We start from the raw sequence: 54,956 nt of genomic DNA on the forward strand, positions 1-54,956 counted from the left end.
CTGGGCGCCAATTTCAGCGTGACCCGCCTGCTGCTCAAGGCCGCCAATCCCAACGCCGTGCCGCCCACCGCTGCCGTCTACGAATCCGACGACGACTTCCGCGCGCGGATCCAGCTGTCGCCCGAGGGCTACACCACCGCCGGCAGCCAGGGCAGCTACGTGTTCCACGGCCTGTCCGCCGATGGCAACGTCCGCGACGTCCAGGCCATCAGCCCCGCGCCGACCCAGGTGACCATCTACGTGCTCTCGCGCCTGGGCACCGGCCTGGCCTCGCCCGAGCTGCTGGCCAAGGTCACCGCAGCCCTCAACGCCGAGAAAGTCCGGCCGCTCACCGACAAGGTGACCGTGCTGTCGGCCAACATCGTGGACTACCAGGTCAACGCCGAGCTCACCCTCTACGACGGTCCGGATTCCGATGTCGTGGTCGCCGCCGCCTACAAGGCGGTCGAGGACTATGCCGCCAGCGTGAAAAAGATCGGCTATGACGTCGCCCTGTCCGGCCTTTACAAGGCCCTGCACCAGTCCGGCGTCCAGGCGGTCAAGCTCACCAAGCCCGCCGCCAGCCTGGTGCTGGGCAATGGCGAAGCCAGCAACTTGACCGGCGTCACCCTGACCGTGGCAGGGGCCACCAATGTCTGAGCTGCTGCCACCCAACAGCACGGACCTGGAGCGGCGCCTGGCCGAAACCGGTAGCGCCATCAGCGACGTGCCGGTACCCACCCGGTCGGTCTGGGACCCGAATACCGCCCCGGCCGAGCAGCTGCCCTGGCTCGCCTGGGCCCTATCCGTCGACGCCTGGGATCCGCTGTGGAGCGAGAACCAGAAGCGCCAGACCATCCGCGCGAGCATCCAGGTCCACCGCACCAAGGGCACCTTCGGCGCCATCAAGGACGCCCTGGCCGCCCTGGGTTTCCCGATCCGCGTCCAGGAGTGGTACCAGCAGGATCCGCCGGGCAAGCCCGGCACCTTCCGCCTGCTGATCGACGTCGACCAGATCGGCGTGCCCAACAGCAGCGCGCTGCGCTTCATGCCCGTCGTCGAGGCAGCCAAGAACCTGCGCTCGCACCTGGACACCATCGAGCTCCGCGTCGCCACCAAGACCCGCGCCTACCGTGGCGCCGTCACCGCGGCCGGCTTCGAGCTGACGGTCCGCCCCTCCGACACCCAATACGCCGCCCTGGAGCCTGGCTTCGTCCTGGCTGAATCCGGGCTGCACCAACTCACCAACGTGGACCTGGTCCAGGCGCTGGAACTGAAAAATGGCTGACTTGACCCTACCCGAGGTAATCACTCGCTTCCGGGGGAATGAGGCGCGTATCGCCGACTTCGCCAACGGCAACGCCGCGGGCTACTACATCACCGTCGACGGCAAGAAGGTGGAGACGCTGCCAAGCGTCGTCTCCCGTCTTGCGGCTGCGATCGCCGCGGCCAGCTCTACGGCCGACACCCTCAAGGGCACCGGCGGCGCGAAGCTGATTGGGTTCGGTACGGTCACGGTCGATGCTGCCTTGACCAACCAGGCGAAGGGAATCGCCGACAACGCGAAGGCCATCACTGACCTGGATACCGCCAAGCTCGCCAAGGGCGGCGGCACCATGACCGGCGCGCTCAAGCTGGCAGGTGCGCCGACCGATCCGCTCCACGCGGCCACGAAGGGCTGGGCAGAAGCGCTGGTTGGCACCTACTGGAAGCCCGCAATCGGCGACGTCCTGACGACCGTCCGCGGTGCCCCGGACGCAACATGGATTCCCGACGGGGCAAACTATCTGCAGGCCAGCTACCCCGACCTGTTCCAGAAGCTTGGCTTGCTGGACGCTGACGCAACCGGTAATGGGGCCTGGCCCAAGACCGGCGGAGTTGTGCAAGGCATTCTCAGTGTGGCCTTGGGCAAGGACGGCGTAATTTGCGCCGCCGTATCGACGTCGTCTCAGGGAATCATGCGGAGCGCGGACGGCGGCGCCAGCTTCACCAAGATTTTGTCCATCACGGACGGCCAAGCCCAGGGGATAGATACCGACAAGGCTGGGGTCTGGATCACCGTTGGCAGTAATGGATTCCTGCGCAGCGTGGATAACGGCCTTACCTGGACGTCGATCACGTCTGCGGCGGGCATTGTCGGCCAATGCACCAGCATCGTCTGTGACAGAAAGGGGACTTGGATCGCCTGCTCCCCGTCGAATCAGAGTTTTATCCTCAAGTCGAAGGATAACGGTCTGACCTGGACGCGGATCGCCCTCCCTTACGCGCCGTTCAAGCTTTCGACCAATCGAAACGGCCTGTGGATCATGTCCGCGCAAAGCAACGGCATAGGATTGCGCTCGACCGACAATGGCGAGACCTGGACGCAAATCTCGCTACTGGCTGCATATAACGGCCAGACAATCGTGACCTATGGAAACGGCGTATTCGTGGCCGTGTGCTGGAACAGCAGCAACCAGTACAGCTACTACGCGGTTTCCATTGATGGCCTTACCTGGTCGTCAGTCGGCCAGTATTCCGCCAGCCAGCCCCCCTACGGCTGGGATACCGACGACCGCGGCCTCTGCTGGTTCATGTGTTACACCGGCTCCAATCTAAGGCTGACCGTCGGCATTTCGGCTGCTGGAGCAGCGGCTATTTTCTCTGGAACGGTATTCGGAGCCAGCACCGGGCCCGGCGCGCAGACAACGTGGCCGAACTTCGTAGTGACTGACGGCCAATATGGCTGGATCGCATTCGGCGGCAGTAGTGGCGACGTTGTGAGGTGCAATCCGTCGTACGACGTGAAAACCCTTTTCAAGGTCCCCAAGGCCGCTACCCAACCGGCGCCCTTCGCCAACTTCATCAAGGCCAAATGACCATGGACACCATCACCCTTTACCAATGGGGCGCCGATGGCGTCCTGGCTGGATACATCCAGGCCGACCCTATGGCGGGCATCCCCGAGCGCAGCACGCCGACCCCACCGCCCAAGCTCAAGGCTGGCCAGGTGGCCGTCTGGAACGGTCAGGGCTGGATCGCCGCCGACAAGGTGCCTGAGCAGCCGCTGCCAGTGGTCACCGCTGACCAGGTCGACGCCGAGCGGGATCGTCGCGTCGAGCTGGGCTTCGAGTTCCAGGGCAAGCACTACCAGACCCGCGAGGCTGGCGACCGGGAAAACATCCTGGGCGCCATGAACAACGCACTCGCAGCCATCATCAACGGCGCTAAGGCCGGCGAGCTGCGCTGGGCGGACGCAGCCAAGGACTTCTTCTGGATCGCCGCCGACAATACCCGCGTGCCGATGGATGCCCAGACAGCCCTCGCCCTGGGCCAGGCCGCCACGGCCCGCAAGAGCGCACTGGTGCAGGCTGGCAGCGACCTCAAGGCGATGGCGCCCATCCCCCAGGACTTCGCCGCGGACAAGTGGTGGCCGGTATGAGCAAGGGCTACTTCGAGAACCGCCCGGCCATGCGCCAGGTGGACCGCTGGACCTGGGAGCTGGTCGAGCCGCTGGTCTTCGTCGACCCCGTCTATGGCCGGATCGTCGTTCCCGTGGGCGAGCGCAGCGACCTGGCGTCGATCCTCTTTCTACGTGAGGTCGCGCGCTGGGCCCTGATCCTGGCCGCCCTGGCCTGGGCCGCCGGCGCGGTCTGTGCCCTGCTGCTGCCCCTGCAGGCCTTCGCGGATCCGCTGCTGTGGACCAGCATCGCTGCCACCGGCATCTACGCCGTCCTGGCTGGCTACGCCGTGCTGGCCGCCTTCGTCCACGACTTCCTCTACCGCACCGGCCAGTTGCCCCGGGCTGCGGCGGACGCGGTGCTGTACCGCGCCTGTCGGGCTGAGGGCGAAGCGCGCTGGCGGGCCTTCATTTTCTGGATCGGGCCACGCCTCGGCGGGGCCAGTCATTACCACACCGGCAGCAAGGGCTGATTATGGACTTCCACACGATACACACTGCCTACGGGCTCAAGCGCCTGGCCCAGGCCGAGGCTGCCGGCGTCGCCATCAACCTGACCCAGGCCGCCGTGGGCGATGGCAATGGCAACCTGGTGACCCCGGCTGAGGGCATGACCCAGCTGGTGCGCGAGCGCTATCGCACCACCATTAACCGCGTCTACCAGGACCCTGACGAGCCTCGCGGCTTCATCGCCGAGATCGTGATCCCGGCTGCGACCGGCGGCTTCACCCTGCGTGAGGTCGGTCTCTTCGACGACCAGGGCAGCCTGTTCGTGGTCGGCAACCTGCCAGACACCTACAAGCCGCTGCCCGGCGAGGGCGCCTATTCGGACGCCGTGCTGCGCGTGCAATTCCTGGCCTCGAATGCCTCGGTGATCAACCTGCAGGTGGACCCGAATCTGGCGGTGGCCAGCCACACCTGGGTGCTCAACACCTTCGCCAAGGCCTTGATCATTCCTGGCGGGACCGTGCGTCAGGTGCTGGCCAAGTGGGGCAACGGCCCCGGCGAATACGGCTGGGAAGATCCTACTGAAACCAACGTGGTGGTGCGCTCGATCGAGGAGGTCCAGACGCTGGCCGCCAATCAGACCGTGGTCAACCTGGCCAAGACCACCACCGTGGGCCTGGCGGTCTATGTGGCCGGTACCCGGCTGCGCGCCGGCGAGGAATGGACCGCGACCAGCAGCACCGCGCTCAAGCTCACCAGCAGCTACGCCGCCGGCACCAAGATAGTCCTCGCCCAGAACGACCCGCTCGGCACCTTCTTTGATCCGCTGATGAAGACCCAGAACCTGGCCGACGTACCGGACAAGGCCAAGGCTCGGGCCAATCTGGAGCTCTACAGCAAGACCGAGGTGGACGCCCTGATCGCCCGGGTACCGGCAGGCACGGTCGGCTACTTCGCCGGCACGACCGCCCCGGCCGGCTGGTTCAAGGCCAACGGCGCGGCGATCTCGCGTACCGCCTACGCCGAGCTATTCGCCGCCCTGGGCACCTATCACGGCGCGGGTGATGGCTTCACCACCTTCAACCTGCCGGATCTGCGCGGCGAATTCATCCGGTGCCTGGACGACGGCCGCGGGATCGATAAAGGCCGCGGCATGGGTACCGGCCAGTTGAGCCAGAACCTGGAGCACACCCACACCGGCAAGACGGCCCAGGCCGGCGCGCATTCCCACGTCTACACCAACACCGATACTGCCGAGACCAGCAGCAGCGGCCTGTCCGGCGGCAACAACTTCACCGACCGCGACACCAACTACAACACCACCACCAACGGCGACCACACCCACGTCGTCACCATTGACCCAAGCGGCGGCAGCGAGGCGCGCCCGCGCAATATCGCGCTGCTGGCCATCATCAAGTACTGAGGCAACCCATGGACAAAATCGTCTATCAAACCGACCAGGCCGGCTTCTACCAGGGCCAGACCTCCGCCGATGAGTCCCCGCTCGAGCCCGGCGTCTACCACCTGCCGGCGCGCTGCGTGGAAACGCCGCCGCCCGCCACCTGGGAGGACAGCCAGTGGCCGCGCTGGGACGGCACCACCTGGCGTCTGGTCAACCGACCCAAGGCCTTCGACGCTGAAGATCCGGTCGACAAGCTCAAGACCTTCCTCGCCGCCAACCCGGACGTGGCGAGCCTCATCACCGCCGCCTGATTGTGTAGCGGCGCCCGCTACAAACCCCGCCCCGCGACCCGCGCGCGCGGATCCGCCAGCCTGTGCAGCGTCACCTACCCACCTGCGCAGGCTTACCCTCCATGGCTGACTTCCATCACGGCGTGCGTGTCCTCGAGATCAATCAAGGCACCCGCTCCATTTCCACCGTTTCCACGGCCGTCATCGGCATGGTTTGCACCGGCAGCGATGCCGATGCCGCTAGCTTTCCGCTCGATACGCCCGTCCTGCTGACCAACGTCCAGGCCGCTGTCGGCAAGGCCGGCACCAAGGGCACCCTGGCCCCCTCGCTGCAGGCGATCGCCGACCAGTCCAAGCCCGTCGTGGTCGTGGTCCGGGTTGCAGACGGCGCTAGCGCGGCGGAGCTGCAATCCAACCTGATCGGCGGCGTGGTCGCCGGCAGATACACCGGCATGAAGGCCCTGCTCGCAGCCAAGGCCAAGCTCGGCGTGACGCCGCGCATCCTGGGCATTCCCGGGCTCGACACCCAGGCCGTGACCACCGCCCTGCTGCCGATCGCCAAGCAGCTGCGCGCCTTCGTCTACGCCAGCTGCTATGGCTGCGCTACCAAGGAAGAGGCCGTCGCCTACCGCACCCAGTTCAGCGCCCGCGAGCTGATGCTCCACTGGCCTGACTTCCTGGCCTGGTCCACCACCGACAACAAGACCGTCACCGCGGCCGCCACCGCACGCGCCCTGGGCCTGCGTGCCCAGATCGACCAGGAGACGGGCTGGCACAAGACCCTGTCCAACGTCGCTGTGGCCGGCGTCACCGGCGTTTCCAAGGATGTCTTCTGGGACCTGCAGAACACCGCCACCGACAGCGACTACCTCAACGGCAACCAGATCACCACGCTGATCAACCACGAGGGCTACCGCTTCTGGGGCTCGCGCACCTGCAGCGACGACGCGCTCTTCACTTTCGAGAACTACACCCGCACCGCCCAGGTGCTGGCAGACACCATGGCCGAGGCGCATTTCTGGGCCGTGGATCGCCCGATGCACCCCAGCCTGGTGCGCGACATCGTCGAGGGCATCAACGCCAAGTTCCGCGAGCTGACCCGCCAGGGCTACCTGCTGGGCGGCGAGTGCTGGTACGACGCCGACGCCAACGCTTCCAGCACCCTCAAGGCCGGCAAGTTGTGGCTCGACTACGACTACACCCCCGTCCCGCCGCTGGAAGACATGACCCTGCGCCAGCGCATCACCGACCGCTACCTAGCCGACTTCGCGACCCGCGTAAACGCCTGATCCTGATCACCCGGCGCCCCTACGGGCGCCCTCTGGAGAGCTGCCCCCATGGCCATGCCCCGCAAACTCAAGAACATGATGCTTTTCAACGACGGCCACTCCTACCTGGGCGTCGCCAAGTCCGTCACCCTGCCGACCCTCGGCCGCAAGATGGAAGCCTTCCGCGGCGCCGGCATGAACGGCCCCGTCAAGGCTGACCTGGGTATGTCCGACGACGGTATCCAGCTGGAATGGACCCTCGGCGGCCTGGACCTTACCGTCCTCAAGCAATTCGGAGCCGTGGGCGCCGCAGCCGTGCCCCTGCGCTTCACCGGCAGCTACCAGCAGGACGACACCGGCGAAGAGACCGCCGTCGAGATCGTCGTCCGCGGCCGCCACGAATCCATCGAGATGGGTGAAGCCAGCGCCGGCGAGGACACCGAGCACAAGATCACCACCGCCGGCAGCTACTACAAGCTGATCGTGGACGGCGAGACCGTGATCGAGATCGACCTCCTCAACTTCATCGAGAACGTCGGCGGTGAAGACCGCCTGGCCAAGCAGCGCGCCTCGCTCGGCATCTGATCCCTCCCCTTTTCCAGCCCGCTTCGGCGGGCCACCTGATCTCCCAAGCCTATTACCTGGAGTACCACCATGAGCGACACCACCAACGCCGTTCCTGCAGGCGACCACACCCACCCCATCAGCCTCGACCAGGCCGGCAGCCACAGCCACAACGCGCCGCAGCCGGTACCGGAAAACGTAGTCGTCCTGGACCAGCCCATCGTCCGCGGCGCGACCACCATCGCCCAGATTGCCCTGCGCAAGCCCAACGCCGGCGCCCTGCGCGGCATCACCCTGTCCGACCTGCTGCAGATGGACGTCAACGCCATCGTCCGCGTGATCCCGCGTATCAGCACCCCGACCCTCACCGAGGCCGAGGTCCGCGCCATGGATCCCGCCGACCTGGTCGACGCCGGGAGTGTCGTCGCCAGTTTTTTGCTCAAGAAGTCCATGAAGGCGGATCTCTTCCCCGCCACGTAGAGGATGCGATGGCGGATCTCGCCATCACCTTCCACTGGCACCCCGCTCAGCTCGACCAGTTGAGCGTTTCCGAACTGATGGACTGGCGCGAACGCGCCCGCAAGCGAGTCTCCCCCGATGGCCAATGACCTGCAGATCCGCGTCCTCCTGTCCGCCCTGGACAAGGTCACGGCCCCGCTCAAACGCATCGCCGGGGGCGGCAACGCGACCGCCCGGGCGCTCAAGGCTGCCCGGGACCGGGTCAAGGAGCTCAACCAGCAGCAGCAAGACATCAGCGCCTACCAGCGCCAGCGCGAGGCCGTGCGCCTGAGCGCCGAGGCCCTGGCCAAGGGTCAGGAGAAGCTGCGGTCCTACCGCGAGCAGCTCAAGGCGATGGACGCCCCGTCCGCTGCCTTCCAGAAGACCTTCGCCAACGCGGCCGCTGCCGTCGACAAGCTGCAGGCCAAGCACACCGCCCAGCGCACTGAGCTGCAGCGCCTGCTGCCGATCATGCGCGCCAGTGGCGTGGATACCCGCGACCTCGGCGGCGCCCAGTCGCGGCTGCAGGCGCAGATCACCAGCGCCAATGCGGCGATCGACACTCAGCGGGGCAAGCTCGAGCGCCTCAATCGCACCCAGGAGAAGCTGGCCAGCGCCCGCGGCAAGCTCAAGCGCGGCCAGGAGCTCGCCGGCAACGCCGCCATGGCCGGCGCTAGCTCGGCTGCCACCGGCGCCGCGATCGGCGGCCCGGTACTGGGCATGATCAAGGCCTTCGCCCCGGCCGAGGACGCCGCCACCCAGCTGCGCGCCTCGCTGATGCTGAGCGACGGCTCGGTCCCTGAATCCTTCAAGCAGATCTCCGACCTGGCCACGCGCCTGGGCGATCGCCTACCCGGTACCACCGCCGAATTCCAGGAAATGATGACCATGCTGGTGCGCCAGGGGATGTCGGCCAAGACCATCCTCGGCGGCATGGGCGAGGCCTCGGCCTACCTGGGCGTCCAACTCAAGATGCCAGTTACCGAGGCCGCGGAGTTCGCGTCCAAGATGCAGGACGCCACCCGCACCAGCGAGAAGGACCTCATGGGCCTGATGGATACCATCCAGCGCGGCTTCTACCTGGGCGTCGACTCCAACAACATGCTCGAGGGCTTCAGCAAGATCAGTCCGGCGCTGGACATCATCAAGAAGGAAGGTCTCGAGGCGGCCAACGCCCTGGCCCCTCTGCTGATCCAGCTCGACCAGACCGGCATGGAGGGCGGCGCTGCGGGCAACGCCCTGCGCAAGATCTTTCAGATGGGCATGGATACGGACAAGGTCGGCAAGGCCAACAAGGGCCTCAAGGACAAGGGCATCAAGCTGGACTTCACCGACGGCAAGGGCGAATTCGGCGGCATGGAGAAGCTCTACGCTCAGCTGGACAAGCTCAAGGGCCTCAACACCGAGACCCGCCTGGGCGTGCTGAAACAGGTCTTCGGTGACGACTCCGAGACCCTGACCGCGCTCAACACCATGATGTCCAAGGGCCTGGCCGGCTACCAGGAAGTCCAGGGCAAGATGAAGGCCCAGGCGGACCTGCAGATGCGCGTCAACGAGCAGCTCAAGACTGTGACCAACCTCTGGGATGCCGCGACCGGTAGCTTCACCAACGCTCAAGCTCAGTTCGGGGCGTCAGTCGCGCCCCAGCTCAAGGAAATCATCACCTGGCTGACCGATGCTGCCTCCGCCACGGGCGCCTGGGCCGAGGCCAATCCCACTCTAGCCGGCAACCTGGTCAAGGTGGCCGCGGTGCTTTCAGCCGTGTCGATCGCCTTCGGCACCGTTGCCCTGGGGCTGGCTGGCGTGCTGGGTCCCTTCCTGGCGCTGCGCTTCATGCTCGCCCAGGTCGGTATCCGCCTGCCGAACCTGATCGGCCTGCTGTTCAACCTCGGCAAGGGCGCCCTGCCCCTGGTGGCCGCAGGCTTCCGGCTGCTCGGCGCCGTCGTGATGGCCAACCCCATCGCCGCCGTCATCTTCGGCCTGGTCACCGCGGGTACCCTGCTCTACGCCAACTGGAGCACCATTGCGCCGTGGTTTAAAGGGATCTGGGAGGAGATGAAGCTGGGGGCCAGTGGTGGTATTACCGGAATCGCTAAGCTGATCCTGGACTTCTCGCCGATCGGCCTCTTCTACCGGGCCTTCGCGGCGGTGATGAACTACTTCGGCTTCGAGCTCCCGGCCAAATTCACCGAACTCGGCGGCATGATGATGCAGGGCCTGGTCAACGGCATCACCAGCGGCCTGGGCGCGGTGAAAAACGCCGTCATGGGCGCCGGCGAGAGCGCGATCAACTTCTTCAAGGAGAAGCTGGACATCCACTCGCCGTCCCGCGTCTTCGCCTCCTTGGGCGAGTTCACCATGCAGGGCCTGGCCATCGGCCTGGGCAAGGGGGAGGGTAGTCCGTTGGCCCAGATCGCCGACACCGCTAAGCGCATCGCCAGCGCCGGCGCGGTCGCCCTGGGGATCGGTACCGCCGCCACGCCCGCGCTGGCCAACGGCATCACCTTCGACGACCGACCCGCGATGTCCGCTGCAGCCCCTGCTGCCCCGGCGGGCGGTGACGTCTACAACATCACCATCAACGCTGGTGCCGGTATGGACGCCCAGGCAATCGCCCGCGAGGTCCAGGCCGTCCTGGCCCGCATCGAGAGCCAGAAGGCCGCCCGCGGCCGCAGTAGCCTCAAGGACAGGACCTGACCACCATGATGATGGCCCTCGGCAATTTCATCTTCAGCCTCTATACCCTCGCCTACCAGGAGCTGCAGCGGCAGACCGACTACCGCCACGCCAGCAGCTCCCGCGTGGGCGCCGCGCCGGCGCGCCAGTTCTTGGGCAAGGGCGACGACAGCATCACCCTGCCCGGCTGGCTCGCCCCGGAGCTCGCCGGCACGCCCAGCAGCCTGGACGTGCTGCGCTACATGGCCGGTACCGGCGGCGCCTGGCCGCTGATCGAGGGCAGCGGGCGGATCTACGGGCTCTGGGTCATCGAGAGCATCACCGAGACCAAGACGCTCTTCTTCTCGGACGGCACCCCGCGCCGCATCGAGTTCAGCATCGCCCTGAAGCGCGTTGACGACGACACAGGACGCGAGCTGCTCGGCGCCAGCATGGCTGGCATGGGCACTCTGCTGAGGAAACTGCTGTGATCCAGGAGCTGCTCGACACCGCCACTGGCCAGCTGCGCACCCTCGGCCGCGACCTGGTGCAGGGCGCTACCTATGCCCAGGCGCGCTACCAGATCCTGGTCGACGGCAAGGACATCAGCGCCCTCATCGCGCCGCGGCTGATCAGCCTGGACCTGACGGACAACCGCGGCCTCGAGGCCGACCAGCTGAGCCTGGTGCTGTCCGACCACGACGGCCTGCTGGCCATCCCGCCCCGGGGCGCCAAGATTCGCCTCTGGCTGGGCTGGTCCACCACCGGACTGATCGACAAGGGCAGCTACATCGTCGACGAGACGGAGCACAGCGGCGCTCCCGACGTGCTGAGCATCCACGCCCGCAGCGCCGACCTGCGCAAGGGCCTCAAGACCAAACGGGACCAGAGCTACAGCGCCACCACCCTGGGCGCCGTGCTGCGCGTCCTGGCCGCGCGCCAGGGCCTCGCCCCGCTCATCGCGCCCGACCTCGAGGCGCAGCAGGTCCTGCAGCTGGATCAGACGGGCGAATCGGACGCCAACCTGCTGACTCGCCTGGGCGAGGACTATGACGCGGTGGCCACCGTGAAAGCGGGCCGGCTGCTGTTCCTCCCGGCCGGCGGTGGCAAGTCGGTCAGCGGTGCCGATCTGGGCCACGTCACCCTCACCCGCAAGGACGGCGACCAACACAGCTACCTGCAGGCCGACCGCGAGAGCTACGACGCCGTCCGCGCCTTCTACTACGACGTCAACAGCGCGAAAAAGAAGGAGGCCATCGCCGGCGGCGGCGAGAACGTGAAAGACCTACGCCACACCTACACTGACGAGCTCTCCGCGCTGCGCGCCGCCCGGGCCGAGTGGAACCGCCTGCAGCGCGGTACCGCCACCCTCACCTACCAGCTCGCCCTGGGCCGGCCTGAGCTCGTGCCCGAGCTCACCTACACCCTGCAGGGCATGAAGGCCGAGATCGACGCCATCATCTGGTACGGGGGCAACGTGCAGCACAGCCTCACGGCGGACGGCGGCTACACCACACGCCTGGAGCTCGAAGCCAAGCTGCCGGAGGACCTGGTCGCCGACCTGGTCGACGAGATCCAAGGCGACTACACCGGGATCATCGCCTACTACCGCGACCCCAAGACCGGCAAGGAGCACACACTCACCGAGGGCGACCAGAGCAAGCCGCGGCGGCTGCGGCACCTGTACGCCACCAAGGCGACGGCGAAGCGAGCTGTGGAGCGGGAATGGGCGAAAACCCTGCAATCCGAACGCTGATTAAAGCTTTCCGGAGAACGACCGCTACATGGATAAGTCCTATAGATACGCTTGGTCGGCCGACAGGCTGTATATCAGCACAGTTAATGACAATGAACCTTTAGTCACCTAAACTATGTTATATCTGTCGCTCGCCATATCACAAAGGCACACAGACAGTCAATACCAGGCAACGGAAGCCGACCGGAGGTTTGATGGTACAGCTCAAAACGAAAGCTAGTAGTTTACATGACAGACTAGTAGCAACAGTTGAGCGTAGTGAGCCAATCACTCAATTCGAAATTAAAGCTTTTGAGCGTGAAATCTCCGAGATTAAAGCGATCAACCTTGTATCAGGCTTGATGCTGGAAGGTATTTTATACGCAATCTCTGAAAACGAGGCGGCATGCAATAAGGCACATAGGCAGTCTATTGCAGCAGCGCCTCACAACTCACAAGTCCATTGTAATTATGGCGTCTCTCTAAAGAAATTTTTGCATTATGGAGAATCCGTTGACTACTTTTACAAAGCTGTCAAACTTTCTCCGCGCTCCCTCGCAGCCATTGGATACCTGCTTAACTTGATACTACTTACCGGAAGAATAGAACTCCTTCCGGATGTAGTATACGAGTGCAAGGACAAGCTGCCTGAAGTTCCATTTGAGGAGTTGCCCTACATGAACGCCGCTCTCCAGTATGCCGATATAGCAGAGCGCCTAAAGATCTCCAGTAAAGATCTTCAGGCCGTTTCAGCCAAGGTCGAGGAAATTGCAAAGCGACGTAATCTTGCATTGATGTCCTTTACTCACAGGCAAGGTAATTTCGGTGGGCAGGGCATCTTGCATGCAATGTTCGCTGTAAACGCGGACGGTAAAACTTTGTTCGAAATGAATGAAGAGCTACATGATTTTATCGCTGAAGATCTAAATATAGAGTCCTGGGAAAAGCTTTCTTTTAGCTTCCGCAGGTTTCCGGCTGAAGACAATCGAAAGGAGTTCGAAATTGTCAGTTAATCTTAACGAAATCCAGCAGGAAGCTGTTCGTCTATGTGAGGACGCGGACACTGAGATAAAGTATCGCAACGCGATATCTCGGATGTACTACAGCCTCTATCACTACGCTTACGATTTCGCTGAAAACAACTACACCCCTCCCCCAAGCGCCATACCAGGACCTTCTCACGCGAAATTGCGGGAGCTGCTTTCTCAAGACCTTGGGAAGGATATGGATCGCCGTAGGATGATCCGCAAGCTTGGAATTTCCCTGCGCACGCTTCACGAAAGAAGATGCGATGCAGATTATCAGTTGAACTCGGGATTCTGTGCCGAAGATGTCGAGGATCACAAGCTAAGATGCTTAGCTCGTATCGACGACATTCAACAGCTTATATTGGCACCGGCTGCTTAACTGGGCAGTCGTTAATATCGGGTTAAATAAAATTTACCCCGCCCGCGGTAACTCCCCCCACCGCGTCGTATACCCCCGCGACAATAGCTCCCGCCGCATCTGCCAGCCCGGATCGGCGGGAACCCGCCCTACGTGCAGCGCCGCCCGCCCGTACCGCGCGTTGATCCGGTCCACCACCTGCATCAGCTCGCTGGGTCGTCCCTGCCCGGCCGGGGCGAAGAGATCCGGGGTGAATTCGTCCGTCTGGACGATGCTGCCCAGCACCACCGCGCACTTCGAGTAGGCGTAGCCCTCGCGATAGATCGGGTCCAGTCCGGCCAGCGCGGCCTGCACCAGAGTGCGCGTGTCATCAGTCGGGTGCGCCAACTGGATACCGATGCTGCGGTAGTAGCGGCGCTCCTCGGGTTCGTGCTGGCCTGTCTGAATGCTCACCAGCAGCGTGGAGCACAGCGACCCCTGCTCGCGCAGCTTCTCGGCAGCCCGGGTCACATAGGTGGCCATCGCCTCGCGTAGCGCTTCGAGGCGGTACACCCGGTGGCCGAACATCCGCGAGCTGATGATCTCCTTCTTCAGCGGCGGTGCTTCATGCAGGCGCATCCACTGCTCGCCGCGTAGCTCTCGCGCCGTCCGCTCCAGGACGCGGGAGAACTCCTTGCGCAGCATCCGTAGGTCGGCCCGGGCCAGCTCCTCGGCCGTGGTGATCCCGAGCCCCTGCAGCCGAGTGGTCAGCTTGCGGCCCACGCCCCACACATCACCCGCTGGTGCCAGCGGCAGCAGGCGCCCCTGCCGAAGCGAGTCGGTGAGGTCCACTACCCCTCCCGTCGCGCGCCAGGTCTTGCCGGCCCACTGGGCCAGCTTGGCCAGTGTCTTGGTCGTCGAGATTCCCACGCCGACCGGGATGCCGACCCAGCGCCGAACCCGCGCCTGGATCTCCCGGCCGAGCGCGTCGAGGTCGCCCGGCATACCAGTGAGATCCGCCCAGCATTCGTCGATGGAGTACACCTCCAGGTCCGGCACCATGCCTTGGATGGTCCGCATCACTCGATTCGAGACGTCAGCATAGAGTTCGTAATTGGAGCTGAAGACAGCAACGTTGTGCTGGCGCAGGAAGGCCCGATTCTGGAAGTACGGCACGCCCATGCCGATGCCCAGGGCTTTGGCTTCGCGGCTTCGGGCGATCACACATCCATCGTTGTTCGACAGCACCACCACCGGCCGCCCGTTCAGCTCTGGCCGGAACAGCCGCTCGCAGCTGCAGTAGAAGGAGTTGCAGTCGATCAACGCGTAGACGCTCATGGCCGAAGGTCTCGCATCAGGAAGTCCACCACGCCCCAGAGCTCCACTTCGCCGATCAAGTCCAGAGGCCGCGGGTGGCCATCACGCCCTATCGTCGCTAGCAGCTGCTGCCGCTCCTGGGTGGTCAGCACCGTGCAGAGCCGGTGCTCACAGTCGGCCACCACGATCACCGCTCGCCCGGGCTCGACATCGCCGGCACGGTCCACGACCAGGACGTCACCCTGATGGATGCTCAGCCCCGCGAGGGCCTCGCTGTTCACCAACCAGAGCCAGAGGTTGGGTGCGCCCCAGCCAATCGCCTCATCGATCGAGAGTGGCAGCTGCGCGTGATCCTCGGCCGGGCTCTGGAAGCCGGTGATCTTCAACCGCGCCTGGGAGAGCGCGAGCTGCGCGAGTCTGCGACCCCGTGTCTTGAAAGCGTCCATGATGGCACCCTGATACTGTACATTTAAACAGTATAGGTGCTGGCTTTAGAGAGAGGTCAACAGACGAAGCGACGAGTGGTGTCTACGGGCGGGGAGGTAAGGGACCGGCAGCCCAGCGCAGGCTGCGCGTCAACAGCAGGATGCGCCCCTGATCGGCGCTGGAAAGGTGACGGAAGGCATCAAGCATTTCTCGCTCGACTTCCACCAGGCGCACAGCGTCTTCTCGACGTTGTCGCGGCTCAGCCTGGGTGTAACTCACCTGCTCCATGGTTGCATGCCCCTCACATTACTGTATTTGTATACAGTACATTTTGTGACGTAGGTCGCCAACCCTTAAGGGTTACTTAATACGAAAAGCCCGGCGTAGAGGCCGGGCTTGTAGATCAGGGCTTAGGGCAGCGGGCAAGCGCTCGCTGGATCATCTCAGTAGGTATCGGGACTTTCCAAGTCGTGCCAGTGCCAACCGATTTTGGATCGTCGCGCCAGATCTCGGTCAGATCATGCCAGCCCATCTTCGCTGCCTTGGATCGTGCCGAGCCATTGACGGCGTAGGTGGTGTCGCCAACGAGCACGACGGTATAAGCCGGTGGCTCGCAATCCAGTAGCACGGCAGGCACGGTAAAGGGCCATTCCTGGCCGTACTCTTCTGCCGTGATCTTCTCGCGATCTGCTGTGGACGGCGCACCCAGAACCTTGATGAAAAACCAACCCGCGACCGTGATGAACGCCAGGCCGTAGAAGTAGTGCTTCAGACGGATACCTGGGTTCTTGACCCCGCAACCAGGGCAAACCTTGGCCGTCGGCGCCACCTGGTGGCTACAGGTCTTACAGGGCGTCAGCGCCATGCGACACCTCCTGAAAAGGAGGCAGGGAGGCAGCTCGCGAGCGAGCGATGGTGATGGGTCATGGAACTGCTCCTTGTGGAATCCATGCTTCCCGGCCCCCATGGCCGGGGCCGACAGGGCTTACGCCTTGCCGGAGTCCAGTGCGCCGTCCTGAGCGGCGAGGGCGAAGGTCATTCGGCGAACAGCATCTTTGCTGACGTCGGACATTCCCCTGTAGTAGGTGACGACTTCCTGCTCATCTGGAGCAAGGGCAACTTCTTCCAAAGGCTGGCGCTTCCCGGTCAGCACGTAAAGCACGTCGACGCCTGCTGCAGCGACGGCCTCCAGGTATACGGAATCAGGATTCCGTTCTCCCTTCTCGTACTTTCCTTGCGAGTTTCGATTCACGCCGCCCAGTTGACCTAATTCATCCTGCGTCAACTGCAGGCGGTCTCTTTCTTGGCGCAATCTGTCGCCTAATGCACGCGCTTGCACACAAATTCCTTTGACATGCGTCCGCTCGGGTGCATAATCAGCATCGAATGAACACGATTGAACACAGATGAACACTATGCCCGCCCCTCTTACCCCTGAGCAAGCCCGCGCCAAGCTGGACCGAGCGGGCATATCCCTAGCCGAGTTCTGCCGTACCCATTCGCTAAATAAAAATCTGGTCAGCGACCTGCTCAACGGCCGCAAGAAAGGTCGCCGGGGCGAGTCGCACCGTGCGGCAGTTCTACTCGGTATCAAGCAGGGCGAGATCCCGACTGCCAATGCGGCGCAACTGTAGGGCCAGCTGGCCCAGGGAGATACTGGAAGATGAAACGCCCTGCCCTAGAAACCCGCCGCCAGGTCATCAGTGCCGTGATCTGTGCATATCCCGGTGGTCGCGAATGCGCCGCAGCCCGCCTCGGCCTGCCGCTCAAAAAATTCGATAACCACGCCTACGAGACCGCCGGCTGCCGCCCGCTGAGTGACGCCCAGATCCTGCTGCTCGAGCAGGAGACCGGCACCACCCACCTGGTGGACTACCTGGCCTATCAGTACGGCGGCTTTTTCGTGCGCCAGGCCGAGATCGGCGACCTGGACAACCTGGACCTCTACGCCCGCTCGGTGAAGACCGCCGTCAAGCGTGGCCTGGTGGACCAGATCATCGGCCAGGCGCTCGAGGACGGCGTCATTGATGCGAAGGAGATCGAGCAGATCCTCGGCGCGCATCGCCGGCATATGGCGGCACGCGAGGAAGAGGTCTGGGCGGTGATCACGCTGCACGCGGCCAAGGCAACGGGCCCAAAACACTAGCCTGACGGCGAACCCTGAAAGCCTGCTAGGACAGCGGGCACGTAGTCGGCGCGGAGCGCCAGAAACCGGCCAGGCCGGAGCCGCCACAGGCGGCAGGGAAGATAGATGGCTTTGTTCAAGAAACAGAAGAAGGGGCAGTTCTGGTGCTGCTTCTGCGGTGCGCCCCTGGTCTGCCGGACCAGCTGGTTTGCCCACGTGTTCCTGCGACAGCAGGTATTCCAGTGTCACTTCGCGCCCTGCAGCGCATCGTTTTACGCCCATACCGAGCTGACCCACCTGGCCAGCCCAAGTGGATTGCCGAATGCGCCGGCTTGCGAGTTACCACCCAGCACCAGCCACCTCAACGCCATGGCGCAGAAGGTGTACGAGAACAACTTGGTCATCCGCGAAGAGCAGCTGAGTTTGCTCCAGGACGAGATCGAGGAAGACCAGCAGCAGCACGTCAGAGAGGACATCGCATCGTGACCACCACCAACCACCCCGCCGACTACCTCGACACCATGCAGGCTGCTGCCCTGGCCTACCTGCGCAACCACGAAGCAAAGCACCTCGGCCGCAGCCAGGCCCTGCAGGATGCCGCCGCCGCGCACCTGCAGCTGATGGGCGTGCCCCAGCACACCGCCGAGCGCTTGGTCGCTCGTGCCAGTGATCAACTCGAAGCCCTCAAGGGCCACCGCTTCCTGGACATCGATGCCAGCACCGGCGACGTCGTTGTCCTGGTCAACCCGGCCACTGGCCTGCGCTACTGCATTCCGGTCGTGGAGATCTTCGACGCCCTGATCGACGAAGACCCCGGCACGCGACAGAACGCCTCCCGCTAAGCCCCTGAATACCTGATCCATGCCCGCCTTGCGTGGGTATGGGTGAACTGCGCCTTTTTGCAGCGAGAAACATCATGCCGAACACCCTCAACGTCCACCTCGAGCTGCCGGCCGAAGCCGCCGAAGCCTTCGCCCGCTGGCTTCAAGGCCGAGCCGACTACACCGTCCAGCAGCACTGGGGTGAGCCCCGCTACGTGCGTATCGAGGACCTCACCAACCGCCGCGCCGCCATCCTCCGCCGCTTCCCCTCCCAGCTCGCCGCCGACCAGACCGCCCGCTTGATCCGCGCTCAGCTCGCCACCCAGGAGGCCAACTGATGCGCCGCCAGCTCGATGTCACCCTTCACCGCAACGCCGGCCAGCCCCTGGTCGTTTCCAATGACGGCGCCCTGGGCAAGGAAGACTTCTGGACCCCTGCCGAGCTGCGCGAGCTCGCCCGCGCCTTGAACATCCTGGCCACCGACGCCGAACGCCATGAGGGCGGCGACCTGCGCCTGGTGCGCGACCTCGGTACCGGCCGCGCGGCGGAGTTCTGAGCATGTACCAAATGGATCACCAGCTCCGCGCCGACGTGCTGCAGCGCCTCGAGGCTGACCTCGGCCTGCGGCACATCAACGGCACGGACTACATGCGCAAGGGCACCTGCCCGGCGTGCCACAAGACCGAGCTCTTCACCAGCCACGCCAATCCCTGGGTGGTGAAGTGCGGCCGCGAGGCGAAGTGTGGCCAGACCTGGCACGTCAAGGAGCTCTATAGCGACCTGTTCGAGGACTGGTCCGAGCGCTTCAAGCCCACCAACGACGCCCCGGCCGCTAGTGCCGATGGCTACCTCCAGTTCGCCCGCGGCTTCGATCTGGGCTTGATCAAAGGCTGGTACACCCAGGAGAACTACTGGGACCGCGACCTCGACATCGGCTCGGCCACCGTGCGCTTCGAAATGCCCGCCGGCGGCTACTGGGAACGGCTGATCGATCGCCCGAATCGCTTCGGTAGCAAGAAAGCCCGCTTCAAGCCGGCCTGGAGCTACAAGGGCAAGCTCTGGGTGCCGCCGACCGTTGACCTGCTGCTGGTCCAGGAGCTGTGGATCGTCGAGGGGATCTTCGACGCCATCGCCCTGCTGCATCACGGCATCCCGGCCGTCTCCATGATGTCGAGCGCGCCCTTCCCTGAGGAAGCCCTCAAGGAGCTGGCCCGTACCCGCGGCCCCAAGCTGCCGAAACTGGTCTGGGCCCTGGATAACGAGCCGACCGCCAGGGAGAACATCCGCAAGTGGGTACGCCTGGCCAAGGACCTCGGCTATCGCAACCAGGAAGCCGCTCAGATTCCGCAACCAGGTGGCCGCAAGGTCGACTGGAACGATCTGCACCAGCGCTGGATGTTCGAGAAAGAGGACAAGCGCAAAGACCGCATTGAGCGAGACCTGGAGATCGCCCACCACCAAGGCACCCTGCTGCTGGCCGACTCCCCCAAGGAGAAGGCGCTGCGGATCTACGGCTTCGAGGAAGCGAGCAGCGAGTTCTACTTCGACTTCGGCAACCGCATGTACTGGGCCAAGTTCGACCTCAGCAAGCTGGACGAAGAGCAGCGCGCCATCCTGGACAGCGACGAGCCCGAGGACCGGATGCTCAACGAGAACAGCGCCCGCCGCCGCGCCCTGGAGAACGTCTGCTCGCTCAAGTTGCTGGCCAACTGCAACTTCGAGACCCTCTACAAGCAGATCAGCGAATCCACCGGTGAGGCCTGGTACTACCTCCGCGTCAACCCGCCCCACGACGGCCCGGCCGAGAAGCTGGCCTTCACGCCCAAGCAGATGGCCTCGAGCGGTGAATTCAAGGCCAAGCTCTTGCACGCCGGCGCCACCTGGCTCGGCACCCAGAAGCACCTGGACCAGATCGTCATCACCCAAACCGAGGGCGTGAAGACCGTCGAGACCATCGACTTCATGGGCTACAGCAAGGACCACCAGGCCTACATCTTCAACGACATCGCCTGCCACAACGGCAACGTGGTCAAGGCCAACAGCGAGGACTACTTCGAGCTGGGCAAGCGCCGGGTGAAGTCCCCGTCGCTGTTGAAGATCAAGGCGCAGCCCGATAGCACCGGCTACCGCGAAGACTGGTTGCCCAAGCTCTGGCTATGCTTCGGTGCCAAGGGCCTGATCACCCTCACCTACTGGTTCGGCTCCCTGTTCGCCGAGCAGATCCGCGGCCAATACGAGAGCTTTCCCTTCCTGGAAGTGACTGGCGAGCCCGACGCCGGCAAGTCCACCCTACTGGTCTTCATCTGGAAGCTGTTCGGCCGAAACTACGAAGGTTTCGACCCGACCAAGGGCTCGGCCTCTGGCCGCAGCCGCGCCATGGGCCAGGTTGCCGGCATGCCGGTCGTGCTCCTCGAGGGCGACCGCAACAGCGATGCCGCCAACACCAAGAGCTTTGACTGGGACGAGCTGAAGGACTTCTTCGGCGGCGGTCTGCTGCGGACCCGCGGCGTCAAGAACAACACCAACGAAACCTACGAGCCGCCTTTCCGCGGGACCATCGTCATCAGCCAGAACGCGCCGGTGACGGGCCACGAAGCCATCCTCTCGCGGATCGTGAAGCTGCACTTCACCAAGCCCAAGATCACCGAGGCCAGCAGCGCGGCCGCGGACGCCATCAACCTGATGGAGATCGAGGAGCTGAGCCACTTCCTGGTCAAGGCCATCAAGGCCGAGCCCCAGGTCATGGCCCTATTCGCCGAGCGCTACCCGCACCACCGTCAGCGGCTGCGCAAGATGAGCGCCCTGCGCTCGGCCCGGGTGGTGAAGAACCACGCCATGATCCTGGCCCTGGTGGACTGCCTGGCCCTGATCCTGCCGCTGAGCGAGACCCACCTGGCTGCCTGTGATCAGCAGCTGCTGCAGATGGCCATGGAGCGCCAGAGCGCGATCAGCGCCGATCCAGCCGAGCTGGACGAATTCTGGGCCGTGTACGACTACCTGGAATCGCGCGGCGACCACGCCATGGTCAATCACGCCAAGAAGCCCGACGACCTCATCGCCATCAACCTCAACCAGTTCGCTGAGAAGGCCGCTGAGTTCAAGCAGAAGATCCCGGACCTCAACACCCTGCGCCGCATGCTGCCCGACTGCCGCCGGCACAAGCTCCTGGGCATCAACGTTTCCACGTCCAGCGCGATTCGCACCCGCGAAATGCTGCGCAACCCCCTGAGCGAGAAGAAAGAACCCAACGTGAAGTGCTGGCACTTCAAGCCCTGATCTGCCCCCCCCAAGGAGAGACACCATGCAGCAATACCACTACCGCTCCACAGACCCTGCAGTCGTCGCCATCGTCCAGGACTGCTTCAACCAGCGCCAAGCCCTGCGGCTCGCTGCTGATCGTCTGGGCGAGGCTTTCCGCGGTGAGGTCGCCCTGCTGCGCTCCACGACCGACGTCATGCCCGGCGGCATAAAGCTCAAGGGAGGCCAGGAGCTGGACGTCCACTGGTGCCGACCTGATCAGTGGGGCTTCCGTCGCCTGCGCGTCAAGCCGAAGACGGCCAAGGGCATGCCCAAGGCGGAGCGCGAAGCCCTCCAGGTCGAGCACCAGCGTCTGGTCCAGCTGTGGCAGGAGCACTGCCCGGCGTCGCTCGACGTGCATGCGTTCTGGGATCGCCTGGGCGTGAACACCGGCAACCTGCTGCTCAGCGGCGGCCTGTTCTTCACCCAGCACGGCTCAGCCTACTTCTGCCTGGGCTTCTGCATCGACCAGGACAAGCACCTGGCCAACGTCGCCGCAGGCAAGCCCAGCGCTGGCTGGATCGACGGTGCTGAGGAGATCCTGCCCAGCCACTACGACGCCGCCCGCCGCGACTACAACCGGGAGGCAGCTTGAGGGCCGGGAGCGCCCAACTGTTCGTGATCGAGGAGAGAAGGTCCGGATCCGCTGAAGGGACGCCGGAAAGAAAGAGGCCTGGGGAGCGCCAACTCGCCCAGGCCGACCACCACCACTGGAGAAACATCATGCCTAACGTAAACCAGCGCAGTAGCAATGCTCAGCCTATCACGCTCCACCCGGCCCTGGTGCAACGCTGCCAGGCCACCGCCCTGCTGGGCGAGGCGGTCATCCGCTACCAGGTCAGCCGCTCCAGCGGCGATCGCATCCACCTCCTCGCCCTGGCCAGCATGGCCAACACCCTCGGCGCCCTGACCGCCGAGGACGCCGAGGTCATCGAAACCACCCTGGCCAAGCCGGCCCAGCAGCACACCGGAGCAAGCGCATGAAGCACCGCATCGACATCGTCATCGACCTGGAAACCCTCGGCCAGTGCAACAACGCCCCGATCCTGTCCATCGGCGCCGTTGCCGTGACCGGTGCCGGCACCGCCACCGCGGCGATCGCCGGCGAGTTCTACAGCCGCGTCGACCTGGAATCCGCCATCGCCCGCGGCGCCGTGCCTGACAGCGAAACCATCGAATGGTGGTGGCAGCAGTCGCCCGAGGCCCGGGCCGAGATCGACGGCAGCCGCGATCGGGACGACATCCGGGCCGCGCTGCTGCTCTTCTCCGCCTGGCTGCTGCAGCAATCGACGCCTAAAGCCGACCAGGACGGCTATCTCGCCGACGTGGAACGGCGGATCTGGGGCAACAGCCCAAGTTTCGACTGCATCATTTTGGGCAACGCCTACCGTATCGGCGACAACCTGGTGCCCTGGCACCACCGTGAGGAGCGAGATCTGCGGACCCTGCTGGACCTGTACCCCGCCGCCAAGCTGCGCGACTTCGAGGGCATCCGCCACCACGCCCTGCACGACGCCCGCCACGAAGCCCACCAGCTGATCCAGGCCTTGTCCGTCCATGCCCTCCGCTTGGACTGCGCCAAGGCCGAAGCCAGCCGAGTGGCATCGCTGGAGCATTCCTACCAGCAGCCCACTGATCAGCAGGTCAGGTAATGCCGATCGAGGACGTCCAACAGCTCCTCGAGGCCGAGGCGCGCGCCTGGATCGGTAAGGGCTACAGTTCGCCCGAGCGGGTCCAAGAGTTGCGGGCAACCATCACCAAGCATCGCGGCGCTGCCGCGGCTGAGAACCTGATTCAAGAGATGCGCCGTCAGTACCGGCGCCTACGTGAGGAAGAGACCAATGGCCAGCAAGCTGGATAGATTTCTGCGCGAGGAAGAGGTGGTCGCGGTGACCTCTCTCTCGCGCGCCACCATCTGGCGACTGGTGAAGGCCAGCCAGTTTCCGCCGCCGGTCAACATTACCCCTGGTCGGGTCGGCTGGCGTGAGTCGGCCATTGCCGGATGGCAGAGCGACCCGATGAGATGGCAAGGCGGGGCTGCGTGAGCAGCCCCTTTTACTTGCTGACGTTCCGCTCCAACCACTCAGCCCACACCTGCAGACCGGCCCGCTTTTCCTCGAAGTAGTCATAGCGGTCATAGTGCTTCGACGATACGTCGTTAAAGGCGTGCCCTTGGATCCGGTCCCGCAACTCCTTGCTCAGCCCGGCGCTGGCCATCAGCGTCTTGCAGGTCCGTCGCAGGTCGCGCAGCGTGAACGGCCCGGCGAATGCCTTCTCATGCCGCTGATAGAGCTTTGTCACCGCCCTGGACAGTGACTGCACGTTGAGCGGCTGGCCCAGGACCCGGCCCTGGAACGGATAGGTACTCTGCTCATCGATCTCGTCCATCGTGTGCAGCACCTGACGCATCGGCTCGTTGAACGGCACCACGTGCAACTGCCGCTCCCCCTGGACCCGGCCCTTCGCGCTGCGAATCACCAGGTGGTCGTCGTGGTACATCGATCGATCAGACGCGAGCAGCTGCTCCGGCCGCTGACCTCCGGCGGCGATGAGGAAGCGGAGCAGCTCGGCGGTGGTAAGAGACAACTTCTCCGGCAGCAGCTGCCAGAGCGTCCGGAGTTCGACCTTCGACAACGCCCGGTCTCCAGGCTGCTCCCAGTCCTCTTGCACTGGGATGCTGGCCACTGGATTGCTCTGCAGGCCGAAGCGCACCTTCACCTGCAGATAGCTACGCGGGTTGTATTCCTGCTCAAGTCCCGCCTGGAACGCTGCGTGCAGCTGCGATCGCACTCGGTTGCAGTAGGTAGTGACGCCGTTATCGATCATCCGGCTGATGATGTCCCGAATGTCCGCAGGACCGATCAGCGATGCCGGCCGCTTCACCAGTCCCGGGAATGGCTCGCAGACGTAATGCCGAAACGACCAGGCCACATTACCAGCCGAGGCCGCCCCCTCCCCTTCCAGCTTCGCCAGATACGAATCCAGCAGCTCCTGGAAAGTGCCAGCGGCCGCCACCAGCTCCTTTTCGTCCCGGCAGCGATCGCGCGCATCCGTCAGCGTCAATGCCGGCCAGTTACCCAGCTTGCGCTTGCTCTTCTGCTCGCCGATCCGGCGCTGGTAATAGAACTCCTTGGAGCCATTGGGCCGCACCCGGAGCACCAGGACACCCTCGCCCCGGGCAGTGCGGCCGTCTGAAACCGAGTACTCCTTCTCTCGCGGCTTGAGTGCGCGGATCTGCTTTTCCGTCAGCATGTTTGGGGTCCGTTTCTGGGGGCCGTTCGCCGGAATCAAGGTGGTTTCGCCTGAGACGAGGTGAGACAGCCCAAGGGTATGGAAGCCCGCGATTCTACTGGCTTCCAGCGCCAATCTGACACTTCATGAATCAGCCTGAGATTCTAGGCGGAGCAGTTTCCCAAGCTCATGACGAGGGTTCGATTCCCTTCGCCCGCTCCAGATTTCAGGCGGCCTCCAATCAGTCCTTGCGGACACGCTGATTGGGGGCCGTTGCGTTTCCGGGCTCTGCCAAGGGGTTTTGCGTGCGCGAAACCTACCCCGCTACCAGGCTCCTCACCCGCTGCGCCAGGGCCTCCACCGCGAAGGGCTTGGTGAGGATCGCCATGCCGGGCTCCAGGTGGCCGTCGCTGAGCAGCGAGGTTTCGGCGAAGCCGGTGATGAACAGCACCTTGAGTGCCGGACGCTGGACCCGGGCGGCGTCGGCCAGCTGGCGACCGTTCATGCCGCCGGGCAGGCCGACGTCGGTGACCAGCAGATCGATACGGGCATCGGAGTGCAGCACTTCCAGGCCGCCGGCGCCGTCGGCGGCCTCGATGATGACGTAGCCCAGTTCGCGCAGCAGATCGGTCACCAGCATGCGCACCGTGGGTTCGTCGTCGACCACCAGCACCGTGGCATGGGCACCTTCCAGCAGACCGGGCTGGCCCGCTGCCAGAGGCAAGCCGCATGGTCGCCCCACCGGTCGCAGGGGCAGGTAAAGGCAGACCGTAGTGCCTTCGCCTGGCATCGAGCGCAGCCGCAGCTGGCCGCCCGACTGGCGGGCGAAGCCATAGATCATCGACAGCCCAAGGCCCGTGCCCTGCCCCATCGGCTTGGTGGTGAAGAAGGGTTCGAAGGCCTTGGCGGCGACCTCCGGCGGCATGCCGCTGCCGGTATCGGTCACGCTCAGGTGCAGATAGCGCCCGGGGGCCAGTTCGAAATCGCGGCTGTCCCCTTCGCCGAGGGTGCGATGACTGGCGGCGATGAGGATACGCCCGCCCTTGGGCATGGCGTCGCGCGCGTTGATGCACAGATTGAGCAGGGCGTTTTCCAGCTGGGACTGGTCCACCAGCAAGGGCTGGTCGTCCGGCAGACTGGTGAAGTGCACCTGGATGGCCGGCCCCACGGTGCGCTGCACCAGGTCGAGCATGCCGCCCACCAGCTGGTTGACCACCGTGGCCTCCGGGGCCAAGGTCTGGCGGCGGGCGAAGGCCAGCAGCCGGTGGGTCAGGGCCGCGGCGCGCTTGGCGCTGCCCTGGGCGGCCAACAGGTATTTTTCCAGCTCGGTGAAGCGCCCCTGGCCGATGCGCAGACTCATGAGGTCGAGGCTGCCGGAGATCCCCGCGAGCAGGTTGTTGAAATCATGGGCCAGGCCGCCGGTGAGCTGGCCGACCGCTTCCATCTTCTGCGACTGGCGCAGGGCTTCTTCCGAGCGGCGCAGTTCCTCGGTGCGCTCTTCGACGCGCTGCTCCAGGGTGGCGGTCAGGTCGCGCAACTCCGCCAGGGCACGGTCGCGCTCGTCGGCCAGGGCACGCCGGGCATCCACGTCCAGCAGCACGCCGGGGAAGCGCAGCGGGGTACCGTCCGGAGCCAGTTCGACGTGGCCGTTGGCCTCCAGCCAGTAGTAGCGGCCGTCGCTGCGGCGGACCCGGTACTGGTGGGCATAGCGCCCACCGCGCGCGATGACGTCGGCGATGGCCGCGGCCAGGCCGGCCTGGTCGTCCGGGTGGACGGTGGCCACCACCTGCGCCAGGCTCAGGCCATCGCGGCCCAGCGCCGGGTCGAGGCCGAAGTTGATGGCGAAGGCCTCGTCGACGGTGAATCTGTCGGTGGGCAGGTCCCAGTACCAAGTGCCGATGATGGCACCGGCGGCGAGGGCCAGTTGTACACGCTCGGCGGCGGCCAGCACGCTGCTCTCCGCGGCGCGCGCGCTGTCGCGCTCGTCGATGCGCGCCGAGAGTTCCTGTTCGAGGGTCAAGTTGTGCCGGCGCAGGGCGGCCTCGGCCACATCGCGCTGGTGGTGGGCCTGGACGCCGGCAGTGGTCTCGGTGGTTATGTTGAGCATGCCGACGATGGCCTCACCGTCACGCAGCGGGCTGTAGGAAAAGCTCCAGTAGGTGTCCTCGGGATAGCCGTTGCGGGTCATCACGAAGTGCTTGTCGACGAAGTGCAGTGCCTCGCCGGACAGCGTCCGCTCGATCAGCGGCGCGATCTCGTCCCACAGTTCCGCCCAGACCTTATCGATCGGCTGCCCCAATGCGGCAGGATGTCGCGCGCCGAGAAAGGGGGCGTAAGCCTGGTTGTAGATCAGCGTCTGCTCCGCGCCCCAGGTGGCGCACATGGCGAAGGGGGACGCCATCAGCAGGTCGTAGGTAGTCCGGAGGGCCACGGGCCAGCTGGCGCGCGCGCCCAGTGGCGTGGTTTCCCAGGCGAAACTTTCGAGATAGGACAAGGGACGACTCACTGGCAGAGGCACTGAGGGATCTCGTGGCCGTCCGGGTCCGCTGCAGGAGCCCGGATGGCCATGATAGGCAGGTACGAGCCTGCCTGCCAGAGTTCCAGGTGACCGACGGCGCCGCCGCCCCCATCAGTGGCAGGCCGGCCCTGCGGCATGCTGTCCCGGTGAAACGACTGGCACGTCCGCCGTGCATCTCTTACCGTGTGGCCCCCGCTGTCGCTGTCAGGTATCCGCTCGTCATGTCCGCGTCTTCCACCCCGCCCGAGGGGCTGCAACGCAGCCTGTCCAATCGCCATCTGCAACTGATCGCCATCGGCGGCGCCATCGGCACCGGCCTGTTCATGGGCTCGGGCAAGACCATCGCCCTGGCCGGCCCCTCGATCCTGCTGGTCTATCTGATCATCGGCAGCGCCCTGTTCTTTGTCATGCGCGCCCTGGGCGAACTGCTGCTGTCGGACCTGGACTACAAGTCCTTCATCGACTTCTGCACCGATCTGCTCGGCCCCTGGGCCGGCTTCTTCTGCGGCTGGACCTACTGGTTCTGCTGGATCGTCACCGCCATCGCCGATGTCATCGCCATCGCCGCCTATGCCCAGTTCTGGCTTCCAGGCCTCGCCCCCTGGATCCCGGCGCTGCTCTGCGTGCTGCTCCTGCTGGGGCTCAACCTGGTCACCGTGCGGCTGTTCGGCGAGCTGGAGTTCTGGTTCGCGCTGATCAAGATCGTCGCCATCTGCGCGCTGATCGTCACCGGCTTCGGCCTGGTGCTCTGGGGCTTCCAGTCGCCCTCGGGCAACGTCGCCAGCCTGGCCAATCTGTGGAACGACGGCGGCGTCTTTCCCATGGGGCTGGGCGGTTTCTTCGCCGGTTTCCAGATCGCCGTCTTCGCCTTCGTCGGCATCGAACTGGTGGGTACCACCGCCGCCGAAACCGCCGATCCGCGACGCAACCTGCCGCGGGCGATCAATTCCATTCCGCTGCGCATCCTGGTGTTCTATGTGCTGGCGCTGGTGGTGATCATGGCGGTGACGCCCTGGCGCCAGGTGGTGCCGGACAAGAGCCCCTTCGTCGAACTCTTCGTGCTGGCCGGCGTGCCCATGGCCGCCAGCCTGATCAATTTCGTGGTGCTGACCTCGGCCACCTCCTCGGCCAACAGCGGCATCTTCTCCACCAGCCGGATGCTCTATGGCCTGGCCCGCGAAGGTCATGCGCCACGCGGCCTCACCCGCCTTTCGCGGGCGGCGGTGCCGGCGCGCGGGCTGGTGCTGTCCTGCCTGTGCCTGCTGCTGGGTACGGTGCTGATCTACCTGATCCCCAACCTGGTCACCGCCTTCACCCTGGTCACCACCCTGGCCGCGGTGCTGTTCATGTTCGTCTGGTCGCTGATCCTGCTGGCCTGGCTGGCGTACCGCCGCAACCGTCCGGAGCGCCATGCCGCCTCGGCCTTTCGCCTGCCCGGCGGACGCTGGGTGTGCTACGGGGTGCTGGCCTTCTTCGCCGCGGTGCTGGTCCTGCTGACCCTGCAGGACGACACCCGCCAGGCGCTGCTGGCCAGTCCGCTGTGGTTCCTGCTGCTGGGCGTGGGCTACTGGTGGCGCGGGCGGCGGGCGGTACGCGCCGGCTAGACTGGCGCTGGGCGCTCAGCCCACCGTCCAGAGTTCATCGCGCCGGGTGGTGTAGCGCGGGCTGAGCAGGTCGCGGCGCATCTGCCAGGCGGGATCGCGCGGAATCCGTGCCGGTCTCAGGGTCTCGCGACCGAACCGGCCGTTGATGGCGTCCAGGGTCGCCATCAGCCGCGCAGCGGCCGGATCCGGGGCGGCGGCGAAGAGATCCGCCGCCACCTCGCCACGGCCGCAGAGATCGAGCAGCAGCACCTCGGCCTTGGCATAGCCGAAGCCGTCGCGAAAGATCTCGCGCAGGCCCGCCTGGGCCTGGTCGTTGAGCACCCGGGTGTCGTCGCTGGGCGCCGGCAGGTTGAGCAGGGCGGCATTGGCGTAGCGGCCGTCGTCGGCGCCGTGCATGCCGGTCTGGATACTGACCCTCAGGGTGCGACAGAGCGAGCCCTGGGCGCGCAGCTTTTCCGCGGCGCGGGCGGTGTAGCTGGCCACCGCCTCGGCCAGGGCGCCGAACTGGTACTGGCGGCGACCGAACATGCGACTGCTGCAGATCGTCTGCCGTGGCGCTTCCAGTTCCTCCAGGCTCAGGCAGGCCAGTCCGCGCAATTCCCGTGCGGTCTTTTCCAGCACCACGCTGTAGCGCTGGCGCAGCGACCAGGCGTCCTGCCCGGCCAATTCCCAGGCGGTGCTGACGCCCTCCCCGCGCAGGCGCGCGGCCAGGCGCCGGCCGACCCCCCAGACGTCTTCGATGGGCGAATGCTTGAGCACCCAGTCGTGCACTGCCGGGTCGCGCAGATCCAGCACCCCGCCGGTGCGCGCCGGCCAGCGCTTGGCGGCGGCATTGGCCAGCTTGGCCAGGGTCTTGGTGCCGGCGATGCCGACGCTGACCGGGATACCCGTCCACTTCTGCACCCGCGCCTGCAGACGCTGGCCGAGGGCATCCAGGGGTTCGGGCAGGCCGGCCAGATCGGCGAACACCTCGTCGATGCTGTAGCGCTCCAGGCGCGGCACCAGGGTCGCCAGGGTGCGCATCACCCGATCGCTGAGATCGCCATAGAGGGCGTAGTTGGAACTGAAGGCCTCGACCTCGCCGCGCCGGGCCAGTTCGCGGACCTGGAACCAGGGCGCGGCCATGGCGATGCCCAGGCGCTTGGCCTCGGCCGAGCGGGCGATCACGCAGCCGTCGTTGTTCGACAGCACCACCACCGGCCGCTGCGCGAGATCGGGGCGGAAGACCCGCTCGCAACTGCAATAGAAGGCGTTGCAGTCGATCAGCGCCAGCACCGACTCAGCCATGGCCGAAGCGCCTCAGGCTGTGGGTGGCGACGCCCCAGACCTCGAAGTCGTCGCGCTCGCCGATGACCAGGGGCGCATAGGCGGGATTTTCCGCCAGCAGGACGAAATGGGCGCCGCGCCGGCCGAGGCGCTTGAGGGTGGGTTCGCGATCGCGCACCGCCACCACGATGTCGCCGACCCGTGCCGGCCTGGCGCGATCGACGATCACCAGATCGCCGGCAAAGATCCCGGCGCCGGTCATGCTGTCGCCACTGACCTGGATGACATAGGTGTGGGGCGCGCGCAGGTCGACCAGTTCGTCCAGCGAGACCTGGCGCTCCAGATGATCCTGGGCCGGCGAGGGAAAGCCGCACGGCAGGCGAAAATCATAGAGCGGCAGCCGGGTCTCGGACGACTCCAGGCAACCCAGGACGGTAACGGACATGACAAGGCGCTCCTGCGGATAACTGTCTATTTATACAGTTATCCGCAGCTGCCGTGTTGTAAAGTCCGACCTAACCCTCGCCGATGAGCGGCGCCCTCAGGCGCTGAGGCGAAAGCGCGAAACGATGCCGCGCAGGTCCTGGGAGAGACCGGCGAGACGCTCGGCGGTGCCGGCATCGGCTTCGATCCCGCCCAGGACCTGCAGGGTGCTGGCGCGGATGCCGGTGGTGTTGCGGTTGATGTCCTCGGAGACCGCGGCCTGCTGTTCCGCGGCGCTGGCGATCTGCACGTTGACGTCGACGATGCGCTCCACGGCGGCGCCGATGCTGGTCAGGCTGACGCTGGCCTGCTCGGCCGCCGCGACGCCGGTCAGGGCATGGCCGCGACTGGCCTGCATCTGCCCGACGGCCTCGCCGGTGGCGGCCTGCAACTGCTCGATGATGCGGCGGATTTCCTCGGTGGAGGTCTGGGTGCGCGAGGCCAGGGTGCGGACCTCGTCGGCCACCACGGCGAAGCCACGGCCCTGCTCGCCGGCCCGGGCGGCCTCGATGGCGGCGTTGAGCGCCAGCAGGTTGGTCTGCTCGGCGATGGTACGGATTACCGCGATGACCCCGCCGATGGCCTGGCTGTGGCTTTCCAGGGCCGCGACCTTGGTGGCGCTGAGGTCCACCTCGGCGGCCAGGGCCTCGATGGCCTGTTGCGTCTGCTGCATCACCCGGGTGCCTTCCCGGGTGGCCTGATCGGCCTGCTGGGCGGCGGCCACGGCACCTTCGGTGTTGTTGGCGACGTCCGCCACGCTGGCGGTCATCTCGGTGATGGCGGTGGCCACCTGGTCGGTTTCGCCCTGTTGCGTCTGCATGGTCGAACGCGCCTGGCCAATGGAGCCAGCCAGAGATCCCGAGGCCTCAGCCACCGCGTTGGAGGCCTGATCGACCTCCCGCAGCGAACGACCGAAGGCCTCCAGCATCGCGTCCAGGCTACGGCCGATGTCGGCGATCTCGTCACGTCCGCGCAGGGCGGCGCGGCGACTCAGATCGCCCTGGGCAGCGGCGGCGGTCACCCCGACCAGTTCGGCGATCCCCAGGCGCATGGCCTGGTAGATGCCGGCGAAGGTGTAGGCCAGCAGCAGCAGGGCACCCAGGATCAGGCCCACGACCAGATTGCGCAGCGTGGTCGCATGGGCCAGCCGCTCGGCCAGCATCTGGGAGAGAACCCCCTGCGTTTCCTCCTGCACCTTGAAGTAGCGCGCGACCACGGCATTGCCTTGGGCCCCCAGGGCGCGTCCGTCGACCTTGCCCTCGCCATTCATGGCGGACAGCATGCCCTGACGGAAATTGGCGTAGTCATCCGCCGCCTGGGCCAGGGAACCCTTGAGGCGCTGCGCCAGTTCCGGCGCTTGGCGCGCCAGGAGTCTAAGGCCCTGCTCCAGTTCGTCGGCGGTCTGCCGCTCCTGGCGCACCACCCCGCGCGCCACGTTGAGACTGGCCGGATCGAAGCTGTTGGTGGCGCTCAGACCGGTAGCCAGGCCACGCAGCTGGCCGATGAGGTTGATTTCCCGCGGCAGACGCACGGAGCTGATGTCGATAAGAAAGAGACTGGTGTAGTCCGAATCCAGCGCCAGCCCTGAGGTGGCCGAGACGTAATAGAAGAAGTTCAGCGTCTGGATCAGTTGCTGGTTCCAGGCTTCGAATACCTCCAGCGCGGTGCCCGAGGTTCCCTGCAGCAGGCGCTCGACGCCCTGCCGCAACTTGCTCAGGCGGTCGCCGGTTTCAAGCTGGGTGCCGAGTTCGCGATCCAGCCGGCCGAGATCGTCATAGGCCTTGAGCAGGTTGTCACGGTTGTTCTGCCAATCCTGCTGGGCCGAGGCATCGCCATCCTGGAGCCGTTTGGTCAGGGCGCGCTGCAGCATGCTCAGGCGAGCGATGGGCGCCAGTTGCGTCAGATAGCGCTGACCGTCGATTTCCTGGGCCAGGCCGGCCCGCTGTTCCTGGATATCCTGATAGAGATAGACGCTGAGAAACACCAGGGGCACTAGGATGATGGCCGCCAGGCAGGCGAATTTGGCGGGGAATCTCAGGCGATTCATTAGGCTTACGACAGGGGTCAACAGATTCATGGCGGGCTCACGGGCGGCAGAGGGTCACTTGGGCTGTACCGCCCAATTTGTGACGTAATAGACAGAGTTTTCTGTAACAGTTCTATCGCTATCGGCCTGCCGTCTCGCTTATATGGCCCTTTGCCACTCAACGGTCGAAAGGCGTCTCCCAACGGTTGTAGGATGGCTCTGGCATGTATGATGTAGTGATTCTCAATGCCCTTGTGCTGGATGGTCGCGACCGTCCGGGCCGGGTTCTCGACGTGGCGATTGCCGGCGAGCGTATCCAGGCACTCGGTCAGTTGGCCGGGCAACCGGCACGGGAGGTCCGCGATGGCCGCGGCCTGGCGCTGGCGCCCGGCTTCATCGATGTCCATACCCATGACGACACCATGGTCATCCGCCGCCCTGAGCAACTGCCCAAGCTCAGTCAGGGGGTCACCACCGTGGTGGTCGGCAACTGCGGCATCAGCGCCGCCCCGGTGCGGTTGCGTGGCGAGCCGCCGGATCCGCTGAATCTGCTGGGCCCGGCCGCGGCCTTCAGCTATCCCACCTTTACTGCCTATCGCGCGGCGGTGGAGCAGGCCCGCCCCGGCGTCAACGTCGCCGCCCTGGTCGGGCACACGGCGCTGCGCAGCAATCACTTGGACGATCTCCAGCGTGCCGCCACCCCTGCCGAGATCGCTGCCATGCGCGCCGAACTGCGCGACAGCCTGGCCGCTGGCGCTCTGGGGCTCTCCACCGGCCTGGCCTACGCCTCCGCCATGGCGGCGCCAACCGCGGAGGTGGCGGAGCTGGCCGCCGAGCTGGACGCCGTGGGCGGACTCTATGCCACCCATTTGCGCAGCGAATTCGCCGCGGTGCACGAGGCCCTGGACGAAGCCCTGGACATCGGTCGCCAGGCCCGGGCGCCGGTGGTGGTGTCCCACTTCAAGTGCGCCGGGGTGGACAACTGGGGCCGCGCGCCGGAGTTGCTCGGCGCTCTGGCGCGGGCCGCCCACGGCCAGCCGGTCGGCTGCGACTGCTATCCCTATGCCGCCAGCTCCTCCACCCTGGATCTCAGGCAGGTCACCGACCGCCACCGCATCACCATCACCTGGTCCACCCCGCATCCCGAGTGCGGCGGCCGCGACCTGGCCGCCATCGCCGCCGACTGGGGCCTGGACCTGCAGGCCACCGCCCGCCGCCTGCAACCGGCCGGTGCCGTCTACTACGGCATGAGCGAAGCCGACGTGCGCCTCATCCTCGCCCATCCGCTGAGCATGATCGGCTCCGATGGCCTGCCCGAGGACCCCTTCCCCCATCCGCGACTCTGGGGCGCCTTCCCGCGGGTGCTCGGTCACTTCAGCCGCGACCTCGGCCTCTTTCCCTTGCACACCGCCGTGCACAAGATGACCGGCCTCTCCGCCGCCCGCTTCGGCTTGGCGGGTCGCGGCCTGATCGAGCCCGGCGCCCAGGCCGATCTGGTGCTGTTCGACCCCGCCCGCATCCGCGACGTGGCCGACTTCAGCGAGCCGCAACGGCCTGCCGAAGGCATCGAAGCGGTCTGGGTGAATGGGCAACTGGCCTATGCACCGGGGCAAGCCATTGGCGAGCGTCATGGTCGCTTCCTGCCGCGCGCCGGGGATCTGCGGTCGACCTTCCCACGTTCCGCCTGAGCGCTACCAGGTAACGCCTCCAGCTGGTGCATCCCCGTTACCTTCCGCCACCTCCCGGTGCCCCTTGGCGCACCGGGAACCCCTTCGGCTGCCTGTCCCCCGTGCCAAGCCCTTGATTTGCAACGTCATGCGAATAGCTGGCACAGTCGCTGCAATCTATTCCGTTGTTACGAACATACTTCCGCTATAACGGAAAAGGAGACATGCGATGACAGCCAAGACGAAGGGGTGGAAAACGCTGGCGCTGCTGGTCGGCCTGGTCGCCATGACCGGCGCCCAGGCGGCCAAGCTGGATGACGTGCTCAAGCGCGGCCATCTGGTCGTGGGTACCGGCAGCACCAACGCCCCCTGGCACTTCCAGGGCGCCGACGGCAAGTTGCAGGGCTTCGATATCGATATCTCAAAGGTCATCGCCAAGGGCCTGTTCAACGATCCGGAAAAGGTCGAATTCGTCGTGCAGGGTTCGGATGCGCGCATTCCCAACCTGCTCACCGACAAGGTCGACATCAGCTGCCAGTTCATCACCGTGACCGCCAGCCGCGCCCAGCAGGTCGCCTTCACCCTGCCCTACTACCGCGAGGGTGTGGCCCTGCTCCTGCCGGCCAACAGCCGCTACCAGCAGATCGATGACCTCAAGGCGGCCAAGAGCGACCTGACCGTGGCCGTGCTGCAGAACGTCTATGCCGAGGAACTGGTGCACCAGGCCTTGCCCGGCGCCAAGGTCGACCAGTACGACAGCGTCGACCTGCTCTACCAGGCCCTGGGCACCGGTCGCGCCGACGCCGTGGCCACCGACCAGTCCTCGGTCAAGTACCTGATGACCCAGAATCCCGGTCGCTACCGCTCGCCCGACTACGCCTGGAGTCCCCAGACCTACGCCTGTGCGGTCAAGCGCGGCGACCAGGACTGGCTGAACTTCGTCAACACCGCCCTGCACGAGGCCATGACCGGTGTGGAATTCCCCACCTACCAGGCTTCCTTCAAGAAGTGGTTCGGCGTCGAGCTGCCGTCCCCGGCGATCGGCTTCCCCGTCGAGTTCAAGTGATCCTGGCCCCGGCGCGGCCTGTCCGCGCCCTCTAGGTAGACGTCGAGCATGAACTACACCCTCAACTTCGCCCCCGTGTGGCAGAACCTGGACCACCTGTTGGCCGGGCTCGCCCTCGGCCTGCAGCTGGCGCTGGTGGGCATCGCCATCGGCTGCCTGATCGGCCTGGCCACGGCCTTCGCCCTGCTCTCACCGGTGCGGGCGCTGCGTTGGCTGGCAGCGGGCTACGTCACCCTGGTGCGCAACACCCCGATCCTGGTGCTGATCCTCCTGCTGTACTTCGCCCTGCCCAGCATCGGCATCCGCCTGGACAAGCTCAGCTCCTTTCTCATCACCCTGGCGCTCTATGCCGGCGCCTACCTGGCCGAGGTGTTTCGCGGCGGCCTCATGGCCATTCCCAAGGGCCAGCGCGAGGCCGGTCTGGCCATCGGCCTGCGCGAATGGCAGATCAAGGCCTACGTCATCATTCCGGTGATGCTGCGCAACGTGCTGCCGTCGCTTTCCAACAGCTTCATCTCGCTGTTCAAGGACACCTCCCTGGCGGCGGCCATCGCCGTGCCGGAACTGACCTACCAGGCGCGCAAGATCAACTTGGAAAGTTACCGGGTCATCGAGACCTGGCTGGTGACCAGCGCCCTCTACATCCTCACCTGCTACGTCATCGCCCTGCTGCTGCGCCAGCTGGAGCGGCGGCTGAGCCTGACCCGCTAGGAGCCCGATCGTGTACGAAGCCCCTTCCTGGTTCCTGGAATTGTGGAACGCCCGCCAGACCCTGGCCGCCGGTTTCGCCACCACCCTGGCCTGCTCCGTGCTGGCGGTACTGGGCGGCACCCTGCTCGGTACCCTCGGCGGCCTGGCGCTGACCTACGGGCGCTGGCCGCTGCGCCTGCCGTTCCGCATCTATTCCGACCTGATCCGGGGTACCCCGGTGTTCGTGCTGGTGCTGGCCTGCTACTACATGGCACCGGCCCTGGGCCTGCGGCCCACGCCCTTCCAGGCCGGCACCGCGGCGCTGCTGCTGTTCTGCGGCTCTCATGTGGCGGAGATCGTCCGCGGCGCCCTGCAGGCCATTCCGCGTGGCCAGCACGAGGCGGCCAAGGCCATCGGCCTGACCTTCGCCCAGAGTCTCAAGGAGGTGCTCCTGCCCCAGGCGCTGCGCCAGATCCTGCCGACCTGGGTCAACGCCTCCACCGAGATCGTCAAGGCCTCCACCCTGCTCTCGGTGATCGGCGTGGCCGAGTTGCTCCTGAGCAGCCAGCAGGTCATCGCCCGCACCTTCATGACCCTGCAGTTCTATCTGTTCGCCGGGCTGCTGTTCTTTCTCATCAACTTCGCCATCGAGCGGCTCGGCCGCTATCTGGAAAAACGGGTGACCCTGCCATGACCGATTCCAACGTCCCCCTGCTGAGCATCAATGACCTGCACAAGAGCTTTGGCGCCGTGGAGGTGCTCAAGGGCATCGACCTGTCCCTGGATCGCGGCGACGTGGTCACCCTGATCGGCTCCAGCGGCTCGGGCAAGACCACCCTGCTGCGCTGCGTCAACCTGCTGGAAGACTTCCAGGGCGGTAGCATCCGGCTGGCCGGCGAGGCCATCGGCTATCGCGAGGAAGGCGGTCGCCGCCAGCGCCTGCCAGAGCGCGAGATCGCCCGCCAGCGCTCGCTCACCGGCATGGCCTTCCAGCAATTCAATCTGTTTCCCCACCTCACCGCCCTGGAAAACGTCACCCTCGGCCTGCGCAAGGTCAAGAAGATGGGCAAGGACGAAGCCGTGGCCATCGGCGAGCAGTGGCTGCGCCGGGTCGGCCTGATCGAGCGCCGCGATTATCATCCCGGCCAGCTTTCCGGCGGGCAGCAGCAGCGGGTGGCCATCGCCCGCGCCATCGCCATGAATCCCAGTCTGATGCTGTTCGACGAACCCACCTCGGCGCTGGACCCGGAGCTGGTCGGCGAGGTGCTGGCGGTGATCAAGGACCTGGCCCAGGACGGCATGACCATGCTGCTGGTGACCCACGAGATGAGATTCGCCTACGAGGTGTCCGATCGCATCGTCTTCATGAGCCAGGGCCGCATCGAGGAGCAGGGTCCGCCCCGCGAGCTGTTCGAGCGGCCGCGCTCCACCCGTCTCGCCGAATTCCTCGGCCGGACCTCTTTCTGAATCCTTCCCCCGTAACAGGAGCAACCTTATGAGCATCACTCGATACGGCGCCGGCGAACGCGGCGCAGGTGGCCAACCCCTGCCCTTCGCCCGCGCGGTGGAAGCCGATGGCTGGCTGCACGTCTCCGGCCAGGTGGCCATGGAGAATGGCGAGATCATCGACGGCGGCATCGTCGCCCAGACCCACAAGACCATGCAGAATCTGATCGCCATCCTCCACGAAGCCGGCTACGGTCTGGAACACGTGGTGCGCGCCGGCGTCTGGCTGGACGATCCGCGCGACTTCTGGAGCTTCAACAAGGTGTTCGCCGAGTACTTCGCCGGCAACGCCCCGGCGCGCGCCTGCGTGCAATCCTCCATGATGGTGGACTGCAAGGTCGAGATCGACTGCATCGCCTACAAACCCAAGAGCTGAGACAACCCGGAGCCATGACCGAACCTACCCGCCAGCGCGCCCGCGGCCTGGACCGCGCCTTCGATATCCTCGATCACCTCAAGCGGGTGGGTCGGCCGCTGCGACCCAACGAGATCGCCGCCGGCCTGGGCATTCCCAAGTCCACCGTCTACGACCTGGTCGGCCTGTTGCTGGAGCGGCACATGCTCGATGCCGTGGGCCACGACGGTCAGGTCTACCTGGGCCGCGAGCTGTACTTTCTCGGCCAGGCGCACCTGCGCCACTTCGATCTGGCCCGCGAGGCCGGGCTGCTCTTGGACGACATCGTCGCCCAGACCCGCGAGACCGCCCAGCTGTGCCAGCTCAACGGCCGCAAGTACACCGTCTCGCTGATGAAGGAAGGCGCCCGCGCCTTTCGTATCTCGTCCAATGTCGGCGAGGACGCGCCCATTCCCTGGACCGCTTCCGGACGACTGCTGCTCGGTCATCTGAGCGATGCCGAGATCCTCGCCCTGATCGATCCGGACGACTTCATCCTGCCCGACGGCAGCCGCCTGGCCCCGGCGACCTTTATCGCCGAGATCCGCAGCGCCTGCGCCGCAGGCTTCTTTTCCTTCGACAGCATCGCCGACACCTACACCCACTGCTTCGCCGCCCCGGTGCAGGACGCCAGCGGCCTGAGCATCGCCACCCTGTGCATCGTGGCGCCCCGCGCCGACGCCCAGGCCCACCATGCCGAGTACCGCCAGGTGCTGGTCGACAGCGCCCGCCGCCTGTCCCAGCGCCTGGGCGGCCAGGAGAATCCATGACCCCTCTCAACGCCCCCGAGAAAGGCGCCGCCAGTCCTGGCGCCAGCCTGCTCAGCGACATCGCCCTGCCCGCCCTGGTCATCCACCAGGACGCACTCGACCACAACATCGCCTGGATGCAGGCCTTCGCCAGCGAGCGCGGTGCCGAACTGGCGCCTCACGGCAAGACCAGCATGGCGCCGGCGCTGTTCCAGCGACAACTGGCCGCGGGTGCCTGGGGCATGACCCTGGCCACCGCGGTGCAGACCCGCGCCGCCCAGGCCCATGGCGTGCGCCGGGTACTGATGGCCAATCAGCTGGTGGGCGCGCCGAACATGGCGCTGATCGCCGAATTGCTCACCGCCGATCCGGACTTCGACTTCCATTGCCTGGTGGATCATCCTGACCAGGTCACCGCCCTGGGTGTCTTCTTTGGCGCACGCGGCCTGGCGCTGCAGGTGATGATCGAATACGGCGTACCTGGCGGCCGTTGCGGTTGCCGCAGCGAAGCCGAGGTGCGTGAACTGGCCCGCGCCATCGCCGGGCAACCGGCGCTGCACCTGACCGGCATCGAAGGCTACGAGGGGGTGATCCATGGCGCCGAGGCGGCCACCGACATCCGCGCCTTCGCCGATTCCCTGGTGCGCCTGGCGGAGGAATTGCGCGGCCAGGGCGCCTTCGCCCTCGACCGCCCCATCGTCACCGCCTCGGGTTCGGCCTGGTACGACCTGATCGCCGCCGCCTTCGACCAGCTGGAAGTGCGCGAGCGTTTTCTTGCCGTCATGCGCCCCGGCAGCTATGTGGTCCATGACCACGGGATCTATCGCGATGCCCAGTGTGGCGTCCTGGCCCGCACCGGTCTGAACGAGGGCCTGCAACCGGCGCTGGAGGTCTGGGCGCATGTACAGTCCATGCCCGAACCCGGTTTCGCCATCCTGGCGCTAGGCAAGCGCGACATCGCCCACGATGCCGGCCTGCCGCTGCCACTGCGCCGCTACCGACCGGACCAGACCGCTGCCGACGCCGTAGACGTCAGCGGCTGCACGGTCACGGCCATCATGGACCAGCACGCCTTCATGGTGGTGGCCCCGGGGACAGCGCTGGCCATCGGCGACATCATCGCCCTGGGCACCTCCCACCCCTGCCTGACCTTCGACAAGTGGCGCCAGGGCTGCATCGTCGAAGGTCTGCAGGTCGTGGAGACCTTCGCGACCTGCTTTTAGGCTTGTTTGAAAGGTCGTCGAACGAGGGTCAGGCAAGGCAAAAATCTGTGAGGAAGCGGAGTTTACGAATGGTAAATGAGCATTCCGAACAGATTTTTAACGCAGCATGACCGAGTGCAGGCACCTTTCAGACAAAGCCTAGGGGCGCAGCTCGCCCTCTTCCTCCCCATCCCAGTAACGAACGCGCTCGGCATGCACCTTGATGAGGATCATGCCGGGCGTGTCGGTACCCTGGGGAAACCAGCGGTCCAGACTCTTGGTCCAGTGAGCCTCGAATTGCGCCTTGTCGCGGATCAGCTCGGCATGCCCCTCGATGCCGATGAAGATGCCAGGCTTGCCGAGCAGACTCTTGCCCTCGCTGAAGCTCAGCCCCACCGCCGGATCCTGCTCGATGTCGCGGATCTTGGCCGAGTCCTCGTAGGCATAGAACCAGGAGTCCCCGTCATATTCGACGTCGCCGTTGTTGCTCATCGGCCGGCTGGTCAAACGCCCGGTGCCGGTGGTCAGCATGCAGAAATCCAGATCGCGCATCGCTTTGGAAAGGTCGTGCAGGGTCTTGTCGGCCATGGGGGTCGCTCCGGTTGGGCGGGCAGGCAGTGCCCGTCTGCATTCAGACCGGGGGCGGCGGCCGCTTGGTTCCGGCGCAGCGGCCGCGACCGGGCTTTTCGGACGGAGGGCGTTCAGTGGAAATGACCTGCACTCATTCAGATCGGTTATCCCCCTGTCGCCTTACGCCAACGCTCCCTGTCTTCGGCCGCACCTGCCATTCAAGTGTCACCGCCGTTAAATAAAACCAACAAGAGCGCCAGGAAAAATCCCAGCGGACCAAGTTCGACTTGGTTGCCGATACAGCAACTTTCGGCAAGCACCACGCCTTCGAATGAACGCCAGCCCTACTACTTAGCGGAGAGATTCTTCATGAGCAGTAAGATCTCGCTATTGATGGTATCCACGACACTCTGCCTGACGTCACCGGTATTCGCCGCCGTTATCAACCACGATCAGGTACAACAGATCCGTGCCGACGCCACCGCCGTCGAATACTACTATCAGCCGATGATTGCCGACGGTCCGGACTCCTGCAACAACTATCCGGCGGTGGATTCCGCGGGCAATGTCAGCGGCGGCCTGCATCCCTCGGGCGCTCCGGATGGACATTGTCGCGGCACCAATGGCCAGGTCTATTCGCGCATGGCCGAATACTTCAAACACTGCGCGATCATGTATTCCTGGTATTTCCCCAAGGATCAGCCGCCGAACTATCTGGGCGCCGCCGGCGGTCATCGCCATGACTGGGAAGATATCGTCGTCTGGACCAATGAGTGCAAAGTCGGCTCGCCCATATTGAAGATAGACTATTCCACCCACGGCAAATACCAGGTGAATTTCAATCCCCCCATCTGGAGAGGTCGCAGCGGTTATCTTGCCCAGGGCGTCCATCCCAAGGTCACCTATCATGCGACCTACAAGGGCTTCGCCGACCACTCCCCCGATGCCACCAACGACATGGGGCGCAGCCAGCCACTGATCAGCTGGAGCCGGATGCCGGTACCCGCCAAGAACACCCTGAACAGCTATGACTTTGGCGCGGCAAACGTACCCTTCAAGGATGGCGGGGCCTTCTGGTCCAACCTGCAGAAGGCCTGGCAGACCCAGTGACCCTGTGGGGTAGCTGGGGCTCCCTGGCTGCCTGGCCGCAGGCGTCCAGCCAACGATGTGCTGGCGACTGCGGAGACACCCCGCTAGCGACGCCCGGTCCGCGTAGCCAGGGCCGAGACCCCGACCCCCAGGATCACCAGACCGAGCCCGGTGAGAAACAGCGGGGAGACGGTCGCTCCAAACGCCAGACAGGAGAAGGCGGTACCCACGAGTGGCACCCCCAGGGTGAAATTCGACATGCCGAACGTGGAGATCCTCCGCCCATGCTCCGCCGAGATGACGAAGCAGGCCGACGTCGCGATCGGACCGATGAACAACAGTGCCTCGACCAGCGTTCGATCCCAGACGATGGCGATCGGCGGCCCCTCGACGAGGCAGGCGGCAATCGCCAGGGGGATGGTTGCCAACAGCATCTGCCAGGGCGCCAGGAGCAGGGCCGGGGTTACCCAGCGGTGGCGCTTCACATGCAGGATGACGAACGCCCAGCTCACCGCCGCCAGCAGCAGGAAGGCCGCCCCCACGAGGGTGTCCTGCTGCGTCCAGTCGAGCTCTCCAGGGGAGCAGACCGCGACGACGCCCGCCATCCCCACCAGCAGCCCGGCAAGCTGCAGCCGGGTCGGCGCTTCACGAAACAGCACCCAGGCCACGACCACGCACCACAGTGGCGTGGTGTAGGCCAGGAGCACGGCCTTGCTGGTGTCGACATGCACCATCGCCACCATGCCGAGTCCGGTAAAGGTCATCATCTGCAACAGGCCCACGCTGGCGACGATGGGCAGGTCCTGCCGGGTGGGCCGCCTGAGTTGCCCGCGCACGCCGAGATAGGCGAACAGGCAGAGCGCGGCACTGGCGAATCTGAGGGTCGCCAGCCAGAGCGGCGGCACGCTGTGCAGGGCAAGCTTCGTCACCGGCCAGCTACTGCCCCACAGCAGCACCATGAGTCCCAGGCACAGGTAGGTGGAGGAGATGCCCCGGCCCTTGATGCGGCTTTTCGCCAGATGCTGGATTGAAACGCTCATGGTGCCACCCTGTCGCAAGCAGATTGCCCAGGGTCATGATGCGGCGATACCAGCGAAAAAACGCACCTATCTGTTCCTCTAAAAATAGAAGATGGGTAAGTTCTACCCACAAAATGAACAACATAGGAAAATCTCACCATGAGCCGAGCGACGCTCGATGAGGCCAGCCTGCGTATCCTCGACGCGCTTCAGGAAAATGCGGAGCTCAGCAATGCGGAGCTGGCCGACATCGTGGGCCTTTCCGCTTCACCCTGCTGGCGACGCGTTGCGGAAATGAAGGAGCGTGGCGTCCTGCGCGGCGCCGTGACACTGGTCGATCCGGCAGCGCTCAACCTGGCCATCAACGTCTTCGTGCATGTGTCGCTCAAGCTTCAGGACAAGCAGTCCCTGGAGATCTTCACCAATGCGATCAAGGAGCGCCCGGAAGTGATGGAGTGCTACCTCATGAGCGGCGAGGCGGACTTCATGTTGCGGGTGGTGAGCGAAGACCTGAGCAAATACCAGACGCTCCTGCTCGACTGCCTGACGTCCATCCCCGTCGTGGCCAGCATCAGATCGAGCTTTGCCCTGAGCCAGGTGAAATACACCACGGCCCTGCCCACCAATCATCTGCGAAAGCGTCCGGCCGGCAGCAACGGTTGAGCGTGCGGAACGCCAGGCCAGTCAGGTCGGGCCTACGTCCAGGCGGTTCCGCTCGGGGCTTCGGTCAGGTTCCCCGCGGCTTGGCTCGCGCCGTGGGTTCGGCGATCAAGGGATCGTCCGGCCAGTAGTGCTTGGGATAGCGACCCTTGAGATCCTTCTTCACCTCGCCATAGGTATTGGCCCAGAAACTGGCCAGGTCCTGGGTGACCTGCACCGGTCGCCGCGCGGGCGAGAGCAGGTGCAGCTTGACCGCCAGTCGTCCACCGGCGAGGCGCGGGGTGTCGGCCAGGCCGAACAGCTCCTGCAGCCGTACCGCCAGCACCGGCGGCTGCTCGCTGTAGTCCAGGCGGATGCTGGAACCGGAGGGCACCGCCAGGCTGCGCGGCGCCAGCTCGTCCAATTGCCGCGGCAGCGGCCAGGGCAGCAGGCCCTGCAGCATGGCGGCCAGGTCCAGAGTGGCGAAGTGGGCCAGCCGGGTGACGCGCTCCAGATAGGGCAGCAGCCAGTCTTCCAGGCTGACCAGCAGGGCGGCGTCGCTCACATCCGGCCAGTCGCTCGTCTGCTTCTGCTGCAGGTCCAGCTGGCGCAGCAGCGCCACCCGCGCCTGCCACTGGCGCAAGTCCGGCGTCCAGGGCAGCAACTCCAGGCCCTTGCGCCGCACCAGCCCGAGCAGCGCCCGGCTGCGGGCGGCGGCGTCCAGATTCTTCAGCGGCTCGCGACTCAGCACCAGTTGGCCGATCCGCCGCTGGCGTTCCGCACGCAGCACCCCCTCGCGTTCATCCCAGTCCAGTTCGTCGTGACTCACCACCTGCTCGGCCAGCGGCCCTTCGAACAGCGCCGGATCCAGTTCGGCGGCGAGGTAGATGCGCTCTTCGCGCTGCCCCTGGCGACTGCCCAGGTCGGCCACCACCAGCCAGGGCGATTTCATCAGCCCATCCGGCTCGCCAAAGCTGGCGGCCCGGCCATTGGCCAGGCGATAGTCCTGGCCGCCGGCCTTGCGCTGCTGGGCGATGCGATCCGGATAGGCGCAGGCCAGCAAAGCGCCGGTCCAGCGCGGATGCTCGGGATCGGCCACCGGCTGCCCGGCCGGGCCGCGCAACAGGCCGCGATACTGGCGGATCAGCTGACGAATGCGCGCCACGCCGCCGCGCGGCCCCCGGCCTTCGCCCGCCAGCAGCAGGAGACGGGTGTGCAGATCGGCGCCCTGCCCCGGGGTCAGGTCGCGCTCGCCCAGCAGCGCGGCGATCTCGCAGGCACGCTCGGCCAGGCCCCAGGCCTGACCGCGCAACAGCAGGTGGGCCAGCCGCGGATGGGCCGGCAGGCCGCTCATGGCCTGGCCGTGAGGCGTGAGCACGCCCTGGTCGTCCAGGGCGCCCAACCGCAGCAGCAGATCGCGGGCCTGGGCGAGGGCGGCAGCGGGCGGGGGATCGAGCCAGGCCAGCTCCTCGGCGCTCATGCCCCAGCGCGCCAGTTGCAGGGCCAGACCGGCCAGATCGGCCTGGAGGATCTCGGCGCTGTCATAGGCCGGCAGCTGCTGATGCAGCTCTTCCGACCAGAGTCGATAGCAGACCCCCGGTTCCAGGCGGCCGGCGCGACCCTGGCGCTGGGTCGCCGAGGCACGGGAGATGCGGCGGGTGGTCAGGCGGGTCATGCCGCTGCCGGGATCGAAGGCCGGCACGCGCGCAAGGCCCGCGTCCACCACCACCCGCACCCCTTCGATGGTCAGGCTGGTCTCGGCGATGTTGGTGGCCAGCACCACCTTGCGCGTACCCGCCGGCGCCGGCTCGATGGCCGCGCGCTGGGCGGCCAGCTCCAGCTCGCCGTGCAGCGGACAGAGCAATACCCCCGCGGGCAGTTGCTCCGCCAGGCGCTCGGCAGTGCGGCGGATCTCCGCCTGGCCGGGCAGAAAGACCAGCAGGCTGCCGGTCTCCTCGTCCAGTGCCTGCAGCACCGTGGCGGCCACCCGCGCCTCCAGGCGTTCGTCCTGGCCGAGCGGTCGGCTCCAGCGGGTCGTCACCGGAAACATGCGCCCCTCGCTGCGCACCACCGGCGCTCCGCCCAGCAAGGCAGCCAGGCGTTCGCCTTCCAGGGTGGCCGACATCACCAGCAGCTTGAGCGGGGTGTCACGCAGCAGCTCGCGGCCGCTCAGGGTCAGCGCCAGGGCCAGGTCGGCGTCCAGGCTGCGCTCGTGGAATTCGTCGAAGATCACCAGGCCGACGCCCTCCAGCGCCGGATCGTCCTGCAGCCGTCGGGTGAGGATGCCCTCGGTGACCACCTCGATGCGGGTGCGCGGGCCCACCCGGCTTTCCAGGCGGATGCGATAGCCCACCGTCTCGCCAACGTCTTCGCCCAGCTCCGCGGCCAGGCGCTCGGCGGCGGCGCGCGCCGCCAGCCGGCGCGGTTCCAGCAGCAGGATGCGCTGACCGGCCAGCCAGGGCTCATGCAACAACGCCAGGGGCACCCGGGTGGTCTTGCCGGCCCCCGGCGGCGCTTCCAGCACGCAGTCATCGCGGTGGGCGAGGGCCTGGCGCAGCTCGGGCAGGACAACATCGATGGGCAAGGGCGTCATTGGGCACGGCCGGTGGTCTCAACGGGGCGGGCAGTATAAGAGCGGCTAACAAAATGTAGCGAGCGGCTGTCAGGCAGGTTCGCGCGGCGCGCAGGAACCGCAGTGTACGAGTGGTACATGAGGATTCCGAGCACTGCACGCGTCTGTATGGCAGACGCGCAGTAGTTTTGTTTGTCGCTCTAAAGCGTCTCGCCCGCCGTGATTCCGGCCGCTATAGTGGCGGCCTCATCCAACCGGAGGTTGTCTATGTCGATGCGTACCCGCGCGGTGTGTGGCGTCCTCGCCGCAGCCCTGTTCACCCAGCTGACCGCTTGCGGTTCGCTGTTCTATCCCGAGCGCCGCGGCCAGATCACCGGCAGTGGCCGGATCGATCCGGGCATCGTCGCCCTCGATGCCATCGGCCTGCTGTTCTACATCATTCCCGGCCTGATCGCCTTTGGCGTGGACTTCGCCACCGGCGCCATCTACCTGCCCGACAACAAGCGCGCCGAGGTCGATCCCAGCGAGCTGAACAAGGCGGTCAACCCGGATGGCAGCGTCGATCGCGCGCGCCTCAAGGCCATCATCCAGCAGGCCACCGGCCACAACCTGCCGCTGGACGATCCGCGCCTGCTGCAGCGCAGCGGCAGCAACGAGCAGCTCGCCAGCCTGGGCCTCGCCCCGCGCGCCTGATGAGCGACCCGCACGGCACCGAGCGGCTCCTGCGTCGCGCCACTGCCGCCTCGGTGGCGGTGGCGACGACGCTGATCCTGGCCAAGGCCGTGGCCTGGTGGTTCAGCGGCTCGGTCAGCCTGCTCGCCGGCCTGACCGACTCGCTGCTCGATGGCCTGGCCTCGGTGTTCAACCTGCTGGCGGTGCACTACGCCCTCAAGCCGGCGGACGACGACCACCGCTATGGCCATGGCAAGGCCGAGTCCCTGGCCGGCATCGCCCAGGCGGTCTTCATCGGCGTCAGCGCCGTGCTCATCGCCTGGCAGGCCATCGGGCGGCTGCAGCAACCCGAACCCCTGGGTGCCCATGCCCTGGGCATCGCCGTCACCCTGTTTTCCCTGGCCCTGACCGCCGTGCTGGTGGCCTACCAGCAGCACGTCATCCGCCTCACCGACTCCACGGTGGTCCGCGCCGACGCCCTGCACTATCGCTCCGACCTGCTGCTCAATGTCGGCATCCTGATCGCCCTGGCGCTGACCGGCTTCGGCTGGTACTGGCTGGATCCGCTGTTCGGCCTGGCCATCGCCCTCTACATCCTCTGGAGCGCCTACGGCATCGCCCGCGACTCCTTTGGCGTGCTGATGGACCAGGAACTGCCCGCCGACATCAGCGAGCACATGCTGCAGCTGGCCTGCCAGGTTCCGGGGGTGGAAGGTGCCCATGACCTGCGCACCCGCCTCTCCGGCAATCACTGGTTCGTGCAACTGCACCTGGAGCTGCCGGGCGAGATGAGCCTGTCCCGTGCCCATGTGCTGTGCGATGAGGTGGAAGCCGCCATCCGCGCCGAGTATCCCCAGGCCGAGGTGCTGGTCCACGCCGATCCGCTGGACGCACCCGACGTTCCGCACCGTCATCCGTTGCCGCCCGCCCCCTGAGCGGAACCCGGCGCCGCTGCGCTCTCTCGAATCTGCTGAGCCTGATTCGAGAGAGCGCCCCAGACGGCGCCGGAGTCCACCATGAAAACCATGCACCCGGTCGCGCACCTTGCCGACCTGCGCGAAGACCGCGGTACCGCGGTCGAGATCGAAGGCACCGCAATCCTGCTGCTGCGCGTCGGTGACGAGGTACGTGCCTTCCAGGCGCAGTGCCCCCATGCCGGCGCGCCGCTGGCCGAGGGCGCGGTCTGCCAGGGCCGCCTGGTCTGTCCCTGGCACAAGGCGAGTTTCGCCGTCGACGATGGCCACCTCTGCGAACCACCGGCGCTGGATGCCTTGCAACGCTATCCGGTGGACGTGCGCGACGGCGAGGTGCTGGTCGGGACCGAGCCCCTGCCCGCGCAGACGGCGGAGCCCCAGTCCGACGATCGCCTGTTCATCGTCATCGGTGCGGGCGCCGCGGGCACCGCCGTAGCGGCGGCCCTGCGAGAATTCGGCTTTGGCGGCCGCCTGCTGCTGATCGGCCGCGAACCGGGTGAACCCTATGACCGGACCGCCCTGTCCAAATTCGTCCTCCAGGGCGACAAGGCCCCCGATGAAGCTCCACCGCTGCGCGAGGCCGACTTCTTCCGCCAGCAGCGCATCGAACGCCTGCACGTCGAGGTGACGCGCCTGGATCCCCAGGTCCGCCAGCTGGAACTCGCCAACGGCCAGACCCTGAACTACGACGGCTGCGTGCTCGCCACCGGCGGCGAACCCAGGCCCCTTGACGTGCCCGGTGCCGAGCTCAAGGGCGTCCACCTGCTGCGGACCCGCGCCGACGCGGCCGCCATCCTGGCCAATCTGCCTGAAGAAGGCCGCGTGGTGATCGTCGGCGCCAGCTTCATCGGCCTGGAAGCCGCCTCCGCCCTGCGCAAGCAGGGCCTGGCGGTGGACGTGGTCGCCCCCGCTTCCCTGCCCTTCGTCAAGCAGATGGGCGAGACCCTCGGCCAGCATTTCAAGACCCTGCATGAAGCCAATGGCGTGACCTTCCATGCTCCCAGCGAGGTGGTGGGCTTTGCCGGCGACGACCAGGTGCGCCAGGTCAGCCTCAAGGACGGTACCCACCTGCCCGCCGACCTGGTCCTGGTGGGTACCGGCATCGCCCCGGCGACCGCCTTCTTGGCCAATCTGCCCCTGGCCGAAGACGGTAGCGTCCCGGTGGATACCCAGCTCCAGGCCGCCGCGGGCCTCTACGCCGTCGGCGATCTGGCCACCTTTCCCCATGCCGGCCAACCCACCCGCATCGAACACTGGCGCCTGGCCCAGCAACACGGCCGCCTGGCGGCGCACAATCTGCTCGGCCACGCCGAACGCTACGCGGACGTGCCCTTCTTCTGGACCCTGCATCACGGCAAGCGCTACGAATACCTCGGTCATCCCCGCCAGTGGGACGACATGCACCTCGACGGCAGCCTGGGCGACCAGACCTTCGTCGCCCTGCTGCTGGCCGAAGACCGGGTGGTCGGCGTCGTGGCTTGCCAGCGTGAGCGCGCCACCGCGGTGCTGAGCCAGCTCATGCGCCAGCCACTGTCGCGCGCACGTGCCATGGACGTCCTGGCAACGTCCTGAGCGGGAACGACCCGGACGCACCTGCGGGACAGGGGCGTTCCGGTCGGTCCGTGGCGTCTCAGTTCTTTGCGTTGAACATGTCGGCAAACAGCTGCTTGTGGGCCGCGTAGTAGTCGGCCACGACCTTGTCGGCGGAACTGTCACGCGCCTGGAGCATCAGCTGCTGCAAGTCGCCGGCCGGCAGGTGGTAGTGGGCAAAGAAGGTGGCGACCTGCGGGTACTCGGCAGGAAATTCCTTGCGCGCCATGGCATGGATCTGCTCCGCTGTACCGAAGACCCCCTTGGGATCGTCGAGATAGCGCAGCTTCCACTTGGAAAACATCCAGTGCGGACTCCAGGCATTGATCACCGACCACTTGCCGCGCTTCAGATTGCGATCCATCTCGGTGAGCATGCCGACTTCGGACGAAGCGACGATCTTGTAGCCCTTGAGCTGATAGACGTCGAAGGCCTTCTCGGTCAGCTTGTACTGGCCATTGCCGACTTCCGAGGAAAGGATCTTGCCGTCGAGCTTGGCTCGCACTTCCGGCTTCTTCAGGTCCTCGATACTGGAGAGTTCGCTCTGGGGAACGGACTCCGGCACCGCCATGCCCAGCTTGCCCTCGTAGAGCACGCCCAGATCGGTGAGCCGGTCCTTGTGCTTGTCGACGAACACCGCATGGGTGGTGGGTAACCAGACCATGGGAATGAGATCGATACTGCCATTGGCCATGGCCTGGAACTGGATGCCGATGTCAGCCTGCACCAGCTTCACCGGCAACTTCAGCTGGTCTTCGATGGCGACCTGGGCAAGCTTCGCGGTGATTTCCGCGTCCGACCAGTTGACCCAGCCAATGCGGACCGGTCCCTGGGCGGCCTGGACTACCTGGCTGGCGATCGTCAGGCCCACCACGGCGACCAGACCCAGCACCTTGCGCTTCATGTTCTGTACGACATTCATCAGCTCTATCTCCGGCGTTTGTAGTGTTGTTGTTGCTGGCAGTCTCAAGGCGAAGAACGTGTTGTTGTTGAGTAGAAAGCGTCTGCTAGAGCGCCCGCTCCAGGTCCGGCAGGGCTTGGAACAGATCGGCCACCAGGGTGTAGTCGGCCACCTGGGTGATGGGCGCCTCGGCATCCTGGTTGATGGCGACGATGACCTTGGAACCGCTCATGCCCGCCAGATGCTGGATGGCGCCGCTGATCCCCACGGCCACATAGAGATCGGGCGCGACATGCTTGCCGGTCTGGCCCACCTGCAGGTCGTTGCCGGCAAAGCCGGCATCCACCGCGGCGCGCGAGGCCCCGACGGCGCCACCCAGTCGATCGGCCACCCGCTCGACCAGGGCGAAGTTCTCCCGGCTGCCCAGACCACGCCCGCCGGATACCACCACGCGGGCACTGCCCAGCTCGGGCCGTGCGCTGGTGCTGAGCACCTCGCTGACGACGCGGCTCGCCGCCGGTAGCAACGCCTGTTCCAGGCGCACGATCGGGCAAGGCGGCTCCCCCTGCTCCGCCGGGGCGAAGGCGGACGCGCGAATCGTCAGGACCTGCACCTCATCGAGGGATTCGATTCGGGCGATGGCATTGCCGGCATAGATCGGCCGGCGGAACACGGTCGGGCTGTCGATGCCGATGACCTCGGCGATCATCCCCACATCCAGCAAGGCTGCCACCCGCGGCAGGACGCTACGCCCCTGGACGCTGGCCTCGGCCAACAACTGCCCGGGCTGCCGGCCCGCCAGCCCGGCGATCAGCTCGGCCTGGCTTTCCGGGGCGCACGGCGCGGCGGTCTCGACCACCAGCACCCGGTCCACCCCAACCAGGGCCGCCGCCTGCTCCGCCGCCGCGGCAGCACCTGGCCCGATCAACAGCAACTCGATGGGCTGCGCCAGCTCCCTGGCCGCCATGACAACGTTCGCCGTGCCAGCCTTGAGCTGGCCCTGGTGCTGTTCGGCGAGGATCAAGGTAGCCATCAGAGCACTCCCGCACGCTGTTTGAGGTGACTCACCAGTTCATCGACGGACTGGACCCGGATGCCGGCTGAGCGCTGGATGGGAGGCTGCACGCCCAGCAAGCGGGTATGCGTCTTGGTCGCGATGCCCAGCGCCGTGCCGTCAAGCATCTCCAGCGGCTTCTTCTTGGCCTTCATGATCGCGGGCAGCGAGGCATAGCGGGGCTCGTTGAGCCGCAGATCGCAGGTCACGACCGCGGGTGAGCGCAGCGCGACGGTCTGGCGCCCGCCATCGATCTCACGCTCGACGATCCATTCACCCGCCGCATGGCTCAGCGACGAGGCGCAGGTGGCCTGGGGCAGGCCGGCGAGTTGCGCCAGCATCTGGCCGGTCTGGCTGTTTTCCTGGTCGATGGCCTGCTTGCCGAACAGCACCAGGTCCGGACGCTCGCGCTCGACGACCCGGGTCAGCGCCTTGGCCACGTTCAAGGGTTCCAGGGGGCCCGGCAGCTCCACCAGCAGCGCTCGATCCGCTCCCAGGGCCAGGGCCACGCGCAATTGCTCCTGCGCGGCGCTGCCGCCGACCGTCACCACCACGACCTCCTGGGCGATGCCCCTCTCCTTGAGGCGGATGGCTTCCTCGACGGCGATTTCGCAGAAGGGATTCAAGGCCATCTTGACGCCCGCCAGCTCGACGTCGGAACCGTCGGTCTTCACCCGCACCTTGATGTTCGGATCGATGGCGCGCTTCACCGCGACCAGCACTTTCATCGTCTCTCCTGGGGCCCCTGGGGCCGTGGCTACCACCTGAGATGGGCCAATCCTAGCCATGGCTCGGCGTCGTCGGCAAGAGAAATGTACATGATGGATTTATTTATTGACACTAATGTACATTCACCCCAGATTGAGTGAAAACACGCCTGATGTCTTCAGCCCGGAGAGCCCGAGATGTCCACCGATCCGCTCCTGCAGCCGTACCAGCTCAAGCACCTGACCCTGCGCAATCGCATCATCACCACGTCCCACGAGCCGGCCTATCCCGAGGACGGCATGCCCAAGGCGCTGTATCGCGCCTATCACGTCGAGCGCGCCAAGGCCGGGGTCGCCCTGACCATGACGGCCGGCTCGGCGGCCGTTTCCCGCGACAGCCCGCCGGTGTTCAACAACGTGCTGGCCTGGAAGGACGAGGTGGTGGGCTGGCTGCGGGACCTGACGGACGAATGCCATGAGCATGGCGCGGCGGTGATGATCCAGCTCACCCACCTGGGCCGCCGCACCCGCTGGGACAAGGCGGACTGGCTGCCGGTGGTGTCGCCCTCCCACGAGCGCGAGCCGGCGCACCGGGCCTTCCCCAAGCAGATCGAAGACTGGGATATCGAGCGCATCATCAAGGACTACGTCGACGCCGCCGAGCGCATGAAGTACGCCGGCCTCGACGGCCTGGAGCTGCAGGCCTACGGCCATCTGATGGATCAGTTCTGGTCGCCGCTGACCAATACCCTGGACGGCCCCTATGGCGGCTCGCTGGAAAATCGCATGCGCTTCACCTTCGAGATCCTGCGCGGCATTCGCCAGCGCTGCGGCGAAGACTTCCTGGTGGGCATTCGCTACACCGGCGACGAGACCCTGCCCGGCGGCATCGACGCCAACGACGGCATGACCATCTCCCGACTGCTCAAGGACAGTGGCCTGGTGGATTTCCTCAACGTGATCCGCGGCCATATCGAAACCGATGCCGGCCTGACCGACGTCATCCCGATCCAGGGCATGCGCAATTCGCCGCACCTGGATTTCGCCGGTGAAATCCGCTCGGCCACCGGCTTTCCGACCTTCCACGCCGCGAAGATTCCCGACGTCGCCACCGCGCGCCACGCCATCGCCTCGGGCAAGGTCGACATGATCGGCATGACCCGGGCGCACATGACCGATCCGCATATTGTGCGCAAGATCATCGAGAAGCGCGAAGAAGAGATCCGCCCCTGCGTCGGCGCCAACTATTGCCTGGATCGCATCTACCAGGGGGGCGCGGCCTATTGCATCCACAACGCCGCCACCGGCCGCGAGACCACCATGCCGCACGACATCCCCAGGGCGGCGCTGCCGCGCAAGGTGGTGATCATAGGTACCGGCCCGGCCGGTCTGGAAGCGGCGCGGGTAGCCGGGGAGCGCGGCCACCGCGTCAAGGTGTTCGAAGCCGCCGATCGCCCCGGCGGCCAGATCCGCCTGACCGCCCAGAGCGAACGGCGGCGCGAGATGATCAGCATCATCGACTGGCGCATGGCCCAGTGCGAACGCCTGGGCGTGGAATTCGCCTTCAACACCTGGGCCGAGGCCGACACGGTGCTGGCCGAAGAACCTGACGTGGTGATCGTCGCCACCGGCGGCCTGCCCCACACCGAGATCCTCAGCCAGGGCAACGACCTCACCGTCTCGACCTGGGACATCATCTCCGGCGACGTCAAACCCGGTCGTCAGGTGCTGATCTTCGACGACGCCGGCGATCATGCCGCCCTGCAGGCCGCCGAGGTCATCGCCAGGAGCGGCGCCCAGGTGGAGATCGTCACCCCGGATCGGGCCTTTTCCGCGGAAGTCATGGCCATGAACCTGGTGCCCTACATGAGGACGCTGCAGGACCTCGACGTGACCTTCACGGTGACCTACCGCGTCGACCGGGTCGCACGGCGCGAAGGTCGGCTGGTCGCCACCTTCAAGAGCGACTACGGCCCGGTGCACAAGGAACGCGTGATCGATCAGGTGGTGGTGAACCACGGGACCGTGCCACTGGACGATCTCTATTTCGAGCTGCGGCCACAGTCGAAGAACGACGGCGCCGTGGAGCACCAGGACCTGATCGCCGGCAAGCCGCAGAACCTCGTCACCAACCCGGCCGGGCGCTTCCAGCTGTTCCGTATCGGCGATGCCGTGGCCGCGCGCAATACCCATGCGGCGATCTACGATGCGCTGCGCCTGATGAAGGATCTGTAGCCCAGCGAGCCGCCCTGGTCGCCGGCCAGGGCTAGCTGCCTACAGACCTAGAGCTCGCCCGCTGCCGGCGCCTGGCGGAAGGTCTCGCTGAGCGGCACGAAGACCCCGGGCTCGGCTTCGGCATAACCGAACTTGCCAAAGAAGCGGTCGAGTTCACGCTGGGTGGGGCGCTCACCGGTAAAGATGCTGGTGTAGTGCGGGATGCGCCGGAAGCGTTCGGTCAGCCCCTCGGCGGTCTTCATCGAGATATAGCCGATCTGCGTCAGGTACAGCGTCCGCGCCCGGGTGTCGGCCGCATCGGCGTCGTAGCCGAAGCGCTGGAACATGCTGGAAAGCGCCGCCATGCGCGTGCGATCGGCAAGGGCGATGGCCTCCGTTACTTCCGCGGATTGCAGCGCCCAGCTGCGTACCGCGAACTCGAACTGGGAGTCGAACAGCTCGGCGTTCAACCAGCACTCGAAGACATTGAGGATCGCCTCGGCGATGCTTTCCGCATAGCTCTCGCATTGCCGGATCAGATTGCCGGTGTTCTTGTCGCGCCAGCGATCGAGCAGCGCGGCCAGCAGCTGCTCCCGATCCTCGAAGAACCAGTAGAAGCTGGTACGCGACAGCTTCAGCCGCTTGGCGAGCGGCATCACCTTGACGCCATCGATGCCGGATTCCTTCAGGGCCTCGTAGGCTGCCTCCAGCCAGCCATCGGCCGAGCCGCGCCAGCCACTGTCGGCGGCCTTTTCCCTGTCCCGCGCCTTGCTCTGTCGCGCCATCAACCGCTTATCCCGTGCAATACTGTCCAGCAACTGTACAGCACCGCGCTTTTCTCTGCGCACCCAGGTGGATTCCTGCTTCTCGACGGCGTCTGCCGTGACGAATCGGGACTGAAGGCATAGCCCCGGCGAAGGCAGGC

General features: G+C 65.9%; 57 protein-coding genes, 1 other RNA gene and 1 pseudogene (1 of these 59 cut by a window edge). 42 read left to right on the top strand and 17 right to left on the bottom strand.

From position 1 onward, the window contains the following. The 15 genes from PVZ72_RS23055 to PVZ72_RS23125 form a co-directional block, all read left to right on the top strand. Positions 1 to 639, top strand: the 3' portion of a protein-coding gene (locus PVZ72_RS23055) for a baseplate assembly protein (protein ID WP_187978431.1). The gene continues 285 nt to the left of window position 1, outside the view; the window shows 639 of its 924 coding nt (coding positions 286-924); its start codon lies off the left edge, out of view; its stop codon occupies positions 637 to 639. Further along, on the top strand, positions 632 to 1,267 hold the full coding sequence (locus PVZ72_RS23060; RefSeq protein ID WP_187978430.1) for a phage tail protein I: 636 nt from the start codon (positions 632 to 634) through the stop codon (positions 1,265 to 1,267). The genes PVZ72_RS23055 and PVZ72_RS23060 overlap by 8 nt, the downstream gene beginning before the upstream one ends. Continuing rightward, positions 1,260 to 2,837 carry a WD40/YVTN/BNR-like repeat-containing protein gene (locus tag PVZ72_RS23065; protein WP_273863096.1) on the top strand — a complete coding sequence of 526 codons (1,578 nt, stop codon included), beginning with the start codon at positions 1,260 to 1,262 and terminating at the stop codon, positions 2,835 to 2,837. Before PVZ72_RS23060 ends, PVZ72_RS23065 begins: the two co-directional genes overlap by 8 nt. A 2-nt stretch (positions 2,838 to 2,839) precedes the next feature. Further along, on the top strand, positions 2,840 to 3,400 hold the full coding sequence (locus PVZ72_RS23070; RefSeq protein ID WP_187981239.1) for a DUF4376 domain-containing protein: 561 nt from the start codon (positions 2,840 to 2,842) through the stop codon (positions 3,398 to 3,400). Then, entirely contained in the window at positions 3,397 to 3,891 is a 495-nt protein-coding gene (locus PVZ72_RS23075; protein ID WP_187981238.1) for a DUF1353 domain-containing protein, read from the top strand. The genes PVZ72_RS23070 and PVZ72_RS23075 overlap by 4 nt, the downstream gene beginning before the upstream one ends. 2 nt (positions 3,892 to 3,893) lie before the next feature. Next, entirely contained in the window at positions 3,894 to 5,288 is a 1,395-nt protein-coding gene (locus PVZ72_RS23080) for a phage tail-collar fiber domain-containing protein (RefSeq protein ID WP_187981237.1), read from the top strand. An 8-nt stretch (positions 5,289 to 5,296) separates the two neighbouring features. Continuing rightward, positions 5,297 to 5,578: a phage tail protein gene (locus PVZ72_RS23085; protein ID WP_187981236.1), complete on the top strand. Its 282-nt coding sequence runs from the start codon at positions 5,297 to 5,299 to the stop codon at positions 5,576 to 5,578. A gap of 101 nt (positions 5,579 to 5,679) precedes the next feature. Next, positions 5,680 to 6,846: a phage tail sheath protein gene (locus PVZ72_RS23090; protein ID WP_187981235.1), complete on the top strand. Its 1,167-nt coding sequence runs from the start codon at positions 5,680 to 5,682 to the stop codon at positions 6,844 to 6,846. Between the two features lie 48 nt (positions 6,847 to 6,894). After that, on the top strand, positions 6,895 to 7,410 hold the full coding sequence (locus PVZ72_RS23095; RefSeq protein ID WP_187981234.1) for a phage major tail tube protein: 516 nt from the start codon (positions 6,895 to 6,897) through the stop codon (positions 7,408 to 7,410). A 69-nt stretch (positions 7,411 to 7,479) separates the two neighbouring features. After that, complete coding sequence (locus PVZ72_RS23100; RefSeq protein WP_187981233.1) at positions 7,480 to 7,869, top strand: phage tail assembly protein; 390 nt, start codon at positions 7,480 to 7,482, stop codon at positions 7,867 to 7,869. 8 nt (positions 7,870 to 7,877) lie between these two features. After that, entirely contained in the window at positions 7,878 to 7,997 is a 120-nt protein-coding gene (locus PVZ72_RS23105) for a GpE family phage tail protein (protein WP_017640277.1), read from the top strand. Beyond that, positions 7,987 to 10,584 (top strand): phage tail tape measure protein, encoded by a 2,598-nt coding sequence (locus PVZ72_RS23110; protein ID WP_273863097.1) that lies wholly within the window; start codon positions 7,987 to 7,989, stop codon positions 10,582 to 10,584. Before PVZ72_RS23105 ends, PVZ72_RS23110 begins: the two co-directional genes overlap by 11 nt. A gap of 5 nt (positions 10,585 to 10,589) precedes the next feature. Further along, positions 10,590 to 11,033, top strand: coding sequence for a phage tail protein (locus PVZ72_RS23115; RefSeq protein ID WP_187981232.1), 444 nt, complete (start codon positions 10,590 to 10,592; stop codon positions 11,031 to 11,033). Then, entirely contained in the window at positions 11,030 to 12,298 is a 1,269-nt protein-coding gene (locus PVZ72_RS23120) for a phage late control D family protein (RefSeq protein WP_187981231.1), read from the top strand. Before PVZ72_RS23115 ends, PVZ72_RS23120 begins: the two co-directional genes overlap by 4 nt. A 194-nt stretch (positions 12,299 to 12,492) precedes the next feature. Further along, positions 12,493 to 13,290, top strand: a complete 798-nt coding sequence (locus PVZ72_RS23125; protein WP_187981230.1) for a hypothetical protein — start codon at positions 12,493 to 12,495, stop codon at positions 13,288 to 13,290. Between the two features lie 427 nt (positions 13,291 to 13,717). On the opposite strand, the gene PVZ72_RS23130 is transcribed toward PVZ72_RS23125, so the two are convergent. The 4 genes from PVZ72_RS23130 to PVZ72_RS23145 all read right to left on the bottom strand — a co-directional run bounded on the left by PVZ72_RS23130 (position 13,718) and on the right by PVZ72_RS23145 (position 16,724). Beyond that, positions 13,718 to 14,980: a Y-family DNA polymerase gene (locus PVZ72_RS23130; RefSeq protein ID WP_273863098.1), complete on the bottom strand. Its 1,263-nt coding sequence runs from the start codon at positions 14,978 to 14,980 to the stop codon at positions 13,718 to 13,720. Next, positions 14,977 to 15,405 carry a hypothetical protein gene (locus PVZ72_RS23135; RefSeq protein ID WP_108582886.1) on the bottom strand — a complete coding sequence of 143 codons (429 nt, stop codon included), beginning with the start codon at positions 15,403 to 15,405 and terminating at the stop codon, positions 14,977 to 14,979. Before PVZ72_RS23135 ends, PVZ72_RS23130 begins: the two co-directional genes overlap by 4 nt. A 383-nt stretch (positions 15,406 to 15,788) precedes the next feature. Continuing rightward, a complete protein-coding gene (locus PVZ72_RS23140) occupies positions 15,789 to 16,250 on the bottom strand; it encodes a DUF2511 domain-containing protein (RefSeq protein ID WP_187981228.1) in 462 nt (153 codons plus the stop codon). A gap of 120 nt (positions 16,251 to 16,370) precedes the next feature. Then, positions 16,371 to 16,724 (bottom strand): helix-turn-helix domain-containing protein, encoded by a 354-nt coding sequence (locus PVZ72_RS23145; protein WP_252977273.1) that lies wholly within the window; start codon positions 16,722 to 16,724, stop codon positions 16,371 to 16,373. A 76-nt stretch (positions 16,725 to 16,800) separates the two neighbouring features. On the opposite strand from PVZ72_RS23145, the gene PVZ72_RS23150 reads away from it, so the two are divergent. From PVZ72_RS23150 to PVZ72_RS23205, 12 genes are all read left to right on the top strand, one after another. After that, entirely contained in the window at positions 16,801 to 17,019 is a 219-nt protein-coding gene (locus PVZ72_RS23150; RefSeq protein ID WP_187981313.1) for a DNA-binding protein, read from the top strand. Positions 17,020 to 17,048: 29 nt separating this feature from the next. Then, on the top strand, positions 17,049 to 17,531 hold the full coding sequence (locus tag PVZ72_RS23155; protein ID WP_187981227.1) for a YmfL family putative regulatory protein: 483 nt from the start codon (positions 17,049 to 17,051) through the stop codon (positions 17,529 to 17,531). Between the two features lie 105 nt (positions 17,532 to 17,636). Next, complete coding sequence (locus PVZ72_RS23160; RefSeq protein ID WP_187981226.1) at positions 17,637 to 17,996, top strand: hypothetical protein; 360 nt, start codon at positions 17,637 to 17,639, stop codon at positions 17,994 to 17,996. After that, on the top strand, positions 17,993 to 18,352 hold the full coding sequence (locus PVZ72_RS23165; protein ID WP_187981225.1) for a hypothetical protein: 360 nt from the start codon (positions 17,993 to 17,995) through the stop codon (positions 18,350 to 18,352). Before PVZ72_RS23160 ends, PVZ72_RS23165 begins: the two co-directional genes overlap by 4 nt. Before the next feature lie 74 nt (positions 18,353 to 18,426). Then, positions 18,427 to 18,669: a hypothetical protein gene (locus PVZ72_RS23170; protein WP_187981224.1), complete on the top strand. Its 243-nt coding sequence runs from the start codon at positions 18,427 to 18,429 to the stop codon at positions 18,667 to 18,669. Then, entirely contained in the window at positions 18,669 to 18,887 is a 219-nt protein-coding gene (locus tag PVZ72_RS23175) for a hypothetical protein (protein WP_115946732.1), read from the top strand. Before PVZ72_RS23170 ends, PVZ72_RS23175 begins: the two co-directional genes overlap by 1 nt. A 2-nt stretch (positions 18,888 to 18,889) precedes the next feature. Further along, a complete protein-coding gene (locus tag PVZ72_RS23180) occupies positions 18,890 to 21,607 on the top strand; it encodes a toprim domain-containing protein (protein ID WP_187981223.1) in 2,718 nt (905 codons plus the stop codon). Positions 21,608 to 21,632: 25 nt separating this feature from the next. After that, positions 21,633 to 22,223, top strand: a complete 591-nt coding sequence (locus PVZ72_RS23185) for a hypothetical protein (protein WP_187981222.1) — start codon at positions 21,633 to 21,635, stop codon at positions 22,221 to 22,223. 128 nt (positions 22,224 to 22,351) lie between these two features. Next, entirely contained in the window at positions 22,352 to 22,612 is a 261-nt protein-coding gene (locus tag PVZ72_RS23190; RefSeq protein WP_115946729.1) for a hypothetical protein, read from the top strand. Continuing rightward, positions 22,609 to 23,280, top strand: coding sequence for a 3'-5' exonuclease (locus tag PVZ72_RS23195; protein WP_187981221.1), 672 nt, complete (start codon positions 22,609 to 22,611; stop codon positions 23,278 to 23,280). Before PVZ72_RS23190 ends, PVZ72_RS23195 begins: the two co-directional genes overlap by 4 nt. After that, entirely contained in the window at positions 23,280 to 23,489 is a 210-nt protein-coding gene (locus tag PVZ72_RS23200; RefSeq protein WP_187981220.1) for a DUF7696 family protein, read from the top strand. Before PVZ72_RS23195 ends, PVZ72_RS23200 begins: the two co-directional genes overlap by 1 nt. Beyond that, positions 23,470 to 23,673, top strand: a complete 204-nt coding sequence (locus PVZ72_RS23205) for a helix-turn-helix transcriptional regulator (protein WP_115946727.1) — start codon at positions 23,470 to 23,472, stop codon at positions 23,671 to 23,673. The genes PVZ72_RS23200 and PVZ72_RS23205 overlap by 20 nt, the downstream gene beginning before the upstream one ends. Before the next feature lie 10 nt (positions 23,674 to 23,683). Here the strand turns inward: PVZ72_RS23205 and PVZ72_RS23210 are convergent, their stop codons facing one another. Then, the gene (locus PVZ72_RS23210; RefSeq protein WP_187981219.1) at positions 23,684 to 24,880 is read right to left on the bottom strand and encodes a tyrosine-type recombinase/integrase; all 1,197 of its coding nucleotides are present in this window, start codon (positions 24,878 to 24,880) and stop codon (positions 23,684 to 23,686) included. A 295-nt stretch (positions 24,881 to 25,175) separates the two neighbouring features. Then, positions 25,176 to 26,864: pseudogene (locus tag PVZ72_RS23215) on the bottom strand (ATP-binding protein); the annotation flags it as partial. 734 nt (positions 26,865 to 27,598) lie between these two features. On the opposite strand from PVZ72_RS23215, the gene cycA reads away from it, so the two are divergent. Then, a complete protein-coding gene (gene cycA, locus PVZ72_RS23225; protein ID WP_187981217.1) occupies positions 27,599 to 28,981 on the top strand; it encodes a D-serine/D-alanine/glycine transporter in 1,383 nt (460 codons plus the stop codon). 15 nt (positions 28,982 to 28,996) lie between these two features. On the opposite strand, the gene PVZ72_RS23230 is transcribed toward cycA, so the two are convergent. The 3 genes from PVZ72_RS23230 to PVZ72_RS23240 form a co-directional block, all read right to left on the bottom strand. Next, complete coding sequence (locus PVZ72_RS23230; protein ID WP_273863099.1) at positions 28,997 to 30,268, bottom strand: Y-family DNA polymerase; 1,272 nt, start codon at positions 30,266 to 30,268, stop codon at positions 28,997 to 28,999. Further along, the gene (locus PVZ72_RS23235) at positions 30,261 to 30,692 is read right to left on the bottom strand and encodes a LexA family protein (RefSeq protein WP_133862066.1); all 432 of its coding nucleotides are present in this window, start codon (positions 30,690 to 30,692) and stop codon (positions 30,261 to 30,263) included. The genes PVZ72_RS23230 and PVZ72_RS23235 overlap by 8 nt, the downstream gene beginning before the upstream one ends. A 96-nt stretch (positions 30,693 to 30,788) precedes the next feature. After that, the gene (locus tag PVZ72_RS23240; RefSeq protein WP_273863101.1) at positions 30,789 to 32,807 is read right to left on the bottom strand and encodes a methyl-accepting chemotaxis protein; all 2,019 of its coding nucleotides are present in this window, start codon (positions 32,805 to 32,807) and stop codon (positions 30,789 to 30,791) included. 173 nt (positions 32,808 to 32,980) lie between these two features. Here PVZ72_RS23240 and PVZ72_RS23245 point away from each other — a divergent pair, with 173 nt between their 5' ends. The 8 genes from PVZ72_RS23245 (at position 32,981) to PVZ72_RS23280 (ending at position 40,051) form a co-directional block, all read left to right on the top strand. After that, positions 32,981 to 34,444 carry an N-acyl-D-amino-acid deacylase family protein gene (locus PVZ72_RS23245; RefSeq protein WP_144956061.1) on the top strand — a complete coding sequence of 488 codons (1,464 nt, stop codon included), beginning with the start codon at positions 32,981 to 32,983 and terminating at the stop codon, positions 34,442 to 34,444. A gap of 265 nt (positions 34,445 to 34,709) precedes the next feature. Continuing rightward, positions 34,710 to 35,489, top strand: coding sequence for a transporter substrate-binding domain-containing protein (locus tag PVZ72_RS23250; protein ID WP_236712125.1), 780 nt, complete (start codon positions 34,710 to 34,712; stop codon positions 35,487 to 35,489). Between the two features lie 48 nt (positions 35,490 to 35,537). After that, positions 35,538 to 36,200: an amino acid ABC transporter permease gene (locus tag PVZ72_RS23255; protein WP_133862070.1), complete on the top strand. Its 663-nt coding sequence runs from the start codon at positions 35,538 to 35,540 to the stop codon at positions 36,198 to 36,200. Positions 36,201 to 36,210: 10 nt separating this feature from the next. Continuing rightward, positions 36,211 to 36,873 (top strand): amino acid ABC transporter permease, encoded by a 663-nt coding sequence (locus PVZ72_RS23260; RefSeq protein ID WP_273863102.1) that lies wholly within the window; start codon positions 36,211 to 36,213, stop codon positions 36,871 to 36,873. Next, positions 36,870 to 37,646 (top strand): amino acid ABC transporter ATP-binding protein, encoded by a 777-nt coding sequence (locus PVZ72_RS23265; protein WP_273863103.1) that lies wholly within the window; start codon positions 36,870 to 36,872, stop codon positions 37,644 to 37,646. Before PVZ72_RS23260 ends, PVZ72_RS23265 begins: the two co-directional genes overlap by 4 nt. Positions 37,647 to 37,674: 28 nt before the next feature. Then, positions 37,675 to 38,061 (top strand): RidA family protein, encoded by a 387-nt coding sequence (locus PVZ72_RS23270; RefSeq protein WP_273863104.1) that lies wholly within the window; start codon positions 37,675 to 37,677, stop codon positions 38,059 to 38,061. A 14-nt stretch (positions 38,062 to 38,075) separates the two neighbouring features. Beyond that, positions 38,076 to 38,849, top strand: coding sequence for an IclR family transcriptional regulator (locus PVZ72_RS23275; protein ID WP_273863105.1), 774 nt, complete (start codon positions 38,076 to 38,078; stop codon positions 38,847 to 38,849). Then, positions 38,846 to 40,051, top strand: coding sequence for an amino acid deaminase (locus PVZ72_RS23280; RefSeq protein WP_273863106.1), 1,206 nt, complete (start codon positions 38,846 to 38,848; stop codon positions 40,049 to 40,051). Before PVZ72_RS23275 ends, PVZ72_RS23280 begins: the two co-directional genes overlap by 4 nt. Before the next feature lie 138 nt (positions 40,052 to 40,189). Here PVZ72_RS23280 and PVZ72_RS23285 read toward each other — a convergent pair whose 3' ends face one another. Next, positions 40,190 to 40,618, bottom strand: a complete 429-nt coding sequence (locus PVZ72_RS23285; protein WP_273863107.1) for a pyridoxamine 5'-phosphate oxidase family protein — start codon at positions 40,616 to 40,618, stop codon at positions 40,190 to 40,192. A gap of 351 nt (positions 40,619 to 40,969) precedes the next feature. Between PVZ72_RS23285 and PVZ72_RS23290 the strand changes: the two genes are divergently transcribed. Beyond that, on the top strand, positions 40,970 to 41,710 hold the full coding sequence (locus PVZ72_RS23290) for an NPP1 family protein (RefSeq protein WP_273863108.1): 741 nt from the start codon (positions 40,970 to 40,972) through the stop codon (positions 41,708 to 41,710). An 83-nt stretch (positions 41,711 to 41,793) separates the two neighbouring features. Here PVZ72_RS23290 and PVZ72_RS23295 read toward each other — a convergent pair whose 3' ends face one another. Continuing rightward, positions 41,794 to 42,729: a DMT family transporter gene (locus PVZ72_RS23295; RefSeq protein WP_273863110.1), complete on the bottom strand. Its 936-nt coding sequence runs from the start codon at positions 42,727 to 42,729 to the stop codon at positions 41,794 to 41,796. 138 nt (positions 42,730 to 42,867) lie between these two features. On the opposite strand from PVZ72_RS23295, the gene PVZ72_RS23300 reads away from it, so the two are divergent. Then, positions 42,868 to 43,371, top strand: a complete 504-nt coding sequence (locus PVZ72_RS23300; RefSeq protein ID WP_133862081.1) for an Lrp/AsnC family transcriptional regulator — start codon at positions 42,868 to 42,870, stop codon at positions 43,369 to 43,371. Positions 43,372 to 43,435: 64 nt separating this feature from the next. On the opposite strand, the gene hrpB is transcribed toward PVZ72_RS23300, so the two are convergent. Together hrpB and PVZ72_RS23310 are read right to left on the bottom strand one after the other, a co-directional pair. After that, entirely contained in the window at positions 43,436 to 45,940 is a 2,505-nt protein-coding gene (gene hrpB, locus PVZ72_RS23305; RefSeq protein ID WP_273863111.1) for an ATP-dependent helicase HrpB, read from the bottom strand. 43 nt (positions 45,941 to 45,983) lie between these two features. Beyond that, positions 45,984 to 46,059, bottom strand: a non-coding RNA gene (locus PVZ72_RS23310) — sX9 sRNA. 127 nt (positions 46,060 to 46,186) lie between these two features. On the opposite strand from PVZ72_RS23310, the gene PVZ72_RS23315 reads away from it, so the two are divergent. The 3 genes from PVZ72_RS23315 (at position 46,187) to PVZ72_RS23325 (ending at position 49,137) form a co-directional block, all read left to right on the top strand. Continuing rightward, positions 46,187 to 46,612: a hypothetical protein gene (locus PVZ72_RS23315; RefSeq protein ID WP_017639149.1), complete on the top strand. Its 426-nt coding sequence runs from the start codon at positions 46,187 to 46,189 to the stop codon at positions 46,610 to 46,612. Continuing rightward, positions 46,612 to 47,526: a cation diffusion facilitator family transporter gene (locus PVZ72_RS23320; RefSeq protein ID WP_187981210.1), complete on the top strand. Its 915-nt coding sequence runs from the start codon at positions 46,612 to 46,614 to the stop codon at positions 47,524 to 47,526. Before PVZ72_RS23315 ends, PVZ72_RS23320 begins: the two co-directional genes overlap by 1 nt. 81 nt (positions 47,527 to 47,607) lie before the next feature. Beyond that, on the top strand, positions 47,608 to 49,137 hold the full coding sequence (locus tag PVZ72_RS23325; RefSeq protein WP_273863112.1) for an apoptosis inducing factor family protein: 1,530 nt from the start codon (positions 47,608 to 47,610) through the stop codon (positions 49,135 to 49,137). Between the two features lie 58 nt (positions 49,138 to 49,195). On the opposite strand, the gene PVZ72_RS23330 is transcribed toward PVZ72_RS23325, so the two are convergent. The 3 genes from PVZ72_RS23330 to PVZ72_RS23340 form a co-directional block, all read right to left on the bottom strand. Further along, positions 49,196 to 50,077, bottom strand: a complete 882-nt coding sequence (locus PVZ72_RS23330) for a glycine betaine ABC transporter substrate-binding protein (protein WP_273863113.1) — start codon at positions 50,075 to 50,077, stop codon at positions 49,196 to 49,198. Positions 50,078 to 50,162: 85 nt separating this feature from the next. Then, positions 50,163 to 51,089 (bottom strand): electron transfer flavoprotein subunit alpha/FixB family protein, encoded by a 927-nt coding sequence (locus PVZ72_RS23335; protein WP_273863114.1) that lies wholly within the window; start codon positions 51,087 to 51,089, stop codon positions 50,163 to 50,165. Next, complete coding sequence (locus PVZ72_RS23340; protein ID WP_187981206.1) at positions 51,089 to 51,838, bottom strand: electron transfer flavoprotein subunit beta/FixA family protein; 750 nt, start codon at positions 51,836 to 51,838, stop codon at positions 51,089 to 51,091. Before PVZ72_RS23340 ends, PVZ72_RS23335 begins: the two co-directional genes overlap by 1 nt. A 177-nt stretch (positions 51,839 to 52,015) precedes the next feature. Between PVZ72_RS23340 and PVZ72_RS23345 the strand changes: the two genes are divergently transcribed. After that, positions 52,016 to 54,052 carry an NADH:flavin oxidoreductase gene (locus PVZ72_RS23345; RefSeq protein WP_273863115.1) on the top strand — a complete coding sequence of 679 codons (2,037 nt, stop codon included), beginning with the start codon at positions 52,016 to 52,018 and terminating at the stop codon, positions 54,050 to 54,052. A gap of 47 nt (positions 54,053 to 54,099) precedes the next feature. On the opposite strand, the gene PVZ72_RS23350 is transcribed toward PVZ72_RS23345, so the two are convergent. Next, a complete protein-coding gene (locus tag PVZ72_RS23350) occupies positions 54,100 to 54,816 on the bottom strand; it encodes a TetR/AcrR family transcriptional regulator (RefSeq protein WP_187981204.1) in 717 nt (238 codons plus the stop codon). Positions 54,817 to 54,956: the final 140 nt, after the last annotated feature.

The organism is Pseudomonas sp. LA5, from assembly GCF_028640825.1.
GTDB classification, from domain to species: Bacteria; Pseudomonadota; Gammaproteobacteria; order Pseudomonadales; family Pseudomonadaceae; genus Chryseomonas; species Chryseomonas aestiva.

Bases quoted from the DNA above. Each gene is read 5' to 3' on its own strand.
- PVZ72_RS23065 (WP_273863096.1), top strand. From the start codon at position 1,260: ATGGCTGACTTGACCCTACCCGAGGTAATCACTCGCTTCCGGGGGAAT.
- PVZ72_RS23130 (WP_273863098.1), bottom strand. From the start codon at position 14,980: ATGAGCGTCTACGCGTTGATCGACTGCAACTCCTTCTACTGCAGCTGC.
- PVZ72_RS23200 (WP_187981220.1), top strand. From the start codon at position 23,280: ATGCCGATCGAGGACGTCCAACAGCTCCTCGAGGCCGAGGCGCGCGCC.
- PVZ72_RS23115 (WP_187981232.1), top strand. From the start codon at position 10,590: ATGATGATGGCCCTCGGCAATTTCATCTTCAGCCTCTATACCCTCGCC.
- PVZ72_RS23110 (WP_273863097.1), top strand. From the start codon at position 7,987: ATGGCCAATGACCTGCAGATCCGCGTCCTCCTGTCCGCCCTGGACAAG.
- PVZ72_RS23060 (WP_187978430.1), top strand. From the start codon at position 632: ATGTCTGAGCTGCTGCCACCCAACAGCACGGACCTGGAGCGGCGCCTG.
- PVZ72_RS23335 (WP_273863114.1), bottom strand. From the start codon at position 51,089: ATGGCTACCTTGATCCTCGCCGAACAGCACCAGGGCCAGCTCAAGGCT.
- PVZ72_RS23235 (WP_133862066.1), bottom strand. From the start codon at position 30,692: ATGTCCGTTACCGTCCTGGGTTGCCTGGAGTCGTCCGAGACCCGGCTG.
- PVZ72_RS23195 (WP_187981221.1), top strand. From the start codon at position 22,609: ATGAAGCACCGCATCGACATCGTCATCGACCTGGAAACCCTCGGCCAG.
- PVZ72_RS23300 (WP_133862081.1), top strand. From the start codon at position 42,868: ATGAGCCGAGCGACGCTCGATGAGGCCAGCCTGCGTATCCTCGACGCG.
- PVZ72_RS23070 (WP_187981239.1), top strand. From the start codon at position 2,840: ATGGACACCATCACCCTTTACCAATGGGGCGCCGATGGCGTCCTGGCT.
- PVZ72_RS23210 (WP_187981219.1), bottom strand. From the start codon at position 24,880: ATGCTGACGGAAAAGCAGATCCGCGCACTCAAGCCGCGAGAGAAGGAG.
- PVZ72_RS23270 (WP_273863104.1), top strand. From the start codon at position 37,675: ATGAGCATCACTCGATACGGCGCCGGCGAACGCGGCGCAGGTGGCCAA.
- PVZ72_RS23135 (WP_108582886.1), bottom strand. From the start codon at position 15,405: ATGGACGCTTTCAAGACACGGGGTCGCAGACTCGCGCAGCTCGCGCTC.
- PVZ72_RS23150 (WP_187981313.1), top strand. From the start codon at position 16,801: ATGCCCGCCCCTCTTACCCCTGAGCAAGCCCGCGCCAAGCTGGACCGA.
- PVZ72_RS23255 (WP_133862070.1), top strand. From the start codon at position 35,538: ATGAACTACACCCTCAACTTCGCCCCCGTGTGGCAGAACCTGGACCAC.
- PVZ72_RS23180 (WP_187981223.1), top strand. From the start codon at position 18,890: ATGTACCAAATGGATCACCAGCTCCGCGCCGACGTGCTGCAGCGCCTC.
- PVZ72_RS23230 (WP_273863099.1), bottom strand. From the start codon at position 30,268: ATGGCTGAGTCGGTGCTGGCGCTGATCGACTGCAACGCCTTCTATTGC.
- PVZ72_RS23340 (WP_187981206.1), bottom strand. From the start codon at position 51,838: ATGAAAGTGCTGGTCGCGGTGAAGCGCGCCATCGATCCGAACATCAAG.
- PVZ72_RS23105 (WP_017640277.1), top strand. From the start codon at position 7,878: ATGGCGGATCTCGCCATCACCTTCCACTGGCACCCCGCTCAGCTCGAC.
- PVZ72_RS23350 (WP_187981204.1), bottom strand. From the start codon at position 54,816: ATGGCGCGACAGAGCAAGGCGCGGGACAGGGAAAAGGCCGCCGACAGT.
- PVZ72_RS23280 (WP_273863106.1), top strand. From the start codon at position 38,846: ATGACCCCTCTCAACGCCCCCGAGAAAGGCGCCGCCAGTCCTGGCGCC.
- PVZ72_RS23275 (WP_273863105.1), top strand. From the start codon at position 38,076: ATGACCGAACCTACCCGCCAGCGCGCCCGCGGCCTGGACCGCGCCTTC.
- PVZ72_RS23160 (WP_187981226.1), top strand. From the start codon at position 17,637: ATGGCTTTGTTCAAGAAACAGAAGAAGGGGCAGTTCTGGTGCTGCTTC.
- PVZ72_RS23330 (WP_273863113.1), bottom strand. From the start codon at position 50,077: ATGAATGTCGTACAGAACATGAAGCGCAAGGTGCTGGGTCTGGTCGCC.
- PVZ72_RS23090 (WP_187981235.1), top strand. From the start codon at position 5,680: ATGGCTGACTTCCATCACGGCGTGCGTGTCCTCGAGATCAATCAAGGC.
- PVZ72_RS23265 (WP_273863103.1), top strand. From the start codon at position 36,870: ATGACCGATTCCAACGTCCCCCTGCTGAGCATCAATGACCTGCACAAG.
- PVZ72_RS23170 (WP_187981224.1), top strand. From the start codon at position 18,427: ATGCCGAACACCCTCAACGTCCACCTCGAGCTGCCGGCCGAAGCCGCC.
- PVZ72_RS23315 (WP_017639149.1), top strand. From the start codon at position 46,187: ATGTCGATGCGTACCCGCGCGGTGTGTGGCGTCCTCGCCGCAGCCCTG.
- PVZ72_RS23345 (WP_273863115.1), top strand. From the start codon at position 52,016: ATGTCCACCGATCCGCTCCTGCAGCCGTACCAGCTCAAGCACCTGACC.
- PVZ72_RS23320 (WP_187981210.1), top strand. From the start codon at position 46,612: ATGAGCGACCCGCACGGCACCGAGCGGCTCCTGCGTCGCGCCACTGCC.
- PVZ72_RS23240 (WP_273863101.1), bottom strand. From the start codon at position 32,807: ATGAATCTGTTGACCCCTGTCGTAAGCCTAATGAATCGCCTGAGATTC.
- PVZ72_RS23185 (WP_187981222.1), top strand. From the start codon at position 21,633: ATGCAGCAATACCACTACCGCTCCACAGACCCTGCAGTCGTCGCCATC.
- PVZ72_RS23085 (WP_187981236.1), top strand. From the start codon at position 5,297: ATGGACAAAATCGTCTATCAAACCGACCAGGCCGGCTTCTACCAGGGC.
- PVZ72_RS23125 (WP_187981230.1), top strand. From the start codon at position 12,493: ATGGTACAGCTCAAAACGAAAGCTAGTAGTTTACATGACAGACTAGTA.
- PVZ72_RS23140 (WP_187981228.1), bottom strand. From the start codon at position 16,250: ATGGCGCTGACGCCCTGTAAGACCTGTAGCCACCAGGTGGCGCCGACG.
- PVZ72_RS23080 (WP_187981237.1), top strand. From the start codon at position 3,894: ATGGACTTCCACACGATACACACTGCCTACGGGCTCAAGCGCCTGGCC.
- hrpB (WP_273863111.1), bottom strand. From the start codon at position 45,940: ATGACGCCCTTGCCCATCGATGTTGTCCTGCCCGAGCTGCGCCAGGCC.
- PVZ72_RS23175 (WP_115946732.1), top strand. From the start codon at position 18,669: ATGCGCCGCCAGCTCGATGTCACCCTTCACCGCAACGCCGGCCAGCCC.
- PVZ72_RS23100 (WP_187981233.1), top strand. From the start codon at position 7,480: ATGAGCGACACCACCAACGCCGTTCCTGCAGGCGACCACACCCACCCC.
- PVZ72_RS23075 (WP_187981238.1), top strand. From the start codon at position 3,397: ATGAGCAAGGGCTACTTCGAGAACCGCCCGGCCATGCGCCAGGTGGAC.
- PVZ72_RS23155 (WP_187981227.1), top strand. From the start codon at position 17,049: ATGAAACGCCCTGCCCTAGAAACCCGCCGCCAGGTCATCAGTGCCGTG.
- PVZ72_RS23285 (WP_273863107.1), bottom strand. From the start codon at position 40,618: ATGGCCGACAAGACCCTGCACGACCTTTCCAAAGCGATGCGCGATCTG.
- PVZ72_RS23245 (WP_144956061.1), top strand. From the start codon at position 32,981: ATGTATGATGTAGTGATTCTCAATGCCCTTGTGCTGGATGGTCGCGAC.
- cycA (WP_187981217.1), top strand. From the start codon at position 27,599: ATGTCCGCGTCTTCCACCCCGCCCGAGGGGCTGCAACGCAGCCTGTCC.
- PVZ72_RS23295 (WP_273863110.1), bottom strand. From the start codon at position 42,729: ATGAGCGTTTCAATCCAGCATCTGGCGAAAAGCCGCATCAAGGGCCGG.
- PVZ72_RS23205 (WP_115946727.1), top strand. From the start codon at position 23,470: ATGGCCAGCAAGCTGGATAGATTTCTGCGCGAGGAAGAGGTGGTCGCG.
- PVZ72_RS23190 (WP_115946729.1), top strand. From the start codon at position 22,352: ATGCCTAACGTAAACCAGCGCAGTAGCAATGCTCAGCCTATCACGCTC.
- PVZ72_RS23095 (WP_187981234.1), top strand. From the start codon at position 6,895: ATGGCCATGCCCCGCAAACTCAAGAACATGATGCTTTTCAACGACGGC.
- PVZ72_RS23250 (WP_236712125.1), top strand. From the start codon at position 34,710: ATGACCGGCGCCCAGGCGGCCAAGCTGGATGACGTGCTCAAGCGCGGC.
- PVZ72_RS23325 (WP_273863112.1), top strand. From the start codon at position 47,608: ATGAAAACCATGCACCCGGTCGCGCACCTTGCCGACCTGCGCGAAGAC.
- PVZ72_RS23290 (WP_273863108.1), top strand. From the start codon at position 40,970: ATGAGCAGTAAGATCTCGCTATTGATGGTATCCACGACACTCTGCCTG.